Here is a 56,969-nt window from a genome sequence, read left to right as displayed (position 1 = left end):
CTTCATCGCCACCCTCACGCGTCCTTCGCGGTCCTTTGCGTTCCATGCCTTTCCGGACTTCCAGGGCGTCCGCCAGTTCCGGTCCGAGTCGCGAGGCAGGTCCCCTGCCCCCTTCCCCCTGCCCCCGCTGTGTAGAATCCGCGAAACCTTCGGGAGGGAGAGCAGATCATGACGAGTCGCGTAGCATTGGTGACGGGCGGTACGGGTGGCATCGGCACGGCGATCGTGAAGCGCCTGGCGCGCGCCGGGCATCGCGTGGCCACCAATTACCGCAACGAGGAAAAGGCCAGGGCCTGGCAGGCCGAGCTGAACGCCGACGGCGTGGATTGCCTGATCGTGCCCGGCGATGTCGCGGATTTCGCGTCGAGCAAGGAAATGGTCAAGGAGATCGAGGCCAAGCTGGGCGGCGTGGACATCCTGATCAACAACGCCGGCATCACCCGCGACACCACCTTCCACCGCATGTCGGAAACCCAGTGGTCGGATGTGATCGACACCAACCTGACCGGCTGCTTCAACGTCACCCGCCAGGTGATCGACGGCATGCGCGCGCGGATGTGGGGCCGCATCGTGCAGATCTCGTCGATCAACGGCCAGAAGGGCCAGTACGGCCAGGCCAACTACGCCGCGTCGAAGGCCGGCATGCACGGCTTCACGATCTCGCTGGCGCAGGAAAACGCCAAGTTCGGCATCACCTGCAATACCGTGTCGCCCGGCTATGTCGGCACCGACATGGTGATGGCGGTGCCGGAGGAAGTGCGCGCGAAGATCGTGGCGCAGATCCCGACCGGGCGCCTGGGCTCGCCGGACGAGATTGCCTATGCGGTGGGTTTCTTCACCGAGGAAATGGCGGCGTGGATCACTGGCGCCAACCTGTCGATCAACGGCGGCCATTACATGGGCTGGTGAAACGTGCGGGGCGCCGCAGGCGCCCTGCTCTCGCTGCACCACACGCAGGAAGCCTCGATGTCCCGACCGCGCATCATCAAGAAGTACCCGAACCGCCGGCTCTACGACACCGAGATCTCGTCGTACGTGACGCTGGAGGACATCCGCCAGCTGGTGCAGGACGGCGAGGCCTTCGAGGTGCAGGACGCCAAGACCGGCCAGGACCTGACGCGCTCGGTGCTGCTGCAGATCATCGCCGAGCGCGAGGAACAGGGGCAGCCGCTGCTGACCACCAACATGCTGTCGCAGCTGATCCGTTTCTACGGGGATTCGCTGCAGGGCTTCATGGGCAGCTACCTGGAACGGTCGATGCAGATCTTCCTGGAACAGCAGCAGCAGTTCCGCACCCAGCTGAACACCCTGCTGGGGCAGTCGCCGTGGGCGGTGATGACCGATCTGACCGAGCGCAACCTGCAGCTCTGGCAGCAGTTGCAGCAGGGCTTCGGCAAGCCGCAGGCGCCGGTACCGCCTGGCGTCGCCGCGCGCGCGCCGGAGCCGGCCGCGCCGAAGGCCCGCGGCAAGGCCTGACCCGTGGAACCGGCCGCGCAGCTACGGCCGGCTGATGCGCACGCCATCGCCGAATCGGTGCGTGCGCAGCTGATTGCCGTGGCGCTGGACGCCTGGGAGCGGGCCGGGCTGGCCGGGCTCTGTCATGAGGGGCGCTTCGAATTCCTGATCGGCGCCTTGCAGCGCGCACCGCTCGATGCCGGATCGCACGGGCCGGATCATCGCGTCGCTTGATGATCGTCATGGGCCGCCGCGGCCGCGCTGCGGACAATCGCAGCCCCAAGCCTGCGAGCCAAGACCGATGTCCAGCCAGCGCCGTTCCTGGGCCGAGCCCTTCAAGATCAAGATGGTCGAGCTGCTGAAGACCACCACGCGCGAGGAGCGCGAGCGCGCGATCGTCGAGGCCGGCTACAACACCTTCCTGCTGCGTTCCGAAGACGTCTACATCGACCTCTTGACCGACTCCGGCGTGTCCGCGATGAGCGACCGCCAGTGGGCCGGCATGATGCTGGGCGACGAGGCCTACGCCGGCAGCGCGAACTTCTACCACCTGCGCGACACCATCGCCGAGTGCTACAGCTACAAGCACACCGTGCCCACCCACCAGGGCCGCGGCGCCGAGCACCTGGTCAGCCGCTTGCTGATCAAGCCCGGCGACTACGTGCCCGGCAACATGTACTTCACGACCACGCGCCTGCATCAGGAGCTGGCCGGCGGCAGCTTCGTCGACGTGATCGTCGATGCCGCACACGATCCTGCCGACCCCTCGCCCTTCAAGGGCAATGTAGACATCGCCAAGCTCGATGCGCTGGTCGAGCGTGTCGGCGCGCAGCGCATTCCCTATGTCAGCCTGGCGACCGCGGTGAACATGGCCGGCGGCCAGCCGGTGTCGATGGCCAATCTGCGCGAGCTGCGCGCCTGGTGCGACCGCCACCGCATCCCGATCGTGCACGACATGACCCGGGTGGCCGAGAACGCCTACTTCGTGCAGCAGCGCGAGCCGGGCTACGCCGACCACAGCGTCGCGTCGATCGTGCACGAGATCTGCGCGCTGACCGACATCGCGACCATGAGCGCGAAGAAGGATGCGCTGGTCAACATCGGCGGCTTCCTCGCGATGAACGACGACGACCTCTACCGCCGCGCCTGCGACCTGGTGGTGGTCTACGAAGGCCTGCACACCTACGGCGGCCTCGCCGGGCGCGACATGGAGGCGATGGCGATCGGCATCCGCGAGAGCATCGACGACCACCACATCCGCGCGCGCGTCGGCCAGGTCGAGTACCTCGGCCACAAGCTGATGCAGGCCGGCGTGCCGATCGTGCAGCCGATCGGCGGCCACGCGGTGTTCCTCGACGCGCGCCGCATCCTGCCGCACATCCCCCAGCACCAGTTCCCTGCGCAGGCGCTCGCCGCGGCGCTCTACGTGGATGCCGGCGTGCGCGCGATGGAGCGCGGCGCGGTGTCCGCCGGCCGCGACGCCAACGGCGTCAATCACATGCCCAGGCTGGAACTGGTGCGCCTGACCATCCCGCGCCGCGTCTACACCCAGGCGCATATGGACGTGGTCGCCGAGAGCGTCATCGAGGTGGCCGAGCAGGCGCACTCGATCAAGGGCCTGCGCTTCACCTACGAGCCGGCGCAACTACGATTCTTCCTCGGACGCTTCGAACCGGTAGATTGAGCGCCGGCTGCGCCGGCCGGCGCGGCAGGGTGGCATCGGGATGCGGAGGCCGGCATGGTCGAGGATGAAGGTGAACTGCGCGAATCGCTGCTGCGGGTGTCGCGTGCGCTGGTCGAGACGCGCCTGAACGTCGGCACCGCCGGCAATGCCAGCGTGCGCTGCGGCGACGACCTGCTGATCACGCCGAGCGGGCGCCATCCGCACGATACCTCGGGAACGGACCTCGTCCGCCTGACGCTCGGCGGCGAGGTCATCGGCGCCGGCAAGCCGTCCAGCGAATGGCGCTTCCACTGCGATCTGTATCGCCAGCGCGGAGATGCCGGCGCGGTGGTGCACATGCACTCGCCCTACGCCACCACCCTCTCCTGCCAGCGCCGCGGCCTGCCGCCCTTCCACTACACCATCGCCCGCTTCGGCGGCGACGACGTGCGCTGCGCGCCGTATGCGCCATTCGCCACCGAGGAACTGTCGCGCACCGTGGTGGACGCGATGGCCGACCGCAACGCCTGCCTGATGGCCAACCACGGCGCCACCGTCATCGGCCGCGACCTCGACGAGGCGCTGGAGAACGCGATCGAACTCGAGTTCCTGTGCGAGCTCTACTGGCGCGCCTCACAGGGCGGCGAGCCAGTGTTGCTCGACGCGCAGGAGATGCGCGAGATCGGCGCCCGCTACCGCGGCTACTGCACCGGGGCTGGTTAAACGCAGAGACGCAGAGGACGCGGAGAAAAGCGCAGAACACGTTCGGCGGGCGACGATTCAATCTTTGGCTCTTCTCTGCGTCCTCCGCGTCTCCGCGTTTGACCACCTCCCGCTCTTCTCTGCGTCCTCTGCGTCTCCGCGTTTAACCGGCCCCGTCCGGATCGCTCATACCCACTCGAAGTCTGCGGTGAAATGCCGCAGCAGCCTGGGCTGGCGCACGATGCGCACGCCGCGGATCGAGCCGGCGGCGGCCTTGACCTCGCCGATGACTTCGGCGGCGTAGTCGAAGTGGGACTGGGTGTACATGCGGCGCGGGAAGGCCAGGCGCACCAGTTCCATGCTGTGGTAGGTCTCGCGGCCGCCCTGCAGGCGCTTGCCGAACATCACCGAGCCGACCTCGACGCCGCGGATGCCACCCTCGGTGTAGAGCGCGTTGCACAGCGCCCATGCGGGGTAGTGCTCGACCGGCATGTCCGGCAGCACGGTGCGCGCGTCGATGTAGACCGCGTGGCCGCCGGTGGGTTTGACGTAGCCGATGCCAAGCGCGTCGAGCTTCTCGCCGAGGTATTCGGCGGTGCGCAGGCGGTAGCGCAGGTAGTCCTCGTCGAGGCCTTCCTTGAGGCCCACGGCCAATGCATCGAGATCGCGCCCGGCGAGGCCGCCGTAGGTCGGATAGCCCTCCCACAGGATCTCCAGCTGGCGCACGCGCTCCAGCCATTCCTCGTGGCGCAGCACGATGAAGCCGCCGATGTTGACCATGCCGTCCTTCTTCGCGCTCATCGTCGCGGCATCGGCAAGCGCGAACATCTCCTGCGCAATCTCGAGCGGGCTCTTGTCGGCGTAGCCCGGCTCGCGCAGCTTGATGAACATCGCGTTCTCGGCGAAGCGGCAGACGTCCATGATCAGTGGCTTGCCGTAGGCGTGCAGCAGCTCCGAGCAGGCGCGGATGTTGGCCATCGACACCGGCTGGCCGCCGCCGGTGTTGTTGGTCACCGTCAGCATGCCGAAGGGGATGCGCTCGCCGTCCGACTGGAGCAAGGCCTCCAGCCGATTAAGGTCGATGTTGCCCTTGAACGGATGCAGCAGGGCCGGCTGCAGGCCTTCCGCGATGACGAGGTCGCGCGCGTCGACACCGAGGTATTCGAGGTTGGCGCGGGTGGTGTCGAAGTGGCAGTTGTTCGGCACGATCTGGCCCGCGCTGCACAGCGAGGCGAACAGGATCCGCTCGGCCGCGCGCCCCTGGTGGGTCGGGATCAGGTGCTGCATGCCGGTGATCTCGCGCACCACCGACTGCAGGCGGAAGAAGCTCGGCGCGCCGGCATAGGACTCGTCGCCGCGCATGATCGCCGCCCACTGCTCCGCGCTCATCGCGCCGGTGCCCGAATCGGTCAGCCAGTCGATAAGCACATCCTCGGCGCGCAGCTTGAACACGTTGAGGTGGGCATCTTCCAGCAGGCGCAGGCGCTCGCTGCGGCTGGTCACGCGGATCGGTTCGACCGACTTGATGCGGAAGGGTTCGATCAGGGTCCTGGGCATGGCGGCGGGCAGCCTGTGGTCGGGTGGCGCATGCTGGCGTCAGCGCAAGACCCGCGCCTTGATCGGCGTCGTGTCCGCCCGCGGGCAGCCGCAATTCGCCATCCGCCCGCATACCCGATCCGCGGCTCCCGCCGTATGCTCTGGCGTCTCAGCGAATGCCAGGATCTACGACGCCCATGTTCGTCAGTGTCAGCGATGGCGCAGGCCACGGCCTGAACATCCCCGCGGTGCCGGTGGATGCGGTAGGCGCCGAGGAGCGCGCCGCCTTCTTCGCCAAGCGCAGCGTCAAGGCGCAGAGCAAGCTGGACCTGCTGTACCTCGGCATCCGCATGTGCGACCTGACCACGCTGGAGGGCGCCGACACGCCCGCGCGCGTGCGTCAGATGTGCCGCAAGGCGCTGCAGCCGGCTGCGCCGGCGCTGACCGAGGCGTTGGCGAAACTGCCGGGCTTCCGCCCGATTCCGTCGGTGGCGGCGGTCTGCGTCTACCCGCTGCTGGTGCCGCACGCGGTCAAGGTGCTCGAAGGCAGCGGCGTGCATGTCGCCTCCGTCGCCACGTCGTTCCCGTCGGGCCAGGCTTCGCTCGCGGTGCGCCTGGCCGACACCCGCGAAGCGGTGGCGAGCGGCGCCGACGAGATCGACATGGTGATCAACCGCGGCGCCTTCCTCGCCGGCGAATACCAGCAGGTCTACGACGAGATCGCCGCAGTGCGCGAGGCCTGCGGGCCGGCGCACCTGAAGGTGATCCTGGAGACCGGCGAACTCGGCACGCTCGACAAGGTGCGCCTCGCGTCCGACATCGCGATCGCCGCCGGCGCGCACTTCATCAAGACCTCCACCGGCAAGGTGCAGCCGGCCGCGACGCCGCCGGTGACGCTGGTGATGCTGCAGGCGATCGCCGACCACTACCGCAAGACCGGCGTGCGCATCGGCATGAAGCCGGCCGGCGGCATCCGCACCGCGAAGCAGGCGGTCGCCTACCTGTGCATGCTGTACGAGACCCTCGGCCCGGAATGGATGACGCCGGACCTCTACCGCTTCGGCGCCAGCGCGCTGCTCAACGATCTGCTGCGGCAGATCTACAAGCAGTACACCGGCCGTTACTACTACGACAAGGGCTACTCCATTGACTGAGCAATCCGCCCTGACCCAGGCGGCCGCCGCCGGCAACGGCAAGGCCGACACCCACGCCAGCGGCCCGGTCCCGGGCAGCTTCGTGCTCGATTACGCCCCCAGCATCGAGTCGGACAAGATCGTGCAGATACCCGCGCGCCACGAGCTTTTCATCGGCGGCAAGTGGACGCCGCCGGCCGCCGGCCGCTACTTCGCCACGGTCAATCCGGCCACCGAGCAGGCGCTCTCGGAAGTCGCCGAGGCGGACGCAGCCGACATCGACACCGCGGTGCGCGCCGCGCGCCAGGCCTATGAGCGGTCCTGGTCGAAGCTTTCCGGGCGCGAGCGCGGCAAATACCTGTTCCGCATCGCGCGGCTGATCCAGGAGCGCGCGCGCGAACTGGCGGTGCTGGAGTCGCTGGACAACGGCAAGCCGATCCGCGAATCGCGCGATGTCGACATCCCGCTGGTCGCCGCGCACTTCTTCTACTACGCCGGCTGGGCCGACAAGCTGGAATACGCCGTACCCGGCCGCAAGGTGCGCCCGCTCGGCGTCGCCGGCCAGGTGATCCCGTGGAACTTCCCGCTGCTGATGGCGGCCTGGAAGATCGCCCCGGCGCTGGCCTGCGGCAACACGGTGGTGCTCAAGCCCGCCGAGCAGACGCCGCTGACCGCGCTGCTGCTGATGAAGATCTTCGAGGAGGCGGGCTTGCCGCCGGGCGTGGTCAACCTGGTGACCGGCGCGGGCGAGGCCGGCGCGGCGCTGGTGGCGCATCCGGGCGTGGACAAGATCGCCTTCACCGGCAGCACCGAGGTGGGCAAGATCATCGCCCGCGCCGTGGCTGGCAGCGGCAAGCGCCTGACCCTGGAACTCGGCGGCAAGAGCGCGCACATCGTGTTCGAGGACGCTGCCATCGACCAGGCGGTCGAGGGCGTGGTCAACGGCATCTACTTCAACCAGGGCCACGTGTGCTGCGCGGGCTCGCGGCTGCTGCTGGAGGAATCGGTGGCCGAGGTGTTCCTCGCCAAGCTGCGCACGCGGATGCAGAAGCTGCGCGTCGGCAACCCGCTGGACAAGAACACCGACATCGGCGCGATCAACTCGAAGCCGGAACTGGACAAGATCCGCAAGCTGATCGACGTGGGCAAGCGCGAGGGCGCCAGCTACTACGAGCCGGAGAACGTCAAGCTGCCGGCCAAGGGCAATTTCATCCGCCCCTGCTTCTTCAGCGATGTCGCCTCCGCGCACACCCTGTGCCGCGTCGAGGTGTTCGGGCCGGTGCTCGCGGTGACCACCTTCCGCACCCCGAGCGAGGCCATCGCCAAGGCCAACGACACGCCCTACGGCCTGGCGGCCGGCATCTGGAGCGAGAAGGGATCGAAGATCCACAAGGTCGCCTCCGGCCTGCGCGCCGGCGTGATCTGGGCGAATACCTACAACCAGTTCGATCCGACCTCGCCCTTCGGCGGTTATGGCGAATCGGGCTACGGCCGCGAGGGCGGGCGCCACGGGCTGCTGCCGTATCTGGAGATCGAGGCATGAAGACGGCTGACACGCACCTGGAAGTGCTGAAGACGCACAAGCTCTACATCGGCGGGCAGTTCCCGCGCACCGAGTCCGGCCGCACCTATGCGCTGGCCAAGCCGGGCGCGAAGAAGCCCTATGCGCAGCTGTGCCTGGCCTCGCGCAAGGATTTGCGCGCCGCGGTGGAAGCCGCGCTGGGCGCGCAGCACGGCTGGGCCGCGCGCTCGGCCTACAACCGTGGGCAGATCCTGTACCGCATGGCGGAGATGATCGAGAGCCGCGCCGAGAGCTGGCAGTCGCTGCTGCGCGCGGGGCTGGGCCTGACCCCGGCGCAGGCGCAGCGCGCACTGGATGGGACCGTCGATGCGCTGGTCTATTACGCCGGTGCCAGCGACAAGTACCCGCAGGTGATCGGCGCGGTGAACCCGGTCGCCGGCCCGCACCACAACTTCACCACGCCCGGAGCCCGTCGGCGTGATCGGCATGCTGTTCGCCGACGAGCCCGATCCGGCCACGATCGCCGCGCGCCTGTCCGCGGCGATCGCCGCCGGCAACACGGTCGTCGCGCTGCTGCCCGGCCGCGCCGGCGGCCTCGTCGCCGAATTCGGCGAGGCCTTCGCCACCAGCGATTTGCCGGGCGGCGTGATCAATCTGCTGAGCGGGGACACCAAAGAACTGGCGGGCCAGTTCGCCTCGCACATGGAAATCCAGGGCCTGGGCTATTTCGGCGAGGACACTGCGCTGCGCACCGAACTGGAGAAGCTCGGCGCCGACAACATGAAGCGCAATATCGCTGCCAAGGGCCCGCTGCTGGCGCTGGAGCGCGTGCTGGACTCCGTCGAGTACAAGACGGTCTGGCACCCGATCGGCTATTGAGACCGCCAAGACGGCCCCAGGACCCACCTGACGATCCGCTGCGCGATCTCGTACTGTTGCGGCGGCAGCGTGCGGTAGAGCGCGCGCGGAAGATCAGTGCCCGCGGGGCATCCGAACTGCGCGCACAGGTACAGGGTCCAGACGCCGTCCGCGCCGCAGGCAGCGCTCCGCGCGCACGCAATCCAGTCGGCGGCGGGGATCAGCGCGTTGTCGATGTCGGTTCGTGGCGGCTGCTCCACGCCGGCGAAGATCGCGTCGAGCGGCAGAGCGCGAGCCTCGAGCAGATAACGGAGAGATTCCACCAGCAAGCCCGTGTCGACGCTTGCCGCCAGGTGTTCGCGTGCCAGCGCGCCGGCCGCTGCCGCATCGCCGCGGTTCGCGATCACCAGGGGCAATTGGCGGTTGCGCAATTCGGTCGCAGTCGGGCTGGGTTCTGGCTCGGCGAGGTCTGAATCGCGCACGCCGGCGCAGCGTCGCACCAGCTCGTAGACCCAGCGTGCGCGATTCGGGTCGGCCTCGACGCTGGCACTGGCGGCATCCGGCCGGCGCGCGATCGCACAGGCGGTGCGGACCTCCTCGGTCAGTGTCGCAAGCAGCGGATCGTCGCCGCTGCGACGCGTCCGCAGAGCTTCCAGCGCGGTGCGGTAGTCGACCGCGCGCCGCAGTGCATGCGCGAGTTGGTGCTCTGGCATCCGCAGCGTGACCACGGGCGGTGCGGGCTGGGCGCGTGAGGCCTCCAAAGTGGTCGCGGCAGCCGCGGGCACTGGCACTGGCGGCGGAGCCAGGCGCTTGGCGGTCCACGCCGCGGCGCACAGCACGGCTGCGACCAGAATTACCGTGCGGCGTGAAGTTGCCACTGCTGCAGCCATATATGGATTGCCATTGCCGATTCGTAGTCGCGCGGCGAGAGCGCCTGGTGCCAGGCCGATTGCACATCGCTGCCGGGCGCGCAACCATGCAGCGCGCAAACGCGCAAGGCGATCAGGCTGTCCGCCCCGCAGGCTCGCTGGCGCGCGCATACGCGCCAATCGAGCACTACCCGGATCAGCGCCTCGGCTTCGGCCGGCAGCAGGCGGCGGTGGTCGGCGAAGATCTCGTTCTGCGGCAGCACGCCGGACTGGAAGGCGACCAGCCAGGCGGCCGCCAGGTCTTCGCCATCGCCGGCCAGGCGCAGGCGTTCGAGCGCCCGCGCGCCCGCTTGCGCATCCGGCGCCTCCTCGTCGGGAAGGTTGGTCTCCGCCAGTGGCACGAACATGGACGGGACCGGAAGGTCAGCGCAGCGCCGTTCGAGTTCGCGTCGCGCAGGATCGCGACGCGGATCCGGGTCGTCGCGACCGTCCAGCCGCAACAGCACCGGCGCGCGGCAGGCCGCGTCGACCTCGACACGCATGCGCCGGCGCTCGTGCTCGTCCGCCTGCGCCTCGTAGGCCGCAAGTGCCGAGGCGAGTTCGCGTGCGTGCAGCACCGCGTAGTCGCTCGCCCCGCCAGGCTGCGGCGCCGGGCGGATGCTCGTGGCTCCGGCATCGGCCCGTCCCTCGGGCGGCGTCGGAGGCTGCCGCAACAGCGCCGGCATCGCCGCCAACGCAACCAGCCCGAGCCACGGCCACCGGCGCATGCGCGCCTCCGTCAAGTCGATCCCGGGTGCAGATGATCGCGCCGGCAGCTCAGCCGATCCAGCCGTCGACCATCCGGATCTGGCGCTGCGCGCGCGCCGCGTTGTCGGCATTGTGGGTGACCATGACGATGGTGGCGCCCTCGCGGTGCAGCTCGCCCAGCAGGTCCATGATCATCTCCCCCTGGCTGCTGTGCAGCGCGCCGGTGGGCTCGTCCGCCAGCAGCACCTTGGGCCGGGTGATCGTCGCGCGCGCCACGGCCACCAGCTGCTGCTGGCCGCCGGAAAGCTGCTTCGGATACAGGTCCTTCTTGCCGACGATCTGGAAGCGGTCAAGGATGTCCGCGACGCGTGCCTTGCGCTCGCCGGCCGGCACATTGCGATAGGACAGTGGCAGGTCCAGGTTCTCGGCGACGGTCAGGTCGTCGATCAGGTGGTACTGCTGGAAGATGAAGCCGATCGCCTCGCGCTGCAGCGCCTGGCGTTGCTTGGCACTCAGCGCATGCACCGGCTTGTCGTCCAGCCAGTACTCACCATCGCAATCGGTGTCCATCAGGCCGAGGATCGCCAGCAGCGTGCTCTTGCCCGCGCCCGAGGGGCCGGTCACGGCGATGAATTCTCCCGGCGCGACGTCCAGATCGATCTGCCGCAACAACCACAGCCGGCCCTGGCCGGCGGGGACGGATTTCTCGAGTTTCTTCAGGCGGATCATGGAATTTCCCGTGAATGATTGAGGCTTGAGCGGGTTCATTCTTCGCGCAGGGCCGTGTTGGGCTGCACCCGGGCGACCCGCCGCGCCAGGGTCCAGCAAGCGAGCGTAGTCAGCAGCAGCAAGGGCAGGCTGGCGCCGGTCACCACCCAGGGCGTAAGCGCCGAGACGTCGAACAACACGCTGCCGACGCCCTTGGCCATGGCCGCGGCCAGGGCAATCCCGAGCACCATTCCCGGAACGCCGATCAGCATCCCCTTGGCGGTGACGAAACGCAGCGCGTCGGCATGGCTGGCACCAAGGGCTGCGCGCAGCGCCAACTCGCGACGACGGCGCGACAGGTCCACCGACAGCACCGCGTGCACACCGACGACCGAAAGCACCAGTGCGAAGACCGCGAAAGCCGCGGCATTGCGCGCAAAGAACAGCGGCGCGGCGAGTTGCGCATCGCGCTCGTCGGCCGGGGCGAAACTGCGGTAGATCCCTTGATTCGGATCCACGCTCCACACGGCGCTCTCGGCGGCGCGGATCAGGGTTTGTGGCGGCAGGCCAGTGCTGAGCAGCAAGCTGCCGAAGGGCACCGGATACTGCTCGAAGGGCATCCAGATCTCTGCGCGCGCGCGGCTGCCGTCCACCCGGTCCAGCTTGCGGTCCTCGACGATGCCAATCACCTCGAAAGGTATCGGGTCGCCGCTGCTGCCGTAGGGCGGCAGGGAAACGGTGCGGCCGATCGGGTCCGCGCCATCGAACAGTTCGAACGCTGCGCGTTCGTTGAGCAGCGCCACCTTGGCGGAGCCGGCCCGGTCATCGTCCGCGAGCGCGCGTCCCCGCAACAGGCGCACCCCAAGCAGTTGCAGCGCCGGCCCGGCAATGGCCCGCGCCTGCAGCGGGCGCGAATCGGCCTTGGGCCGCCCCGGCGGCACCACGTCCAGGCGCAGGCTGCCCACTGGCGTGAACGGGGCGCCGCTCATCAGTGCAACCGCGCTGACACCAGGAATCGTCGCACTGGCCTGGCGTGAGCGCTCAAGGAACTGCGCCACCTCGGCGGTGTCGCGGCTGCCGGGAAACAACTGCACGGCGAGCATGCGATCGACCGTCGCGATCTGCTGCTGGGATGCCAGCCGATAGGCGCTCAGCGACAGCAGCGCCGCAGTCGACAAGGCCGCCAGCGAGAGCGCGACTGCCAGCGTCGGCAGGCCGCGCTCCATCCTTCCGCCACCCGATCCGACGCCCGCGCGTTGGCGCAGACCGCCGTGGATGCCCAGGCGATAAAGCCGCCACGTCGGCCAGGCGCCGCAGGCCAGGATCACGACCAGGGTATTGCCCAGCGCGAACGCCAGCACCGCGGGCGACAGGCGGATGTCCGCGGCGCGCGGCAGTCCGCTGTCGACCAGCCCGACGAAGGCATGCATGCCGATCGCCACGAGGGCGAGCGAGAGCAACAGCGCCAGAAGGGCCACCAGCGACACGTCGAACAGGAAGTCGCGCGCCAGGCGCGTGCGGCTGGCACCGAGCGCCAGCATCACCGCCACGCTGCCGAGCCGGTCCAGCCCGCGCACCAGCACGAGGTGGGCGGCGTTCGCGCAGGCGATCAACAGCACCAGTGCGGCGATGCCGAGCAGCGCCAGCAGCAGGGTGGCGCGGTCGCCCACGGTGGCATCCAGGAGCCGCTCGGCGACCGGGACCCAGGCATCGCCATCCGCGCCCGCGGGCAACAGGGCGCGCAGTTCCGCGTTGAGCTGCGCCTCGCTGGCGCCCGCATGCAACCGACCGATGCCATTGAGGAAACGGCCATTCGCATACACGCCGGCATCCAGGTCCGTCATTTCCTTGGGGTCGGCCGGGAGCCAGAGGGCGACCTCGGCGCTCGGAAAGGCGAAATCCGGGGGCATCACGCCCACCACCTCGGCGCTGATCCAGTTCAGTTTCAGAGTCTTGCCGATGACTTCGGGATCGCCGCCGAACACGCTCTGCCAGGTGGCGTGGCTCAGCACCGTGCGCGGCTGGCCCATGTCTTCCGGCGTCAGTGGGCGCCCAAGCACCGGCGCCACGCCGAGCACCTCGAAGAAGGCTCCGCTGACCTCGTTGAGGGTCAGGTTGCGCGGACGGTCGCCCTGCTTGAGGTCGGCGCCACCATAGGAATACCAGGCGAATGCCTGCAGCGCGGACGTGCGCGGCAGTACCTCGATGGCCTCGCGTGGCGCGAGTCCGCCGGAGACCCCGGTTCGCAGCCGCTGCGACCTCGATCACCATGACTTGGTGATCGTCCGGATAGGGCATGGGCGCAAGGGCCACGCCGTAAACCACCGCGAACATCGTGATCGACAGCGTCAGTCCCAGCGTGAGCGTCGCCAGCAATGCGAGCGCATGGGCCGGCGCGCGTAGCAGCCGACGGAGCGAAGCCTTGAGCATGGCCGTGTCCTCAATCCTGGCGCAGTGCGAGCATCGGGTCGACTGCCAGCGCGCGACGCGCCGGCACCAGCGCCGCGACCGTGGCCACGCTGCCCAGGATCAACACCAGCAGCGCGACCGCCCAGGCGTCCAGCGTCAGCTCGGGCAGGATGCTCGAAATCTGGGTGGCAAAGGGAACCGCCAGCAGCATTCCGATGCCGAGCCCGCCCGCGACCTGCGGCAGGGTGCTGCCAAGCACCTGGCGCAGAACATCCTTCGCACTGGCTCCCAGCGCTCGCTGCACCCCGATCTCGCGGGTGCGCTGGCCGACCAGTTGCGCGATCAGCCCGTACAGACCGGCGGCCGCGAGCACCAGTGCAACTATTCCGAAAGCGCCGAACATGCCCGACAGCACGCGCTCGCCGGCCATCGCCACGCGCATGACCTCCTCGTAGGTACGCAGCCAGTCGGCCGGGATGTCCGGATCCTGCGCGCGCAGGAGTTCCTGGAAGCGAGGTTTCATCAGCGCCGGAGCGGCCTGCGTGTGCACAACCAGACTGACGAAGCGGCGTGGATTCTGCGCCAGAGACAGCAGCGCGCTCGGCAGCACCGCATCGCCGACGTCTTCGAGCTGCATGGTCTCGATCACGCCGACAATGGTGTACCAGCGCGCGTTCTCTCCCTCCGCGGGAATGCGCACGCGCCGGCCGAGCGGATCGACGCCCGGATACACCGTCTGCGCGAAACGCTCGTCGATGACGATCACCGGGTCGGTATCGGCACGATCGCGGTCTTCGATGCCGCGCCCTGCGCGCAACTCGATGCCCAGGGTGCCGATGAATCCCGGATCGACCGCACCGAAGCGAACCGATGGCGCGCCGGCCTCACCCGGATCCAGGCCTTCGGGCAACATCGACTCTTGCTCCGCGCTGAGGCCCGGCAGAGTGGTCGTCGCCGTGGCCCCAAGCACACCCGGTTCGCGCCGCAAGGTCGCGGTGAAACGCTCGATGAACTGCGTCACCTGTACGTCTTCGGGATAGGCCTGCGGGAAGAGTGCGACGCGGGCCGTCAGCAGGTTGTTCGGATCGATGCCGAGATCCGTGTGCTCCAACCGGGCGACGCCGCGCACCATCACCAAGGTGCTCAAGAGGACCACACAGGCCAGCGCCAGTTCGCCGGCCACCAGCCACTTGGCGAGCCGACCGACGCCGCCACCCACCACGCTGCGTCCGCCGTCCCGCAGGGCGTTGGCGAGCGCGTCGATGCGCAGCCGCAGGACCGGCAGCAGTCCCACCAGCAGTGCGGTCAGCAGCCCCACCACCACGGTGACGGCAACCATCTCGCCGTCGATGCTGAAGTCCATCCACGGCGGCGGACCGGAGTCGGTGTCGTCGAAGGAACTCACGATCCAGTCGATGCCGAGCTGCGCCATCGGCACAGCGAGTGCCGCGGCGACCAGGGTCAGGGTGAAGCTCTGGGCGAGCAGCAATCGCGCCAGGCGAACGCGACTGGCGCCCAATGTCAGGCGTACCGCCAGGTCGCGACTGCGCGCCAGCACCCTTGCCAGCATCATGTTGGCGACATTGGCGCAAGCAACCAGCAGCACCAGCGCCACCGTCATCAGCATCAGGTTGAGCAACTGGCGCGTCGGCGGATCGGTGAAGTAGTGGCTCATCGGCTGCGCGGCCAGTTCTCGCGGTTTCCAGGTTCCCGGCTCGCGCTGCTGCACATCGCCGATCCAGGCCTCGAGCGTGGCTATGATCGGTGCCAGCCCCGCATCTGGTGTCAGCGGCTCGATGAAGATTTCGAAGTAGCGGTCCTCGTCGACCGGCACGGTCGCGCTCAGGCTGGCATTCATCCACAGCTGTTCGCGGAAGGGAAAGCTGAATCCCGGCGGCATCACGCCGATGACCGTGGCCGGCATCGCATTGGCACGCACGCTGCGTCCGAGGACGTCGGGATCGGCACTGAATCGCGTGCGCCACAGCTCGTGCGAGAGAATCACCACCGGCGGCGCGCCGGGCTGTTCGTCTTCGGCACGGAAATCGCGACCGAGCGCTGGGGCGACGCCGAGGGTGGCGAACAGGTTGGCGGTGACAAATGCGCCGTCGTAGCGTTGGACCGCGTCGGCGTTCGCCAGGTTGATCGTTGCCTGACCCTGGCCCGCGACACGTGCGTGGCCACCCAGGCGCTCGCGCCAGTCGAGCAAGTCGGCACCGCGCAGAGCGCGGACATCATCCGGGAAGTCGTTCGCGCGATCGCGCCAGCCGGCCTGCACCAGCCGCTCGGCGTTCGGAAAGGGCACGGGGTCCCAGACCATCGCCTTCAGGATCGACAGCATGCCGATCACGCCCGCCAGCCCGAGGGCGAGCACGGCGACGATCAACAGCGAATTCCAGGGCTGCTGCGCCACGTTGCGCATCCCCTGACGAAAGTCGTCAATCAACGCGACCATGCTCATTCCCCCGCGGCGGCGCGCCGAATGCGCGCATCTTCCTCACTGCGCAGCTGGTGCATCGTGGCCTCGTCGACGACGCGACCGTCAAACATGAACACCTTGCGGTCGGCGAAATCGGCATACCGCGGGTCATGCGTGACCATGCAGATGGTCGCGCCGCCCTTGTGCAATTCGTCGAGCAGCAGCATCACCGCCTCGCCGTTCTTGGAATCCAGGTTTCCGGTGGGTTCGTCCGCCAGCAGGATGGACGGATCGCCCACCAGCGCACGTGCGACGGCGACGCGCTGCTGCTGGCCGCCGGAAAGCTGCGATGGGTAGTGCTTCAAGCGATGGGCCATTCCGACGCGGTCGAGCGCCCACTGAGCCTTTTTCTTGCGCTCCGCCTTGTTCAGGCCGGTGCGATAGGTCAGCGGCAGCTCGACGTTCTCGAACACCGTCAGGTCGCCGATCAGGTTGAAGGCCTGGAAGATGAATCCGATTTCCTTGTTGCGGATGCGCGCACGCTCGGTCGCGCCGATCGAACCCACCTGGCGCCCGTTGATCTGGTACTCGCCGTGGCTCGGCGTATCGAGTAGCCCCAGGATCGCGAGCAGGGTCGACTTGCCGCAGCCGGAGGGACCGGAGATCGAGATGTACTCACCCTTGCGGATGTCGAGGTGGATGCCGGAGAGCGCGTGGGTTTCAACGTCCTCGGTCAAGTAGACCTTGCCGACATCACGCAGGGAAATCAGGGAGGGGCTGGCAGTCATGGGTCGCTCCTGGGGCAAGGGTCAGCGCAGACGCAGGCGGTCGTGCTGGTCGTAACTGGTGGTGTCGGAGAGGATCACGCGGTCGCCGGGCTGCAGGCCCGAAGCGATCTCGATCAGGCTGACGGAGGCGCGGCCGAGCTTGACCGGCACACGCCGGGCGACATCGCCTTCGTTGTCCAGCCGGAACAGGGTGGTCGTGCTCTCTGCCTGGCCGAAGGCGGGCCGGCCGACGTAGATCACGTCGCTCAGCCGCTCGATCTCGATGGTGCCATCGACCGAAAGATCCGGCCGAGCACCCGGTGGAAGGTCGCCAACGAGGTCGACATCGACTTGCACCGTGCCGTTCTGGACCGCGGGATCGATGCGTGCCACGCGGCCGTCGACAATGCCGTTGCGGGTGTCGACGCGTACGGTCTGGTCGAGCTTGACGTCCTTCGCCTGAGTCTCTGGGATGCGCAGCTCAGCACGCAGCACGTCCGGCCGCGCCACCCGCGCGATGCTGGTCCCCGGCGCAATCTGCTGACCCTCCTCAACCGCGACAACCTGCAGGATGCCGCTCATGCCTGCGCGCACCTGGAGGCCCTCGGCCTGACGTCGCCGCAACTCGTATGTGTTCACCAACTGGTCGAGGCGCGCGTTTTCGGCAGCCAGCTGCGCCGTCAGATTGCGCCTGAGCATGGCCAGACGCTGCTGCTCGATGCCGCGCCGCACGCCGAGCTGATCGGCCTTGAGCTGCGACTGGCGATACTGCAGCGCCGAAACGATGCCGCGGCGATTGAGTTCGCCTTCCGCCTCGGCCTGCAAGCTGGCACCCTGAAAGTCGGCCTCGACCGATGCGATCAAGGCCTGTTGGTCGAGTACCTGGCTTTCCAGTTGCACCCGGCGCGCGTCAAGGTCGGCTTTGGCGGCCTCCAGCGCGGCGCGCGCGGCAAGCATCTGGTCGTCAATTTCGGGATTCGCAAGTTCGATGATCAAAGTATCCGGCTCGACGCGCGCGCCAGGGCGCACCACGATGCGTTCGACGCTCGCGGCGGCATCGGCGGCAATCCAGCGGGTTTCTTTGGGGACCAACTGACCAGGGCCGCGCACTTCGCGCAGCAGTTCGCCGCGCTTGACCGTGTCAATCCAGATCGACTGGCGTTCGACCTGCGGGGCGGCGGGTTCCAGGCGACTGATGCCGTACGCCGCCGCGACGATGGCTAGGGCAGCGACGCCACCGATGATCATCCGGCGACGCTGGCGTTGAGTCTTCAGTTCAGGGCGGGCGATATCCATGGCGCCAACACAGCAAACCGCGTGCCAGCCTCGAAACCATGCTGCAACTAGTTGATGTGTCTACCGTTCCAGGTTCTCTGCGCCTTCAAGGCCGCAGCCGGCCGAGCCGGTGCGTTCGCTTGCGAACCACAGTGCACGCCGCGCTGTCCGGATTCGAACGGTGATTCGTCAGCGTTCGAAGAAGCGGTTCCGGAGCTCCGCGAGGTTGCACGGGCGGGTGGACGCATCCAGCTGGGCGCGCAGGATCTCGGTCCAGGCAAGCCGGCACGCCCCGGTGGAACCGGGAAGCGCGAAGATCAGTGTCCCGTTCGCAAGCCCGGCCAGTGCACGCGATTGCAAGGTAGATGTCCCGATCTCGCGGTAGGAAAGCGCCCGGAACAGCTCCCCAAAACCAGGCATCTCCTTGTCGAACAACGGCAGCAGCGCCTCAGGCGTGCTGTCGCGGCCGGTGAAACCCGTGCCTCCGGTCAGCAGCACCACATGGCAGGACGGGTCGGCAATCCATTGCGAGACGACGGCGCGCAGCAGGTAGCGATTGTCCGGAAGGATCTGGCGGTCGTGTAGTTCATGCCCTGCGGCTGAAACTTGCTCGACTAGGTAGGCGCCGGAGGTGTCGTCGGCCAAAGAGCGGGTGTCGGAGACTGTCATCACCGCGATACGCATGTCCGGCTCCTCCGAAAACGTGCTCCATCATGCCCGGCAGGTAGCCTTTCGGATAGACCGCGCCGCGAGTAACTTCGGTGATTTTCGAAACGCACAAAGCACAACGCCCAGCCTGTTGGCTGGGCGTTGTGGTGTTCAAAAGGTGCTTGGCGATGACCTACTCTCGCATGCGGATGCACACTACCATTGGCGCTGGCGCGTTTCACTTCCGAGTTCGGGATGGGATCGGGTGGGACCACGCCGCTATGGTCGCCAAGCATTGGAAAAGGGATGGGCAGGTAGCCATTGGCGCCGAGGGAACGAGTGTAGTTCGTTCGCATGGGCTTTGAGTTATATGGTCAAGCCTTCGAGCAATTAGTACGCGTAAGCTCAACGTGTTACCACGCTTACACACCGCGCCTATCAACCAGGTGGTCTTCCTGGGCTCTTATCCTCTCAAGGAGGGAGAGATCTCATCTTGGGGCGCGCTTCCCGCTTAGATGCTTTCAGCGGTTATCGCTTCCGAACTTAGCTACCCGGCAGTGCCACTGGCGTGACAACCGGAACACCAGAGGTTCGTTCACTCCGGTCCTCTCGTACTAGGAGCAACTCCCTTCAATCATCCAACGCCCACGACAGATAGGGACCGAACTGTCTCACGACGTTCTGAACCCAGCTCGCGTACCACTTTAAATGGCGAACAGCCATACCCTTGGGACCGGCTACAGCCCCAGGATGTGATGAGCCGACATCGAGGTGCCAAACACCGCCGTCGATATGAACTCTTGGGCGGTATCAGCCTGTTATCCCCGGAGTACCTTTTATCCGTTGAGCGATGGCCCTTCCATACAGAACCACCGGATCACTAAGACCTACTTTCGTACCTGCTTGATCCGTCGATCTCGCAGTCAAGCGCGCTTATGCCTTTACACACTACGCACGATGTCCGACCGTGCTGAGCGCACCTTCGTGCTCCTCCGTTACTCTTTGGGAGGAGACCGCCCCAGTCAAACTACCCACCACACACTGTCCCCGATCCGGATCACGGACCTAGGTTAGAACGTCAAGCACATCAGGGTGGTATTTCAACGTCGCCTCCAGACCAGCTAGCGCCAGCCCTTCAAAGGCTCCCACCTATCCTACACAGACGAACTCAACGTTCAGTGTGAAGCTATAGTAAAGGTTCACGGGGTCTTTCCGTCTTGCCGCGGGAACGCTGCATCTTCACAGCGATTTCAATTTCACTGAGCCTTGGGTGGAGACAGCGCCGCTGTCGTTACGCCATTCGTGCAGGTCGGAACTTACCCGACAAGGAATTTCGCTACCTTAGGACCGTTATAGTTACGGCCGCCGTTTACCGGGGCTTCGATCAGGAGCTTGCACCCCATCAATTAACCTTCCGGCACCGGGCAGGCGTCACACCCTATACGTCCACTTTCGTGTTTGCAGAGTGCTGTGTTTTTGATAAACAGTCGCAGCGGCCTGGTTACTGCGGCCACCTTGCGGTGGCGTACCTTCTCCCGAAGTTACGGTACTATTTTGCCTAGTTCCTTCACCCAAGTTCTCTCAAGCGCCTGAGAATTCTCATCCTGCCTACCTGTGTCGGTTTCCGGTACGGTCCCGTGTGATCTGAAGCTTAGAGGCTTTTCCTGGAAGCGTGATATCGGTGACTTCGCCCATGCGGGCTCGTCCTTGACCTCAGTGTTGACATGCCGGATTTGCCAAGCACATCCACCTCAGTCATCTCCCCGGGACAACCAACGCCCGGTACACCTAACCTTCTCCGTCCCCCCATCGCAACCACACGAGGTGCTGGAATGTTAACCAGCTTCCCATCGACTACGCATCTCTGCCTCGCCTTAGGGGCCGACTCACCCTGCGCCGATTAACGTTGCGCAAGGAAACCTTGGGCTTTCGGCGAACGGGTTTTTCACCCGTTTTATCGTTACTCATGTCAGCATTCGCACTTCCGATACCTCCAGCAGACCTTACGATCCACCTTCGCAGGCTTACGGAACGCTCCCCTACCGCTTGTATTGCTACAAACCCGCAGCTTCGGTACATCGCTTAGCCCCGTTAAATCTTCCGCGCAGGCCGACTCGACCAGTGAGCTATTACGCTTTCTTTAAAGGGTGGCTGCTTCTAAGCCAACCTCCTGGCTGTCTATGCCTTCCCACATCGTTTCCCACTTAGCGATGATTTTGGGACCTTAGCTGGCGGTCTGGATTGTATTCCTCTTCACGACGGACGTTAGCACCCGCCGTGTGTCTCCCGAGCTGATACGTTCTGGTATTCGGAGTTTGCCATGGTTTGGTAAGTCGCTATGACCCCCTAGCCATAACAGTGCTCTACCCCCAGAAGTAATACTCGAGGCGCTACCTAAATAGCTTTCGGGGAGAACCAGCTATCTCCGAACTCGATTAGCTTTTCACTCCTAGCCACAACTCATCCCCGTCTTTTTCAACAGACGTGGGTTCGGGCCTCCAGTACGTGTTACCGCACCTTCACCCTGGCCATGGCTAGATCGTCCGGTTTCGGGTCTACAGCTCGCAACTTTACGCCCTATTCAGACTCGGTTTCCCTTCGCCTTCCCTATGCGGTTAAGCTTGCTACGAACCATAAGTCGCTGACCCATTATACAAAAGGTACGCGGTCGCCCTTGCGGGCTCCCACTGCTTGTACACATACGGTTTCAGGTTCTATTTCACTCCCCTCTCCGGGGTTCTTTTCGCCTTTCCCTCACGGTACTGGTTCACTATCGGTCGGTAGGTCGTATTTAGCCTTGGAGGATGGTCCCCCCATGTTCAGACAGGATTCCACGTGTCCCGCCCTACTCAATTTCATCTCGATAGCCCTTTCGTGTACCGGGCTATCACCTTCTATGGCCGGTCTTTCCAGGACCGTTCCACTAAAGCTATCGAGACTTTTGGGCTAATCCCCGTTCGCTCGTCACTACTTGGGGAATCTCGGTTGATTTCTTTTCCTCCGGGTACTGAGATATTTCAGTTCTCCGGGTTAGCTTCCGCATCCTATAGATTCAGATGCGGATGACCCTTACGGGCCGGGTTTCCCCATTCGGACATTGCCGGTTTTAACGCTTGTTGTCAGCTCACCGACACTTTTCGCAGACTACCACGTCCTTCATCGCCGCCTACCGCCAAGGCATCCACCGTATGCGCTTATTCGCTTGACCATATAACCCGAAGCCCACGCTCCGAGTTACCAGTCGCCCAAACTACATTACAGGTTCTCTCTGTTTGAGTTCACCGCGCAGTCCGCTGTGCTTGCGCACAACCTCCCACCACGGCGCTCAGACGCCTTTGGCTACCTGCTCATTTTTTAAAGAACACCGCTTCCTTGCGGTCAGCAACAGGTCAGTTCGACCCGCCGTACTGCTCATCCAGAGTCTCAAGCTCAACCGACGCCACGTCAGCTCAGCTCGATACTCTGATCAGTTCCCAACGATTCGGAATGCGTCATGCCATGGTGGAGCCAGCCGGGATCGAACCGGCGACCCCTGCTTGCAAAGCAGGTGCTCTCCCAGCTGAGCTATGGCCCCGTCCGGGATCAATCCTTCGCAGCCTCCGCTGCTCAGCGGTCCAGAACGCCAGCCTCGCACTGGTGGGTCTAGATGGACTCGAACCATCGACCTCACCCTTATCAGGGGTGCGCTCTAACCACCTGAGCTACAGACCCAGTGCGGCTGATCGTCCCCACCACCAGCTTTTGGCTGACAGCAGGTTGCTCGTGCTCCCGTCAGCCCTAACCCTCCGGTCAGAACTTCCAGGCATTTCGCGTGTCTTGTGTGGGCGCTCGAATCAGACTTTGGTCCGCTGACTCTAAAGGAGGTGATCCAGCCGCACCTTCCGATACGGCTACCTTGTTACGACTTCACCCCAGTCATTGACCACACCGTGGCAAGCGCCCCCCTTGCGGTTAAGCTACCTGCTTCTGGTGCAGCCAACTCCCATGGTGTGACGGGCGGTGTGTACAAGGCCCGGGAACGTATTCACCGCGACATTGCTGATCCGCGATTACTAGCGATTCCGACTTCATGGAGTCGAGTTGCAGACTCCAATCCGGACTGAGATCGGCTTTCTGGGATTGGCTCCCCCCTCGCGGGTTGGCTGCCCTCTGTACCGACCATTGTAGTACGTGTGTAGCCCTGGTCATAAGGGCCATGATGACTTGACGTCATCCCCACCTTCCTCCGGTTTGTCACCGGCAGTCCCCCTAGAGTTCCCACCATTACGTGCTGGCAACTAGGGGCAAGGGTTGCGCTCGTTGCGGGACTTAACCCAACATCTCACGACACGAGCTGACGACAGCCATGCAGCACCTGTCTCTGGGCTCCTTGCGGCACCCCCATATCTCTACAGGGTTCCCAAGATGTCAAGACCAGGTAAGGTTCTGCGCGTTGCATCGAATTAAACCACATACTCCACCGCTTGTGCGGGCCCCCGTCAATTCCTTTGAGTTTCACTCTTGCGAGCGTACTCCCCAGGCGGAGAACTTCACGCGTTAGCTTCGACACTAAGAGGCGAATTCCTCCCAACGTCCAGTTCTCATCGTTTAGGGCGTGGACTACCAGGGTATCTAATCCTGTTTGCTCCCCACGCTTTCGTGCCTCAGCGTCAGTTTTAGGCCAGGTGGCCGCCTTCGCCACTGATGTTCCTCCCGATCTCTACGCATTTCACCGCTACACCGGGAATTCCACCACCCTCTCCCAAACTCCAGCTCCCCAGTATCGGATGCCATTCCCAGGTTAAGCCCGGGGATTTCACATCCGACTTAAGAAGCCGCCTACGCACGCTTTACGCCCAGTAATTCCGATTAACGCTTGCACCCTTCGTATTACCGCGGCTGCTGGCACGAAGTTAGCCGGTGCTTATTCTTTCGGTACCGTCATCCCATCAGGGTATTAACCGATCCGTTTTCTTTCCGGACAAAAGTGCTTTACAACCCGAAGGCCTTCTTCACACACGCGGCATTGCTGGATCAGGCTTGCGCCCATTGTCCAATATTCCCCACTGCTGCCTCCCGTAGGAGTCTGGGCCGTGTCTCAGTCCCAGTGTGGCTGATCATCCTCTCAGACCAGCTACCGATCGTCGCCTTGGTAGGCCATTACCCTACCAACTAGCTAATCGGGCGTCGGCTCATCCTATCGCGCAAGGCCTTGCGGTCCCCTGCTTTGGTCTCTCGACATCATGCGGTATTAGCACAAGTTTCCCTGTGTTATCCCCCACCATAGGGTAGATTCCGACGCATTCCTCACCCGTCCGCCACTGAAGTAGAGTTGCCCCTACCTCCGTTCGACTTGCATGTGTTAGGCATGCCGCCAGCGTTCAATCTGAGCCAGGATCAAACTCTTCAGTTCAAAAACAATGTCTTGAATCTAAAGCTGTCCGCTCAAACTACTGTTGCTGTTTGAAAGACGCTTTCGCAGACTCATCGTCTGACCAAGCGCCCACACAAGACACTCCGAATCCGTTGTCAAAGAACCGTCCCGCTTCGACTTACTCACCAGCATCTCGCCGTGTGAGCCGCCCATCATACTTCGAAATCGATGGCTGTCAACACCCTCTTTCGCCGCCTTCAGAAACCGACAGGTTTCGTTCAGGCTGCGGCGTTTCACCGCGAGGGAGCCGACCATCATACTGCGAAATCGAGGGCCGTCAACTACTTTCTTCCGATCGGGTAGAAATTTCTTTCCGTCCCGCCGCCCCGTTGGCAGTTCGCCGTTGGGGTGGCGGACACTACGTGCGGAATCCCGAGCTTAAGCTCTAGGGCTTGCGGCTGATAGCCGCACTCCCGCGAACCTGGCCCCTGCTGAGATATGTCGACAATCAAGATCCGCGGCGCGCGCACGCACAATCTCAAGAACATCTCGCTGGATCTTCCGCGCGACCGCCTGATCGTCGTCACCGGGCTGTCGGGTTCTGGCAAGAGCTCGTTGGCTTTCGACACCATCTACGCCGAAGGACAGCGGCGCTATGTGGAGTCGCTGAGTTCCTATGCGCGGCAGTTCCTCTCGATGATGGAGAAGCCTGACGTCGACACCATCGAGGGCCTCTCTCCTGCGATCTCGATCGAACAGAAGTCGACCTCGCACAACCCGCGCTCAACCGTGGGCACGGTCACCGAGATCTACGACTACCTGCGCCTGCTGTATGCGCGCGTGGGTACGCCGCACTGCCCGGATCACGGGCATGCGCTGGCGGCGCAGACGGTCAGCCAGATGGTCGACTCGGCAATTGCGCTACCCGAAGACCAGCGCTTCATGTTGCTGGCACCCGTGGTGCGCGAGCGCAAGGGCGAGCACAAGGACGTCATCGAGCAACTGCGTGCGCAGGGCTTTGTTCGCGTGCGGGTCGATGGCGAGGTACACGACATCGATGCCGTTCCGCCGCTCGCATTGCGCAGCAAGCACACCATCGAGGCGGTGGTGGACCGCTTCCGTCCGCGGGCGGACCTGAAGCAGCGCCTGGCCGAGTCTTTCGAAACCGCGCTGAGACTGGGCAACGGCCTGGCCAGCCTGGCCTCGATGGACCAGCCGGCTTCACCGGAGACTGTGTTCTCGGCGAAGTACTCATGTCCGGTCTGCGACTACAGCCTGCAGGAACTGGAGCCGCGGCTGTTCTCCTTCAACTCGCCGGTGGGCGCCTGCGGCGGTTGCGATGGTCTGGGCGTGACCCAGTTCTTCGATCCTGATCGCGTGGTGGCGCATCCAGACCGCCCGCTGTCCGGCGGCGCAATTCGCGGTTGGGATCGGCGCAATCCCTACTATTTCCAGATGCTGCAGGCGCTCGCGCGGCACTATCGTTTCGATGTCGACCTGCCCTGGCACAAGATCAAGCCGGAGATTCGCCAGCAGTTGCTGTTCGGCAGTGGCGGCGACCTGGTCGAGTTCCGCTATTTCGGCGACGGCGAGCGCAGCATCGCGCGCAAGCAACCCTTCGAGGGCATCGTCAGTAACCTGGAACGGCGCTACCGGGAAACCGATTCCGCCGCGGTGCGCGAGGAACTGGCCAAGTACATCAGCCACCGCCGCTGCCCCGAATGCGCCGGCGCGCGGCTGAATCGATCCGCGCGCCACGTGCGCGTGGACGGGCGCGCGATACATGAATGCGCAGCATTGCCGGTGTCCGCGGCGCTGGCGACCTTCCAGGCGCTTGCGCTGCCGGGTTGGCGCGGCGAGATCGCAACCAAGATCGTCAAGGAGATCCGCGAGCGTTTGCAGTTCCTCGCCGACGTGGGCCTGGAATACCTGACGCTGGAACGCTCGGCGGAGACTCTCTCGGGCGGCGAGGCTCAACGCATCCGCTTGGCGAGCCAGATCGGCGCCGGGCTGGTCGGCGTGATGTACGTGCTCGACGAGCCTTCGATCGGTTTGCACCAACGCGACAACGAGCGCCTGCTCGGCACGCTCAAGCGCCTGCGCGACCTCGGCAATACGGTGATCGTGGTCGAACACGATGAGGACGCGATCCGCCTCGCTGATCACATTGTCGACATCGGCCCCGGCGCCGGCGTGCACGGAGGCCGGGTAATCGCTCAGGGCAGCTATGACGAGGTGATCCAGTCGACCGAGTCGATGACCGCACAGTATTTGTCGGGCCGACGCGCCATCGATGTACCGACCGAGCGCCGCGAGCCGCAGGATGATCGGTGGCTGCGGCTGCGCGGAGCGAGCGGCAACAATCTCAAGGATGTCGACCTGGAGCTGCCGGCAGGTTGCTTCGTGGCGATCACCGGTGTATCGGGCTCGGGCAAGTCGACCCTGGTCAACGACACCCTGTTCCAGATCGCGGCGATGGAGCTGAATGGCGCGACGACCCAGCCGGCCCCTTACCGCGCGATCGAGGGTCTGGACCTGTTCGACAAGGTGGTCGACATCGACCAGAGCCCGATCGGGCGCACGCCGCGCTCCAATCCGGCCACCTACACCGGGTTGTTCACCACGGTGCGCGAGTTGTTCGCACAGGTGCCGGAGGCCCGCTCGCGCGGCTACCAGGCTGGCCGCTTCAGTTTCAACGTCAAGGGCGGCCGCTGCGAGGCCTGCCAGGGCGACGGCATGATCAAGGTGGAGATGCACTTCCTGCCGGACGTCTACGTGCCCTGCGATGTTTGCGCGGGCAAGCGCTACAACCGCGAGACGCTGGAGGTGCTGTACAAGGGGCACTCGATCGCCGATGTGCTGTCGATGACGGTGGAAGACGCGCTGAAGCTGTTCGAGCCGGTACCGGCGCTCGCGCGTAAGCTGCAGACGCTGCTCGACGTCGGCCTGTCCTATGTCACGCTGGGTCAGGCGGCGACGACCCTGTCCGGCGGCGAGGCACAGCGGGTCAAGCTGGCGACCGAGTTGTCGCGCCGCGACACCGGCAACACGCTGTACATCCTCGACGAGCCCACCACCGGCCTGCACTTCCACGACATCGACCAGTTGCTGGCGGTGCTGCACCAACTGGTCGAGCGCGGCAACACCGTGGTGGTGATCGAGCACAACCTCGATGTGATCAAGACCGCCGACTGGGTCATCGACCTGGGCCCCGAGGGCGGCGACGGCGGCGGCCAGATCATCGCCACCGGCACCCCCGAGCAGATCGCGCGCAGCAAGCGCTCGCACACCGGGCGCTTCCTCAAGCGCCTGCTGCCCGGCTGAACGGTCAGCCCCTGCCCGGCAGCATCCGGCGCAGGGTGTTGTCGCGCACGACGTAGTGGTGGAACAGGGCTGCGAGCGCGTGCGCGCCGATCAGAAAGTAGCCGATCTTGCCGATCGTCTCGTGGATTTCCTCGAAGGACTCGGCCACGCCATGGTTCTTGCCAACCAGGGCCGGAAGTTCCAGGCCGAAGAAGGGCACCGGCTTGCCTTCGGCACTGAGGATGATCCATCCGGCGATCGGCAATCCGATCATCAGCGCATACAGGGCAAGGTGAACGAGTTTCGCCGACCATGCCTGCCACGCGGCCGGCGCTGGAACGATCGGGGGCGCTGGCTCCAGGAAGCGCGCTGCGATGCGGACTATCACCAGGAACAGGACCGACAGGCCGAGCATGAAGTGCCACAGTTTCATGGCCTCGCGCAGATCGCTGCCGCGCGGGAACAGGCCGCGCAGTTCCATCGTGGCGTAGGCCGCCGCGATCAGCAGCAGCATCAGCCAATGCAGGGAAATGGACAGGCGCGAGTAGCGGGCGCGGATGGCGTTCACGGGCGGCGTCTCACCAGGGACAGGACACAGGTAGAACGGGGCATCGCCGTCGATTCCAGCGCGGCGCCGTCCAGATGGGTCCAGTGTCGGCGGCCGAGCTTGCGTCAAACTTAAGTGGATGCGGCCGCGCCGCCTTCCGGCGCAAGCCGCCTCAGCGCTTGGCGCCCTGCACCAGCCCCAGCTCCAGCGCCTTCAGCACTGCGCGGGTGCGATCGCGCACGCCTAGCTTGGACAGGATGTTGGATACGTGGTTCTTCACCGTGCCCTCGGCCACGTCGAGCGAACGCGCGATCTCCTTGTTCGAGTAGCCGCCCGACATCAGGCGCAGGATCTCGGTCTCGCGCTCGGTCAGGGGGTCCGGCTCATCCAGGCTGGCGAACTTGTTCTCCAGCGAACTGACCCCGCGCAGCAGGCGGTCGGTCAGGCCGGGCTGCACCAGCGAGCCGCCCTCGGCCACGGTCTTGATCGCGCTGACCAGCTGATCCAGCGACACATCCTTCAGCAGGAAACCGCGCGCACCGGCGCGCAGGCCGTTGAGCACCAGCTGGTCTTCGTCGAAGGTGGTCAGGATGATCGTCGGCGGCAGCTCGCCCGTGCGCGAGAGGTGCTCCAGCACTTCGAGGCCGGACTTGCCCGGCATGCGCAGGTCCAGCAGGACCACATCGGGCTTGACCCGCGGGATCTCGGCGATCGCCTCGTCGCCATCGCGCGCCTCGCCGATCACCTGCACCGCGTCGGAAAGTTCCAGCAGGCTGCGCACGCCCTGGCGCACCAGGGTCTGGTCGTCGACCAGGAACACTCGAATCATGACTTGCTCTCCAGGGGCAGGCGGGCGAGGACCACGAATCCATACCCCGGACGGGTCTCGATGTCCAATGATCCTCCGAAAACTTCCAGGCGCTCGCGCATGCCGGTCAGGCCGTTGCCGGCCTTGAGCTCGGCGGCGCCACGCCCATCGTCGCGCGCGACCAGCTCGACCACCTCGCCGTCGCGGCGGAAATCCAGCCAGAGGTTGCGGGCGCGCGCGTGGCGCATCGCGTTGGTCAGGATCTCCTGGGTCAGGCGCACCAGTACCTGGGCGCGCCGCGCGTCCGCCACCAGGAAGGTCTCGGGCAACTTCAGGTGAATCTCCGGGGCTGGCGCCGAGGCGACCAGTTCGCGCAGCGTGCGGTCCAGGTCCACCGAATCGCTGCCGCGCAGCGCGCTGACCACCTGGCGCACGTCGGCGAGCAACTGCTTGCTGACCGACTGCGCCTGCTTCACGTGATCCAGCGCTTTCCCCTGCACCAGGTGGCTGGCGACTTCCAGGTTCAGGCTGAGGGCAGTCAGGTGATGGCCGACGACATCGTGCAGCTCGCGCGAGATGCGCAGGCGTTCGCCGGCGCGTTCGCCCTCGGCGAGCAGCAATTGGGTTGCGCGCAGCTCGGAATTGACCACCCGCAACTCCTCGCGCGCCTCGGTCTGGCGCCGCGCGACATAAGAGGTCATGAAGGTCAGCGTGGACAGACTCAGGTACAGGCCCACCTGCAAGGCCGCATCCAGCGCGGTGAAATTTGGCCGCGCCATGAATACCGGCAACATGCCGAAGTTCTGCAGCAGCAGCCAGAACACGCCCTGCCCCAGCGGCAACACCCAGGGCAGCACGCTGGCGCAGACCATCAGCAGGATCGCGCCGATGCCGCTGCCCGTCAGGTGGCCGATGGCCAGCGCGGAAACCGTCATTGCCACGAGCAGTACAAGGTACAACCCGCGCCGCGCGCTGCCGTCGATCTCGCGCGTAAGCCACCAGAAGCTGATCGCGAACCCGAAATAGGCCGCGAGCGTCCCCGCCAGCTGCGACTGCGCGCCGGCTGCCTGCAGGCGCGGCATGAACGGCAGCGAGATGCCCGCGCAGGCCCAGGTGAACAGGCCCGCATAACGCAGCAACTGGCTTTGGGTGTAGGTCCGGATAAAGCGCATGCGGCTGGTCGGGTTCCTCGCTGCAACGGCCGGTGCAGAAGAGCCGCAGCCTAACGGCGAAGACCATCGGCCGGAAAGTCCATAAGTCATGCACAACCAGGCCCCGTCCGACCCCCGGGCTGCCATTGATCCGGCAGTTTTCCACAGCGGTCGCCGCGGCCGTCCGGGGCGTGCATAATTCGCCCGCCCCACCCCGCCTCGGCGCCGCGGGCGACCTCAGGCAATGCTTTCCAGACGAGCCACAAGCCCGCTATGTCGTTGATTTTGCGAGATATCGAGGCCGATGACTTGGATGCCGTGTGGGCACTCAACAATTCGGCCGGACCGGGCATCGTGCCCATCGACCGCGAGCGTATGCGCCATCTGTTCGATGTCGCGCGCTACTTCCGCATCGCCCGCTACAACGGCGAGCTGGCCGGTTTCCAGATCGCGCTGTCGCCGGAGGCGGACTACGACAGCCCCAATTTTCTCTGGTTCCGCGGCCAGTTCGCGGATTTCCTGTACATCGACCGCATCGTGGTCGATTCGCGTTTCCGCCGCCACGGAATCGGCCGCGTTTTCTACGCCGATGTGCTGAGCTTCGCTGAAGTGCGCTACCCGCTGCTGACCTGCGAGGTGTTCATCCAGCCGCGCGACGATGTCTCGCTGGTCTTCTTCGGCACCAACGGCTTCCAGGAAGTTGGCCAGCAGGTCCTGCCGAACGGGCGCCGCGTCAGCATGATGGTCAAGGAGATGAAGGCCTACCCCTTCGTCAAGGAGACCTACGGCATCAGCCCCGGCAGCCCGCCACCGGCGATCGTCGGCGGCGACCGCCTGAGCCGGGGACGCCCCTGATGGCGCGCCGCGGGGACATTGCAACCAAGGCGAAAGATGGCGCGTCCTTCGAACTGCGCTCCGGCCAGTTCTCGTTGATGGTACTGGCGATTCGCCACCTCGATTTGCTCCAGCTGCAGACCGAACTGTCCGACCACGTGAGCTCGGCGCCGGCGCTGCTGCGCGGCGCGCCGGTGGTGCTCGACCTGAACCCGCTGTCGCAACTGGCTGACCACGGCCTGCTGCGCGAACTCATCGCGCGGGTGCACCAGGCCGGCCTCAAGGTAATTGCGATGGCTGCCAATCCCGGTGCCGAAGCCGCCGCCGCCGCGCTCGACCTGCCGCTGCTGGGGCTGGATCGCAAGCGCACCCGGGTGGTCGAGGCAGCGCCGCCGGAGGAGATCACCGCGGAGCTGCCATTCGACGAGCCGCCGGCCGAGGAAGCACCGACGCGCCCAGCCGAGCCCGCCGGCCTGCAGCCGCCGCTGGTGCTGCCGGGACCGATCCGCTCGGGGCAGCAGGTGTACGCCCGCGGCCGCGACCTGATCATCACCGGCGCGGTGTCCGCCGGCGCCGAAGTGGCTGCCGACGGCTGCGTGCACGTCTATGGCCGGCTGTCCGGCAAGGCACTGGCCGGCGCGTCCGGCGATCTGCGCGCACGCATCTATTGCCTCAGCTTCGCCGCGGAAGTCGCGTCGATCGCCGGCAACTTCAAGGTTTTTGAGTCCGCTGGCCGCGATGTCGCCGGCAAGGCGGTCGAGATTTTCCTGGACGACGGTCGCCTGGAGATCCGTCCACTACGAGTTTGAGGAGAGCAAATGGGCGAGATCATTGTGGTGACCTCGGGCAAGGGCGGTGTCGGCAAGACCACCACCAGCGCGAGCCTGGCCTGCGGATTCGCCAAGCGCGGCAAACGGACGGTCGTGGTCGATTTCGACATCGGCCTGCGCAACCTCGATTTGATCATGGGTTGCGAGCGCCGCGTGGTATACGACTTCGTCAACGTGATCAACGGCGATTGCGGTATCAAGCAGGCGCTGATCAAGGACAAGCGCTTCGACAATCTGTCGGTGCTGGCCGCCTCGCAGACCAAGGACAAGGACGCGCTGACCCAGGAAGGCGTGGCCAAAGTCATCGACGAGCTGAAGAACGACTTCGACATCGTCATCTGCGATTCGCCGGCCGGCATCGAGCGCGGCGCCTTCTACGCGATGTACTTCGCCGACCGCGCGGTGGTGGTGGTCAACCCCGAAGTCTCCTCGGTGCGCGACTCGGACCGCGTGCTCGGCATCATGTCGAGCAAGTCTCGCCGCGCGGAACTCGGCCAGGGCCCGATCAAGGAACACCTGCTGCTGACGCGCTATTCGCCGGACCGCGTCGAGAAGGGCGACATGATGAGCATCGCCGACGTCGAGGAGATCCTCGGGGTCAAGGTGATCGGCGTGATCCCCGAAGCCCCTGAAGTGCTGTCGGCCTCCAACTCCGGCGTGCCGGTGATCCTCGACGAGACCGCCGAAGCCGGCCAGGCCTACACCGATGCGGTGGCGCGCCTGCTCGGCGAGGACCGCCCGATGCGCTTCACCGAGCCGAAGAAAAAAGGCTTCTTCCAACGCATGTTCGGAGGCTGACATGGGCCTGTTCGACCTGTTCAAGAGTCGTCCGAAGAACACCGCGAAGACCGCCAAGGAACGTCTGCTGATCATCGTCGCGCAGGAGCGCGGCGCGCAGTCCGCACCCGACTACCTGCCGCTGCTCAAGCGCGAGCTGCTGGAAGTCATCCGCAAGTATGTCAACGTCGATCCCGACGCGGTGATCGTCAACGTGCAGCGCGAGGGCGACCAGGAAGTGCTGGAGCTGTCGGTGACTTTGCCGGACGAGAAGTGAGGCGAGCCGATCGTCTCGGCCAGGTGGGTTGTGGGTTCTGGGTTGTGGGCAGCCGAGCGGCGAAGTGCGCGCTCCTGCCCTTGCCGCCCACAACTCACAACCCACAACAGCCCCAATGACTCCCCAAGGACCACCCGTCCTCCGCCTCCAGCACGCCGACGCCTCCGCGGTGGCCGCGCTGCTTGCGCGCTTCGGGCTGCGGTTGGTGGTCCTGCCGGAAGCTGCGGACATTCCCGGCAGCTACTGGGGCGAGGATGAGGCGGGGCTGGTGCTGGGTGCGCTGTATGCGCGGCCGGACACGCCGCTGCACTCGATCCTGCACGAGGGCTGCCACTGGATCACCTGCACGCCGGAGCGGCGCGCGACGGTGCACACCGATGCCGCCGACACCGAGGCCGAAGAAGGCGCCACCTGCTACCTGCAGATCATCCTCGCTGACGACATCCCCGGCTTCGGCCGCGAGCGCGCGCTGGTCGACATGGACGCCTGGGGCTACAGCTTCCGGCTGGGCTCGGCCCGGGCGTGGTTCGAGCTGGATGCCGAGGACGCGCAGGCGTGGCTGCGCGAGCACGGGCTGATCGACGCGCAGGACCGCTGCCTGTACCGGGTGCGCGGCGCCACGGACTGAATCGACCAGGCCTGCACGCCGCACGCGCGGCTGGACGGCGCCGCCCCGACCCTGACCACGATCAAGGCCCGCGTTTGGCCCGGGCCTAAGCTGATCCTGCGGTCAGTCAGGGGGCTGCAACGCCGTGATGACGGATCTGGATTCCGGTACCGAGGGACTGCCGACCCGCGAGCGGCCAGCGCTGTGGCGCGTGGTGTGCGCGACGATGGCAGCGCCGGGGGAAATCCTGCGCAGCCATGCGGGCGCGCTGCCAGCGCCGCTGGCGCTTGGGGTTTCGGCTTGCGCCTTCGGGCTGTTCTTCGCCCAGACCGGCATCGACCTCCACCGCGGCCAGCCGTGGGATGCGCCGGCGCTTGCTGCGCTCGGCGTGCTCGCCGCCGGCGGTGCATTGCTCGGCAGCCTGGGTGTGGCCGCGCTGGCGTTCTGCGCCTGGCTGCTGGCGCGGCCATTCAGCAACGGCGTCGAGTTCGCCTGGACCCTGCGCGCATTCGGACTGGCGTGGTCGCCGACCTTGCTCTACGGCGCTTGCGGCCTGGCCGCGCAACTGCTGCTCGGCTGGCCGGCGGCGCTCGCTTTCGGCGTCACGGGCTATTTGTGGGCGCTGGGCCCGCTGCATGCGGCGATTGCCGAGCTGACCGGCGGCCGCGCCCTGGTCGATGCGCTGGTGACCACTGCGATCGGCGGCCTGCTGCTGGCTGCCTGGGCGGCGATCGGCCTCGGGAGCGCGCCATGGTGATCGCGCTGGCGCTGGCGATCTTCGGCGCCCTGCTCGGGCAGGCGGTCAGCGCCGACGTGGAGGCGATTCCGGCCGGGGCGCTGCTCGCGGTGCTCGCCGGCTGGCCGGCGACGCTGGCGCTGCGCTGGCTGCTGGCGGGATTGGGCGGCGGGGCGGATTTTGCAGGCACCACGGCGGCCGCCGGCGATGCGCTGGCCCTGTTGCTCCCCTTCGCGCTGTTGGCAGCGCTGGCGCAATGGGGGCTCGGCTGGCAGGCGCCCCTGGCCTTCCTGGTTGCGGCGCTCGGCAGCGCCGCCGCGGCTCGGCGCCGCTGCGCAGTGCACTGATCGGCGGCCTGTGGGCACTCGCCACGGGTGCGGGCTGCAGCATCGGCGTCGCCGCGCTCGCCAGCGCGCTGGCGGGTGCGCCATGAACCGGCTGCGCTGGCTGGTGCTGCTGTTGCTGCTGCCACTGCTGCTGGCCGCGCAGGAGCTGCCGCAGGCGCGTTCGGCGCGCGTCTACTGGGAGCCGCTGCCGGCCGGGTGGAAGGCTTGGTACGTCGCGGGCGCGGACTCGCAGCCGATCGTCGGCGAGGCGGCCGAACTGCGCGCGGGGCGCCACATCGTGCTGAACTCCGGCGCTGCCGACATCGGCCGGATCGTCATCGAGATCCGCCTCAGCGACCGCGACATCCGTTCCCTCGACCAGTTCGCCGCCGAGTTCGCCGGGCACGGCCTGGCCAGCGTCTATCGCTACGCGGAGACCCGGCTGGCCGGCGTGGATGCCTTTCACGCTGCGCCGGATGCCGCGTTGAAGCGCTACCAGGACTGGCTCTTGCTGCTCGACCTGCCGGGCGGTCGGCCGTGGATCGCGATGCAGGCCACCTGCGCGCATTCGCCGGGCAAGCCCGGATATGAGGAATGCGAGCGGCGCGCCGCTGAACAGGCGCGGATCCTCGCCGGGCTGTCTTTCGACCGCCCCCCGCCGACCGGCTGGCGCGCGCGCATCGAAGTGCCGAGCGACCTCAAGCCCGGCGACGAGTTGTTCCCGGTCGCGGTGATCGTCGACGACGAAGGGCGCGCGCCGGCGGGCGAAGTCACCCTGATCTGGCGTTTCGGCGGACGCGAGGGCAAGTCGATCGTCTGGGATGGCCAGCCGCTCGCGATCGAGCTCGACGCCTCGGTGGATGGCCGCGGGCTCGCGGCGTCGCTGCAACTGCCGCGCTGGGATCCGACCGTGCCGCCGCCACCGTCCGCGCCGCCGGCACTTCCGCCACCTGCCGCAGTGCCCGGACTCAATGGCGCCGGCGAACTGCCCGGCCCGCGCAACGCCACCGAAGGGCTGGTCGGCACGCTCGGGCCGGCGGCACTCGGGCTGCTGGGCGCGCTGTTATCGGGATTGTTGGCGCCGCCGGGCCAACCGCCGCAGAAGCCGCCACTGCGCCCGCGACGGGCAACCCGGCGCAAGGGTGACGAGAGGGACAAGGCATCGCAGGCGGAAGACACACAGGAGCCGGCCGACGACGATGGCAAGGCCCCCGAGGAACCGCGCAAGCAGCCGCCCGGCGGCCCGCAGCAGCCGCGGCGTCGCAGTGGGTCGCGCGCACCCGCGCCGGACGATCCCGGCACGCATGTCCGCGAGCGTCTGGAACAGTTGCGACGCAATGCGGAACGCAGCGGCCACCACGAACTGGGGGCCGCGATCGACCGCGCCATCGAACGCAGCTTCGATCGCGCCGGACGCCTCGACCCCGAGGCCTGGAAGCAGGCCCAGGCCGAACTCAAAGGCGTGCGCGACGGCGCCTGGCGCAATCTGGCCGTCCCCAACTCGCTGGCAGGGGACGCGATCCGAGCTGGCACCCACGCGCTCGGACGCGGCGTGATGAGCGGCTTCGAAGCCGCGGGCGGGATGCTGGTGGGAATCGGTCGGATCGGTGTCGGCGCGGTCAAGAGCGTTGCAGACTTCGGCGACGCCATCCTCCACCCTGGCCACTTCTCGCGTGGCGCCAGCGAAGCGATCGGTCGTTGGGCCGAGCGCAATGCGGCGACCGAAAAGCGCATCGTCGAGGAAGGCCTGCGCCAGGGACGCACCGGCGATGCAGCGATCGGGCTGGCGATGGGCGGCGTCAAGGCCGGCATCGCCGCCGGCGAGTCGGTCGGCGGGTTCATCAAGCGCGAGATCCTGCCGTGGGAAGAGATCGAGTCGCTGGCCGATTCGCAGGCCTCGCTCGAGGAGCGGCTCTGGGCTGTTCCGGCCGCGGCGGCCAAGGTCGCCGGACTGCTGGCCATGGGACAGCGCCCGGGCGCGCAACCTTCCACCCGCTGGGGGCAGGCGATACACGATGCGCTCGACCGGCGCGCGGCTGCGGCCGCGGCCGCAGCGCAAGCCCGGACAGCGGCGACGACAGCCGCCGGTCCCGCGCCGCCGGTTGCCCGAGCGGGCGCCACTGCCAATGCGCCGCCGGCAGCCAGACCCACCGCGGCTTCGGCGCCGCGACAGCGCCCGGATCTGCGCAAGCTCTGGAGCCAGGGTGCGGACGGCAGCGATGTGCAACAGATCATCGAGCGCGGACCGAGTGTGTCCGGCCATGACGCGGTCTTCGGCGACCAGTCCATCGAGGCGAAGCTGCGCGCCGAGCACTACCGCTTCCTCAACGTCGACCGGCGCGGCGTGCACCTGCTGGAGCCGCTGGCGGGCGTCGAAGACCGCTGCGATGCGCTGCTGCCGAAAATACCGCTGTCGAAGCTGACGCTCCGCGACATCATCGTGCGTGCCGACGATCCGGTGCGCGCGCGATTTATCCGGGATCAGTTGTGGCGGCGCATACGCAAGGTGGTGGACGGATGAACACGAGTGTGCAGGATGGCTGGGCCTTGCCGTGGGCAGCGTTGCGTGCGCTGCCCGGCATCGATGGGTTGCGCGGCGGGCCGCTGTCGCCGCTGGGGCGGATCGCGGCGCCAGCGGGCGCGGCCGACGCCGAAGCGCTGGCCAGCCTGCTGCGCCAGGCGGATGCCGAGGCGACGGCAGGGTTCGAGGCACTGCTGGATCCCGGCGCGAACCTGGCCCTCTGGCTGCGCGACGCCCGCGGCGAGCGCAGCATCCAGGCACTGTGGCCGGACCCGTCGGCTGCGGGACCCGGCTGGACCGTGGCGCCTGGCGCGGATGGACTGCGGCTGCGCCACCCGGCAAGCCTGGATGCGCTGGAACTCGAGTTGCTCGATGCACTGGCGCTGCAACTGCTGCCGGAGTCGGAGCCACTGCGGATTGCCTTGGACGCACGCCAGTGCTGGGCGCTGCTGGCGCTGCTCGACGCCATCGGCACGACGGCCGCGCTGCGCCTGGCTGCGCGCCAGGCCGGGCCCGCGCCGGCCGTGGGCCTTGCCGAGGTGACGGCAGCCTGGGAACAGGCGAAGCGGGATCGAAGCCCCGGATGGGCAGTGGCGCTGGCCGCGACACTCGCCCCCGCCGGCCCACCGTCCGACTTTCCCGCAACGCTGGAACCGGCGCTGGAGGCGCTGGTCGCGGCCGGCTGGTTGCTGGCTGGCGGCCGCGCCGGTGAGCGTCGCTACGCGCCCGGCCTGCTGCTGGATGTGCTGGCGCAAGGACTCGCGGCGGCATCCCCGGTTTTCGGACTGGTGCGCAGCGAACGCACCGACGACACCCGGATCGAGGTGCTCGCCGTGATCGGTTTCCGCTTGCCCGACTGCGTGGCCTGGGTGGACCTCAGTGCCCTCGACCAGGATCGTGCCGAGTGGCTGCTGCTCGGCGCCAGCAGCAGCGCTGACCTGCTGGGCACGCTGCTTGCGCCGGGCGAGCCAGGTGCACCGACGGTGCTCCCCGGCGCGGTGGAACGCATCCTGCAGGCACTCGCCGCGCCCGGCGTGGTCCGCGTCTGCCCGGCGTGCGGCGCCACCGCGGGCACGCAGGCGCGCTACTGCGGCCAGTGTGGGGCGTCTCTCGCATGAACCGCCCGAACGTCCTTGGCAGTCTGGCCGGGATCGTCGCGCTGTTCGCCAGCGGGTTTGCGCTCGCCACCGAAACCTGGCCGCGCCTGCCCATGGATCCCGAGATCGAGGCCCTGCGCCAGCAGTTCCGCAGCGAGTACACCCAGACGATCGCGCCTTGCGCTGCGGCCTGTCCCGCCGGCGACGAGGTGCAGGCGCAGGTCTGTCGCGCACAGGCCTGCGCCGGGCGTTGCCAGCTCGGGCGCGAACTGCTCGAGTCCAAGGTGCACGAGGTCGAAACCGTCAAGGCGCACCAGCCGCGCGATCTGAATCCTGTATCCGGCGGCTACCTGTTTGCGCTGACCATGGTTGCCCGCACGGTCGACAACTGTCGCGGCGGCCAGCAGGACGAGACCGAGTACGCGATCTGGATGCTGGAATGGCGTGAGGGCGGCTGGTACTGGAGCAGCAACCGGCTGGGCGTGGCAGCAGAATCCTGCGGATCGCCGCCAGCGCGATGCCGAGTTCGAATCGTACTTCGGCCCCGGACGCCTGCTGCGCGGCTGGCCGGAGGCTGTGGCCGAAGCCGAGCCCTGGCGCATCCGCATGTACGCCCAGGATGAGATGCGCCCGCTCAAGCTGCGGATCCAGGTCGATCGGCGCACCGCCGACGGCAGCTATGTCGATGCCCCCGGCGTGACCGTGACACTCGCCTCGGTCAGCCGCGATGGTCCCGAGGAACGCCTTGCGCTGCATGTGGACAGCCCGGACTGCATCGGCTGCGAAACGCGCGAGGTGATGGGCCGGCAGCTGCAGATGGTGCCCGACTGGAACCGGCCAATGCTGCTGCGCACCGACGCGCAGGGCAGCGCGCGGGTCGAGCTCTTCCTCGACTTCGGCGTGCTCGGCCTGCGCGGCGGGCCGCAACCCGCCTCCGGGCTGGACATCCCGCTGCTGCTCGGTGTGCGCGCAGCCGCGCCCGGCGAGGGCGAGCGTTTGCGCAAGGAAGAGCGCGTGAGCCTGCGCGTGCCCGGCATCGGCGTGGTCGAGTCGATCCGCTACGAGAGCGCGAAAACCGGACCCGGCGGCGGGCGCGAATGGCCGCTGGCGGAATACCTGGACGATCCCGGCACGCGCGACGGCGAGCGCCGGCTGGTGCGCAACGAGCGCGTCCGCGTGCGCCGCGCCAACGAATGGGAGATCGGCGATCCGGCCATGATGGTCGGCCGGCCGCTCGCCGCTGGCCATATCCTGCAGGTGGGTGATGCGATCCGCGTCAATGCCTGCGACCTCGACACGCGCCCGGTGGTCGAAAACCTGCCCCACGGCTATCCCGACCAAGTCTGGGTGAGCGTGCGCTTCTTCGACGGCTTGCGTGGCCGATTCGGCGTCTCGGCGCAGGTGTGTTCGGCCGGGCTGACCATCGGCCGCTCGGCCGACGACTCGGGTTTTCGCCAAGGCGGCAAGCGCTTTCTGTACTGGGCCGCCGACAAGGGCATTGACGCGGCGATCGAATGGCTGTTCGCGCCGGCGAAGGTGATCGACCGCGCGCTGGATGCGGCCCACTGGTTCAGCTGGGCAACCGGCCGCGAGGCCAGCTACCTGGTGCTGAATTCGGCGGTGATGGTCGAGTCACCCGTCGGCGGCGGCTTGATCCTGACCACTCGCGAGGGGTCGCCATGGCTGGTCGGCGCCGCCACTGGCGAGGAAGGCCTGGCGGTGCCGCCGGGGTCGACGGGCATGCTGCTGGACCAGGACTTCGCGGTCGGGATCACCGACGATGAGCGCGCGGCGCGGGCGGATGCCTGGCTGGCGGCGATCGACTTCGCCGCAGCGCAAGCGGATGCCGGGGTCGAATCCGGGCCGGTCGAATCGGGGCCCGCCAGCGGATATGGCCCGCCGCTGGATTTCCCGCCGGCGCCCGACGACAGCGACATCGGACCGCTGCCGTGGATTGTGGGCGGGTGCGCGCTGCTGGTGCTGCTGGCGGTGGGGTTCCGCGCACGGGGCCGTCCGGCCCGCGACACGCACACCACCGCGCGCCGGCAACGCGCGCGCAGCTGCCCTGCCTGCCAGGCGCCGGTCAGCGCCCATGCGCGCTTCTGCGGGGCCTGCGGGGCGCCGCTGACGCGCTGATTCAGCGCGATTCCAGCGCCTTCAACGCCGCATCGGCGTCCTGGAATTCGCGCCGCGCGGCGGCGATGTCGCCATCGATCTCGCCGATGGCGATGCGGGTGTAGCGGTCATAGGCCCGCTCGCGCCGCGCGCGCGCCTGCGCCAGCGGATCGTCCGGCAGCGGCGGCGCCTCGGCAGGCTGCGGTGGCAGCGGTGAGAGCTGCCCCGGCAGTTCGTCGTAAGCCGACGGCGCCAGGTCGACACCGGCGCCCGGCGGTGGCGGCGGCGCCGGGCGCAGCAGCCACCACGCACCCGCCGATCCGAGCATCGCCAGCAAGGCCGCGGTGACGATCGCGGGCCGCATTCCGCCCGCGGGCGTCCGCACCACCGCTGTCGGCTGGACCGCGGCCCGCGGCTCCGTCACAGTGACCGCGGGCGACGGCGCTGTGGCGATGGTCGTCGCCGGTGCTGGCACCCCGCCGGCACCCGCTACCCGCACGGGTGCGCCGCAGCGCTCGCAGAAGCGCAGCTGCGGCGCCAGTGCCGCGCCGCACTGCTCGCAGTACCGTTGTCCGCTCATCGCCCATCCCCTGCCGCGGCGTCCGCACCATCACATCGGACCCGGCCTGGTGCGACGTTGACCGCGATCAACCGCGGAAGGCGGCGCGCGGCGCACGGTTGCTTACAATGCCTTGGTGCGCGCCAACCGGCGCCGTGTCCATCCAGCCAGGAGACTGCACCATGAGCGTCGCCAAGATCATCGAGATCTCGTCCTCGTCGACCAAGGGTTTCGAGGACGCGATCAGCCACGGCATCGCCCGCGCCTCGGAGACGATCAAGCACATCCAGGGCGCCTGGGTGTCGGAGCAGAAGGTCGTGGTCGAGAAGGGCAAGGTGGTCGATTACCGCGTGACCCTGCGCCTGACCTTCCTGCTGGAAGAGGCCAAGCCGGAAAAGCCTGCCAAGTCGAAAAAGTGACCAGCCGCTGCATCGCGCTGCCTGCGAGGCGAAACCGCGGTTGAACGGGATGCCGCAGGCGCTTCCACGCCATGCGGCTCTCGGCCATGCTCGGGGGCATCGCAGTCCGGAGCCCGCGCATGCCGACCGCCACCGCCAACGGGATCGACCTGAGCTACGTCGAGTCGGGTCAAGGCGCGCAGACCGTGGTGTTCGCCCACGGCCTGCTGTTCGACCAGCACATGTTCGAGCCGCAGCGTCGCGCGCTTGAGGACCGCTACCGGGTGATTGCCTACGATCATCGCGGCCAGGGCGATTCGGCACCGGCCGCCGGCGGTTACGACCTCGACACCCTGACCGAGGATGCGGTCGACCTGATCCGCAGCACGCAGAGCACACCCTGCCACTTCATCGGACTGTCGATGGGTGGCTTCGTCGGTCTGCGTCTGGCCGCGCGCTACCCGGAACTGGTGCGCTCGCTGACCCTGCTCAGCACCAGCGCCACCGCCGAGCCGCTGGCGCGGCGGATGCGTTACCGCGCCATGCAGGCGGTCTGCGCCTTGTTCGGTCCGGGGCCGCTAGTCGGCGCGGTGCTGCCGGTGATGTTCGGCCCCAGCTTCCGCAACGACCCGGCGCGGCGTGCCGAGCTGGAGCGCTGGATCCACCATGTGCAATCGCTGCCGCGACGCATCGTCGGGCCGGTCGGCGGGGTGGTCGGTCGCGCCGACGTGACCGGCGAACTGAAGTACATCCGCTGCCCCACGCTGGTGCTGGTGGGCGAGGAAGACCGCACCACACCGCCGCACGAGGCGGAACTGCTGGCGCGCGAGATCCGCGGCGCGAAACTGGTGCGCGTGCCGCGCTGCGGCCACAACAGCGCGATCGAGGCGCCGGAGGCGGTCAGCGCCGCCATCGCCGGCTTCCTGGCGGGCATCGACGCGACCGGGACCGCCGCGTGAACCTGCCCGGCGTGCGCTGGTGGGCGCTGGCCGCGAGCATCCTTGCGCTGGTGGCCGGCCTGCTGAGCGGCGCGTGGTGGCTGGCGCTCGCCGGCGCCGCGCTGGTGGCATTGGGCATCGCCGACCTCAACGCGCGGCGCCATTCGCTGCGCCGCAACTACCCGATCGCCGGCCATTTGCGCGGGCTCATCGAAGCGATCCGGCCGATGCTGCGCCAGTACCTGATCGAGGGCGCGCACGAGGAAGTGCCGTTCTCGCACGAGCAGCGGGCGATCGTCTACCAGCGCGCGAAGCAGGAACGCGAAACCCGCCCCTTCGGCACGGAACTGGCCGTCTACGCGCCGCGCTACGAGTGGATCAACCACTCGCTGCGGCCGGCCCATCCGCAGGGCCACGATTTCCGCATCGACATCGGCGGGCCGCAGTGCGCGCAGCCGTATTCGGCCAGCGTGTTCAACATCTCGGCGATGAGCTACGGCGCGCTCAGCCCGAATGCGATCCGCGCGCTCAACCTGGGCGCCGCGCGCGGACGCTTCTACCACGACACCGGCGAGGGCTCGATCTCGCCCTACCACCTTGAGGGCGGCGGCGACCTGGTGTGGGAACTGGGTTCGGGCTACTTCGGCGCTTGCGAGCGCGCCGGCGTGTTCAGCGCGGAAAAATTCCGCGAGCGCGCAGCGCTGCCGCAGGTCAAGATGATCGAAATCAAGCTCTCGCAGGGCGCCAAGCCCGGCCACGGCGGCGTGCTGCCGGCGGCCAAGGTCAGCGCCGAGATCGCCGCCACTCGCGGCGTACCGATGGGCCAGGACTGCGTCTCGCCGGCCAGCCATGCGGCCTTCGACACCCCGCTCGGCCTGCTCGGATTCGTGCAGCAGCTGCGCGAACTGTCAGGCGGCAAGCCGGTCGGCTTCAAGCTCGCGATCGGCCATCCCTGGGAGTGGTTCGGCATCGCCAAGGCCATGCAGCAGAGCGGCATCCTGCCCGACTTCATCGTCGTCGACGGTGGCGAGGGCGGCACCGGCGCGGCGCCGATGGAGTTCGCCGACCATGTCGGCACCCCGCTGCGCGAGGCGCTGATGCTGGTGCACAACACGCTCGTCGGGCTGAACCTGCGCCAGCACATCCGCATCGGCGCCGCCGGCAAGATCGTCAGCGCCTTCGACATCGCGCGCACGCTCGCGCTCGGTGCCGACTGGTGCAATGCCGCGCGTGGTTTCATGTTCGCGCTCGGCTGCCTGCAGTCGCGCGCCTGCCACACCGACCACTGCCCGACCGGCGTCGCCACCCAGGACGCCAGTCGCTGGCGCGCGCTGGACGTGGCCGACAAGGCGCAACGGGTCGCCAACTTCCAGCAGAACACCTTGCGCGCGCTGGCCGAACTGATCGCCGCCGCTGGCCTGGAGCACCCCTCGCAACTCGGCCCCGAGCACATCATCCGCCGCGTCACCGCCGACGAAGTGCGCTCGCTGGCTTCGCTGTACGCCTTCCTGCAACCCGGGGAACTGCTGGACCGCGTGCCGCAGCACGCGGTGTTCCAGCGCTTCTGGGCAGAGGCGCGGGCGGACAGTTTCGAGCCGCCGACGGATCTCGCGGCGCGCCGCGGAAGCAAGCTGGTCTAGTGTGGTCCCACCTTGTCCCCCCCCGCAGTCCTACCCCCAGGCACCGCGCTGGCCACGATGCCGAGGCCGTTCCGGCCGTCGCCGCCCACCAGCACGACCCGGCTGATCCCACCCTGCGCATCGCGTTCGGCCCAACCGCGGCCGTGGATCGGCGGGCGGTTTTCGAAGTTCGGCAAACCAGCGACCGGCTGGATGTCGAAGTCGAAGAACGCGGTGGTGAGGTTGCGGATGCTGAGGCTGCCGGTCCATTCGCAGGCGCCGCCATTGCGGGTCAGGCAAATGCGCTGGTTGTCCTGGAACACCAGGCGGTAGCTGTCGTCGACGAATTGCCCGAGTGCGCTGAACTGGAACTCGCGGTTGACGAGCGACTGCAAGGGCGCCGGCTGCACCAGCGTGGGGTTGCGCGATGCATCCCGGCGCAGCGAGACGGCACTCAACCAGTCCGAATCGCGGATCGCCGCATCGAACTGCAGCGGGCCGAACACCTGGATCGCCACGCGATTCTCGTAGGACTCGCCCGGAAAGGCCGCGCTCTCGTCGTCCAACCCGGTGTTGCCGAGCGCGTGCAGGTCCAGTCCCGGCGCCGGCAGCACTGGCGGCTCGCCGAGGATCACCGGCGGCGCCTGCTCCTGGCTGACGAAACGCGGCCCGCGGATGCGCGGCGCGGTAGCCCAGAGCTGGCCGTCTTCATCGACCGCGGCCACCAGTTCGGCCGCCCCGCTCGGGCGGGTGGTGGCGTAGCTGCCCTGATACAGCCCCTCCGGCAGCCGGTCGTAATCGCAGCCCAGCCCGCGCAGTTGCACTAGCCGCTGCAAGTGCACTTCGCCACTGCCAAAGGCGGCACCGAGCGCGCCCTGCCCGGCATAGCGCAGCGTGAGGTCGCGGCAGGAATGCACGTCCAGTTCCACCTGGCCCCAGGTATCGAGGTTGAAGCTCGCCGGGTCGAAAGCGCCGAAACGCATGCCGCTGCCGGCGTAGGCGGTGCCGCGGATCTGCTGGCCTTCGATGCGGCCATCGAGGTACAGGTGCACCGGGCGGCCGTCGCGGTCGTAGACATACCAGAATGCGATCGCGCGACCGGCGTCGAGCACTTCGATCGACACGCCGTGACCGTTCTGCGCCGGGTTGTACCAGGCGCCGCTGATGCCCGACGGCACTTGGGCGAGGGCCGGAACCGACCCGACCACAGACACGATGACGAGAACAGCGAGTGATTTTTGCATGGGGTCTCGGCGGGTTGCGGAAAATGCAAAGGATTGGCATCCGGGACGCGCAGAAAGTTCCATGGGTGGCTCATCGGCGTTTGCGCGCGGCGCGCGATTCGAACCGCCAGTTCTTAATGCCTTGATTGAACTCTCGGACACCTGCCAGGCGCAGCGCGCAAAGGGCCGAACCGGACATGCGGGATGTAGCGGCAAGTGGGCCTGTAGGCGCGAGAGAAGCCAGCTGACCTGGCAGCAGGCCGGCCGATCAGCAGGGTGCAGATTCGCTGGCAGCTGGCAGCGACTGGGGCTGCACCTCCGGCATGAGTCTGCTGGAGGCCGGGTCCGACGGCGAGGACGCCGGATCCAGCCAATGCCACGCTGGAACGCACACCCTGTCCCCATTGGCAGGCCGCTGGCTGGCAGCCGTTCCTGCGGGGATCCGCTCGACGGCATCCCGAACTGGTGCTGATGACGGGTTATCCCCCGATGAGAGATTTTCACACATGGGAGTCAGACCGAGGTCCACGACACCAGCCCTACGTCCCTCCGCTGGCTCCACGCACCGGACCAGCTTGCGCGGGACAACCACGCACGCACCGAACTGTTGTTCGGCCTCGGCTGGTCGCTCTAGGGTCGCGGCGCTTGTGCCGCCGCGGCGGCGGTGCTCGAATGCAGCCGAGCAACCGCCGCGGAGCCAACGCATGAAGCACAACGGCGACTGGAGATACCACGACGACGACTGCCTGTGCGGCAGCTACACCGACGCATATTGCAATCGCGGCGGCTGGGTCTGGTCCTGCTGCGGCGCCTGCGCGGAAGACTCGGAGTGCACCGCGCCCGCCCTGCATCCGACGCACTGGAAGCACCCGCGCCACCACGAGACCGTGCGCACCCATGTCAACGGCTGGCCGGTGCATTTGAGCCCGGCCGAACTGCGCGAACGGATGCCGGAGCTGTTTCCGGCACCGTCCGCTCCTTAGCGCGGCATGCGCCAGACGAGGCACGGCGTGACCGGCGCGAGGGTGGGCCCATGGGTGGTCGTCTGTCGCATCACCACCGCGTGCAACCTCGCATGCGGTTTCTGCGCCTACGACCGGCGGCTGGGATTTGCGCGTCAGCGCCTGGACGCGCCGCGGCTGATGCACCTGCTCGATTTGCTGACAACCGCCGCACAGCACCGGCCCGTGCTGCTCAGCTGGCTGGGTGGCGAGCCGCTGCGCTGGCGCGATTGGCCAGGTTGGAGTGCGCGGGCGCGCGCGGCGGGCATTCGCGTCAGCGCCACCAGCAATGGCAGCACGCTGGCCAGCGCGGCGGAGCGCGCCCGCGTGCTGCAGCACCTCGACGAGTTGACCCTCAGCCTGGACGCGGCCGATGCGCGCCACGATACGCTGCGCGGCTGGCCGGGGGGCGCCGCGCAGGTGCTCGCTGGCTTGCGCGCGCTGGCGCGCGAGCGGGCGCTGGCCGGCGCCGCGGTGCGGCTGCGCGCCAACGTGGTGCTGATGCGCTCGACCATCGGCGACTTCGACTCGCTCGCCACGGACCTGGCGGACGCGGGCGTGGACGAGATCAGCGTCAACCTGCTCGGTGGTCGCGACCGGCCGGAGTTCCACGCGCGCGAGTCGGTGCTGCCGGCGCAGTTCGCCGCCTTCCAGCGCGACTTGCCAGCGCTGTGCGCGCGGCTGTCGGCGCAGGGTGTGATCCTGGCCGGCGACGCGCAGTATTTCGCGCGGCTGCAGGCGGCGGTCAGCGCCCTCCCGTGGCCGGTGGCCGACTGCGATCCGGGCAGTGATTTCCTGTTCGTCGACGAACTTGGCCGGATCGCGCCCTGCGCATTCACGGCGGCCGAGTACGGCGTCGACGTGCTCGATATCGACGACCTCGGCGGCCTGCCACCGCTGTGGCGAGCGGCCCGCCGCGCCCGCTGCGCCAGCGCCTGCGCGGACTGTCCGAGCACCCAGGTGTCGGGCAAGTTCGCGCGCGGCGTAGACTCACCGGCAGATGGCGCGACCGCGCGCGCCCGGGACTGCGCATGAACCAGGAAGGCCCGCCGCTGGAACAGCTGACGCGCCGGCTGATCGACACGCCGACGCCCTTTCTTGCCGAGCCGCGCATCGGAGCGCAGGGCAGCGTGCACGTGCCTGCGCTGGTGGCCGATCTGCTTGCCGCACACGGCGTCAGCGTGGATGCCAAGCTGATCGCGCGTTTCGCCGGGCGCGACCGCGCGAAGGAACGCAATCCGCGGATGCTGACCCAGATCCTGTGCTGGTTGCTGATGGACCCGGCGCTGGTGGGACGCATCGGCGCCGGCGAACTGATCCGCCTGCTGCACGACGAGGCCAATGAACTGGCCGAGAAAACCGCCGCGCGCGAGTTCATCGACAACGATGAGCGCCGCGAGGAGCTGTCGCGAATGGCGCTGCGCAGCGCCGGCCTGCGCCCGGCCGGCGAGAGCGCAAACGTCGCCGAGGACCGCTGGCTGGCGGTCAGCAGCCGTGAGCGCGTGCGCCTGGCCGCCGCCAGCCGCGCGGCCGAGGAACGCGCGCAGCAGATCCGCGAGGCGCTGGCACGCAAGGCCGCCGAGGAATCCGCCGACAAGTGGTCGCGGGAGTGAGCGACGTGGACTTCGACGATCCCGATGACAGCACCCGATTCCCAGGCCTGACGACCGCCGGCGCAGCGCTGCTCGAGCGCCTGCGCGAACACCCCTGCGCGCCGATCTACCGCAACCAAAGCGGCCACCGGCTGCTGCCTGAAGAAGTCCCGCAGGTGCTGGCGTTCGCGGCCGAAGTGCGCGCAGCGGTGGTCGACCCGCGCAGCGCGCCGATGCCGGCGTGGCTGCGCGCATACCTCGCCGACGCACTCGCGCGGGTGCCGCACTACCGCCGCTACGGCAGCCCGCCGGGGGCGCTGGCGGATTTGCCGACCATCGACCGCGGCACGTTGGCGCGCGACATCGCACCCTTCGTGCCGGACGACCAACCGCTGGACCGGCTGATCAATTTCCGCACCACCGGCACCACCGGGCAACCGTTGCTGATCGCCTCGCACCCGCTGGTGGCAGCGCGCTACCTCGCCTTCCACGAACGCGCGCTGGCGCGCCGCGGCATCGAACTGGCCAGCGGCCCGGGCGATGTCGGCGTGATGCTGGTGGGCTGGCAGCAGCGCTGCTTCACCTATGTCTCGGTCTCGCCGCAGCGCGGCGAATGCGGCCTGGCCAAGATCAACCTGCACCCCTGCGACTGGCGCGATCCGGCGAATCGCGGCGCCTACATCGACGCGCTGCAGCCGGAGGTCATGACCGGCGATCCGCTGTCGCTGGCGGCGCTGCTGGAGAGCGGGTTTGCGCACCGGCCGCGCGCGATCCTGAGCACCTCCATGACGCTGCTGCCGGGTCTGCGCCAGGCGCTGGAGCAGCGCTTCGGCTGCCCGGTGCTGGATGTGTACTCGCTCAACGAGGCCGGGCCGATCGCCGCTTACGATCCGGCGCTCGACGCGCATGTGCTGCTGCAACCGCGGATGGCCGTCGAGATCGTCGATCCGTCAGGGCAACCACTGCCGCCAGGCGAGCGCGGAGAGATCACCCTGACCGGCGGCTTCAACTTCTGCCTGCCGCTGCTACGCTACCGCACCGGCGACTTCGCCGCGCTGGAGCAGCGCGGCGGCGAATGGGTGCTGGCCGGCCTGTCCGGCCGCGCGCCGGTGCGCTTCCGTTGCGCCGACGGCAGTTGGGTCAACAACATCGACGTGACTCACGCGCTGAAACCCTTCGCCCTGCCGCAGTACGCGCTGCTGCAACGCGCCGACGGCGGCTTCGAATTCACCGCCTGGCGCGTGGGCGCGGTGGATGCCAGCGCGCTGAAGGCCGCCCTGCATGGGTTGCTCGGCGCCGCGGCGCAGATCTTGGTGGAGTTTTCCGATGCCGAGGTCGACAAGGTGATCCAGTACCGTTCGGAGTTGCCGGGCGGCGCGGTGGGCGACTGATCGACCGACGACCGCGCAGGGGCTTGTCGCCATTTCCGCCCGCAAAGGGCGCAAAGGCCTCGAAGCACTCAGCGCCGCGCGGAAGCCAGACGCCAGCCTGCTTGCGCTCCTCTTTGCGTCCTTTGCGTCCTTTGCGGACAAGACCTATCGTGCGGCCATGCCAATTCCTCCAGATTCCGCGATGCCCCAGGGCCTGCGCACGCTCGCCGACGTGGTCCGCTGGGGCACGGCGCGCTTGCGCCTATCGAAAGTACTGATCGGCCACAGCGAGGACAACGCGCTCGATGAGGCACGTTCGCTGGTGCTGCACGCGCTGCACCTGCCGCCGAAATCGCCGGCGCTGTTCGCGTCCGCTCGCCTGCTGGACGACGAGATCGCCGCCGCCTGTGCGCTGATCGAGAGGCGGATCGCCGGTCGCATCCCGGCGGCCTACCTGATCGGCAGCGCCGAATTCGCCGGTCTCAGGCTGAAGAGCGACGCGCGCGCGCTGGTGCCGCGCTCACCGATCGCCGAACTGATCGAGCACGGCTTCCAGCCTTACCTCGGCGAGCGCCCGGTGGAGCGCGTACTGGACCTGTGCTGCGGTGGCGGTTCGATTGCCATCGGCATCGCGATGCACCGTCCGGACTGGCAGGTCACCGGCGCCGACCTCTCGCCGGAAGCGCTGTCGCTGGCGGCAGAGAACGTCGCGCTGCACGATTTGCACGAGCGCCTGCGGCTGGTCCCCTCGGATCTGTTTTCCGCGCTGGAAGGCGAGGTTTTCGACCTGATCGTGTCCAATCCGCCCTACATCACGGATGCCGAGTACGCGGCGATGCCCGGCGAGTATCGCCACGAACCGAAACTCGGCCTGACCTCGGGCGCCGACGGCTGCGACGCCTGCCTGCGCATCCTGCGCGATGCGCCGGCGCACCTGGCGCCGCACGGGCTGTTGATCGTCGAGGTCGGCGAGGCCGAGCGCGCGCTCAGGCGCCTGCTGCCGCAGGTGCCGCTGCACTGGATCGAGTTCAGCGTCGGCCCGATGGGCGTGTTCGCCATCGAGTCCGAGGACTTGGTCGACCACCGGGCGGAGATCGCCCGGCTGTGTGCGGCCCGCGGCCTGTAGCGGGCCTCAGCCCTCGCCGCGCGGCAGGGCTTTCGCCAGGCCGAGCTTGAAGTTCTCCCACTGGTTGCCATCCATGCGCTCGCTGCCGCTGGCGCTCAGTTTCCAGTCCTTCCAGTCGGTGCTGGTCGGCACCGGGTGCTCGCTGCGCAGCAGCCGGCCGCTGGTCTTGTCCACCCACAGCGAGCCGCTGGTTTCGCCGAACACGGCGCCAACGATGCGATAGCGGCGCGCCGCCACACCGTCGATGGATTCCACGCCCGCCGGCTCGAAGCGCGCGATTCCCTGGGCGAAGGGCTGGTCGCCGGTACCCGGCCGGTTGGGATCGACGACTTCGAGTTCGAAAGCGCGCGTCGGGTCGGCGAGATGCGGCAGCATGAAGGCCAGGCCCATCAGGTCGAAGCCCCACAGGTGCAGCGGCTGGCCGTGGGTGGCCAGCGCGAACTGCGGCCCGCCGGCCAGTTGCACGGTCAGCGTGTCGGCGGCGTTATTCGCCCACAGGCGCGGCGCGCGGCCCTCGATGGTCGTGTTCCATTGCTGCAGGTTGACCGGCATCGCGCGCGCCGGGTCGATGTCGGCAGTCACTTCGACGAAGTCGCTGCCGCCCGGCGCCCACTTGACCACGTCGATGCGCGTCGGCGATGCGAAATAGACGTCCAGGTGCCAGGGCTCGCTGCCGTCGATGTTGGACTTGGTGTAGTGCCAGACCGTCCCCGGCGCGGGTGCGCGCTCGGGCCGGTAGGCGAAGGCGTCGGTCTCGGCCTTCGCCTGCAGGGAAAGCGTGCTGGCGAGCAGCAGGATCGGCAAGCAGGGGCGCATCGCGGGTCTCCGTTGGGATTTCCGCGATGGAGACCCGCAGGACGCGCGCGGTTGCATGTCCTGATCGGTTACCCACCGGTCAAACGCGGAGACGCAGAGGGCGCGGAGAAAAGCCAGAGAGCAACTGAACGGAACCATCTGCGCTTCAACTGCGGCGACGCAGTGCTCCATCTCGCACTTCTGCTCCAGCGCTCTCTGCTTCTCCTCCGCGTCCTCTGCGTCTCCGTGTTTGACCGGCCCACGAACCGCGCAGGCTCAGGTGAAGCGCAGCGTATCCAGGTCCACATTGCCGCCCGACAGGATCACGCCGACCCTGCGCCCGGCGAAGTGCGCCGGATACTTGCGGATCGCCGCCAGCGGCGTGGCGCAACTCGGTTCGACCACGATCTTCAGGCGCTCGTAGATCAATCGCATCGCGGCGAGCGTCTCGGCATCGCTGACGGTCAGAATGCGCGTGCCGGCGCCGCGCAGGATGGCGAAGTTCGGGGCGCCGAGGTCGGCACGCAGGCCGTCGCTGATGGTGTCCACGCGCTCGTTCCGCTGGAGGGAGCCGGTCGCAAAGCTGCGCGCCGCGTCGTCCGCGCCTTCGGGCTCGGCGCCAAAGACCTCAGCGCCCGGACACAGCCCGCGCGCGGCGATCGCGGTGCCGGCGAGCAAGCCACCGCCACTGACCGGCGCGATCACCGCATCCAGCCGGCCGACTTCGCGCACGAGTTCCAAGGTCGCGGTCCCCTGTCCCGCGATCACCCGCGGATTCGCATACGGGTGCACTTCGACCGCGCCGGTCTGCGCCACCACCCGCGCAAGGGTCTCCACGCGCGCGGCGTTGGTCGGCGCGCAGAAGACAATTTGCGCGCCCAATCGGCGCACCGACTCCACTTTCACGCGCACGGTGTTCTCCGGCATCACCACATGCGCCGGGATCCCGCGCAGCTGCGCCGCGAGCGCCAGCGCTGCAGCGTGGTTGCCGGAGGAATGGGTGGCGACACCGCGCGCTGCGCTGGCCTCGTCCAGCGCGAACACCGCATTGCAGGCGCCACGGAACTTGAAGGCGCCGATGCGCTGGAAGTTCTCGCACTTGAACAGCAGTTCGGCGCTGGTCTCGGCATCGAGGCTGCCGCTGCGCAGCACCGGCGTGCGCGCGGCATGCGGCGCGATGCGCTCGGCGGCGCGCCACAGGTCGTCGAGTGTCGGGGCGGGAAAGTCGGCTGCATTCACGTTCGGGACCTCGCAAATGACGACGCCCGGCGCAGGGCCGGGCGTCGAGGGGACAACCTGGAAGCGCTGTCTCAGCCGCCGGCGGGCGCCGGCGCGGCCGCTTCGGCAGGCGCGGTGCCGTCCGCCGGCGCCGCCAGCGGATCGACCACCGGCAGTCCCAGCGGCAGGTAGACGCGGGTGACTTCGAGCATCAGCGGCTCTTCCGGCGCGCCTTCTGCCGGGGCCGCAGACGCATCCGCCGCCGGCGCAGTTTCCTCGCCCGGCGCCTTGGGTGCCTCGCGATCCGGCAGGAACTCTTCGACCGGCTTGGCCGTGGTGTCGAACAGCAGACCGTGGACCGTCGCGTAGGCCTGCAGCTTCTCGAAGGTCACGTTGCTCTTGCGACGCTCGCCGACGTGTTCGGCCACCAGCACTTCGCCACCGAGCGACTGCACGGCTTCGACATCGTCGCGCATCGGCACATCGTTGCGGTCCACCGGCAGGGTCACGGTGTATCCGAGGCGATAACGCTCCTTCAGCGTGACCTGCACCTGCGCCGGGCCGGTGACATTCAGCTGGTTGCGGTCGACAAAGGCCCCCAGCTTCTTCATGGTGTCGGCGACGCCGGCGTTGAGGTCCGGGAAGTCGGTGGAGCTGTAGACCTCGACCAGGCCGGCCAGCTTGAGCGCCGGGCCCGCCAGCACCTGCTGCTTGGTGATGGTGATGTCGCTGTAGTCGCGCGCGTAGGCGCTCGACTCGATCAGCGCCTTCAGGCGCATCAGGCCGTACTGGTAGTCGCCACCGAGAGTGGAATCGAGGTACTTGCCCTTGATGCGCTCGATCGGGTTGCCGCCGAGCTCGACATCGTACTTCCAGGTGACCTTCACACCGAGGTCGGTGGTGCCGATGTCGAAGGTGACGGTGCCGGTGCGGCCGCCGGTGACGCGCTGGATCATCTTGACGATGGAGGTCGGCGTGCTCTCGATGATCTCGAACTGGCCGGAGCCGACTTCCTGGTTGGCGGCGTAGGTCATCGACGCGCCCTGGCCCAGTTCGGGGCCGCTGAAGGTATAGCTCGCGGCCGGATCCTTCTTCGCCCACGGCGACCATTCGTTGAAACGCTTGAAGCTGTTCAGCACATCGAACACGTGGCTGGGCGGCCGTTCGATGATGATCGAGCGCTCGACGTGACCATGGCCACCGCCGGGAAGGAACAACCCGATCAACAGCAGGACCACGATCGTGACCACGATCGCGAGCACCAATTCAATCAAAGAGCGCATCAGTAACTTCTCCCCGAAACGGGCACCGGCAGACAAGGCGCGGAATGTTAATCGTTCTACGGCAGCAGCGCCACGCCGGGACGCGCCCGCGCGGCGGATCGGACGCCAGGCGGGCTCAGGCCTGGTCGATCAGTTCCTGGTAGGCGTCCGGGTCCAGCAGTTCGTCGTATTCGGCGGCGTCGTCCGGCTTGATGACAAAGATCCAGCCCTCGCCCCAGGCGTCCTCGTTGACCGTCTCCGGCTTGTCGCTGAGCGCCTGGTTGACCCGCACCACGGTGCCGGACATCGGGCTGTAGACGTCCGAGGCGGCCTTGACCGACTCGACGACGGCGCAACCAGACCCGGCATCCACGTGGTCGCCAACACTCGGCAACTCGACGTAGACCAGATCGCCCAGCAAGCCCTGGGCATGGTCGGAAATGCCGACCGTGACCGTGCCATCCGCTTCCTTGCGCGCCCACTCGTGGGACTTCAGGAATTTGACGTCGCCGGGAATCTCGCTCATGGGCTTGCGGGGCAGTGGGAAGGGGCCGTGAGGATAACAAAGGCTGGTGTTGGTTGCTGGTTTTGGTGTTGGTTGAAGGGCAGCACTCGCAGGCTTGCTGCAAGCCTGCGGGAGCCGACTCCGTCGGCGATCTTCGCTGGCGGCCACCGGCACAGGATCGCGGCTGAAGCCGCTCCCACAGGCTGTCGGCACTCCGGCTTTGCCACCAACACCAATAACCCACACCAACACCGTCCCTCACACCGCCTTGCCGTCGCGCACGAACACCGGCTTGACGATGCGCACCGGCACCAGCTTGCCGCGGATGTCCACCTGGGCGGTGTCCGCGGCGGCGGCAGGCACGCGTGCGAAGGCGATCGCCTTGCCCAGGGTGGGCGAGAAGGTGCCCGAGAGGATCTCACCAGGGCCGGCCGCGGTGTGCACGACCTGGCCGTGGCGCAGCACGCCCTTCTCGTCCATCACCAGGCCCATCAGCGCGCGGGCGACGCCGGCGGCGCGCTGGGCGTCGAGGGCGCCGCGGCCGATGAAGTCGCGGTCGGCCGGATCGAAGGCAATGGTCCAGGCCAGGTTGGCTTCCAACGGACTGGTCTGCTCGTCCATATCCTGGCCGTACAGGTTCATGCCGGCCTCCAGGCGCAGGGTGTCGCGCGCGCCGAGGCCACAGGGCTTGACCCCGGCGCCGAGCAGCGCATTCCAGTAGTCCACCACGGCGACCGCCGGCACGATGACCTCGAAGCCGTCTTCGCCGGTGTAGCCGGTGCGGGCGATGAACAAGTCGCCGGCTTCTGCAGCCGCAAACCGGCCGAGCGCCGCGACTCGCGCGCGATCGCCCTCCGGGAGCAGCGACAGCACCGCTTCGCGTGCCTGCGGCCCCTGCACCGCCACCATCGCCAGGTCCGCGCGCTGGGTCACGCTCACGCCGTGCGCCGGCGCATGCCGGTTGATCCACGCGAGGTCCTTCTCACGCGTGGCGGCGTTGACCACCAGGCGGAAGTAGTCCTCCGTCATGTAGTAGACGATCAGGTCGTCGATCACGCCGCCCTGCTCGTTCAGCATGCAGGTGTAGAGCGCCTTGCCCGACACCTTGAGCTTGTCGACATTGTTTGCGACCAGATGACGCAGGAAGGTGCGGCAGCCGTTCCCGTGCAAATCGACCACGGTCATGTGCGAGACGTCGAACATCCCGGCGCTACGGCGAACGATGTGGTGCTCGTCGATCTGCGAACCGTAATGCAGCGGCATGTCCCAGCCGCCGAAATCGACCATCTTGGCGCCCAGTTCGCGGTGGCGGGCATTCAGCGGCGTTTGCGCGAGGGACATGGCGGGACTCCGGCGGGGAAAGGGGCCTGGATGATACGGCGGGGGAAGGCGGGTGTTGGTATGGGTTGTTGGTGTTGCAGAAAGGCGGGCGCGCTTGCCCATGACCAACCGCATGGGACAAGCCTCGCGCTGCATTGCACCATGGATCGGCCGAACCCAAGGACCCCGCCGCTGGACATCGCCCTCTACATCCTTTCCGCCCTGCTGGTGATCCTCGGCATCGCCGGGTCGATCCTGCCGGCACTGCCCGGTCTGCCGATGGTCTTCGGCGGATTGTTCCTGGCCGCGTGGGTGGGGGATTTCCAGCAGGTGGGCTGGATCACGCTGAGCATCCTCGGGGTGCTGACGCTGATCGCGCTGGTGGTCGACCTGGTCGCCTCGCTGCTGGGCACGCGCAAGGTGGGCGCCAGCGGGCTGGCGGTGGCCGGCGCCGCGCTCGGGACCGTGGTCGGGCTGTTTTTCGGCATCTTCGGGCTGCTGTTCGGGCCCTTCGCCGGTGCGCTGATCGGCGAGTTGATGGCGGGTCGCGGCATGCAGCAGGCGGCGCGGGCGGGCACCGGCGCGTGGATCGGCTTCGTGGTCGGGACGCTGGCCAAGCTGGCGCTGGCCTTCAGCATGCTCGGGGTCTACGCGCTGGGTTGGCTGTTCGGCTGACCCGGTCTTCAGGAACCTCTGAACAAGTCTCGCGAGCCGCGTTGCGAGCGGGTACGTGTCACAAGTCGTCTGCCGCCAGGCGCAGTCCGAAGGTCGTAACCTGATCTACGAAGCCGAGGACTGGAATGACGCGGCGGACGATTCTGGCCGCAACCCTCCGGGATGGGGCTGGATCGGCCGCCGTCGCGGCCGCGAGACTTGTTCAGAGGTTCCTTTACACCGCAAACCGGTCGCTCGCGCTAATGTTGCAGCCTGCGATCGAACCTGGAGTCATGCATGCTGAGCCTGATCCTGCTGGCCTCGCTGAGCGCCGCCGCACCGACTTCTCCCGAACCGGTGACCATCCGGGTCCCGGTGCACACACTTGCCAATACTCAGCACAAGAAGGGTTTCCACCCGGCGCAAGACCTGCTGGAACGCGGCCAGCATGCGATGAGTGCGCGCCTGCGCGCAGATGGCAGTACCGAGTACGTCTGCGACCGGGCGAGCGCCGTGCCAGACTTGCGCTTCGACCGCCGCGTGACCCACGAGGAGCGTTGAGCATGCGCCGCTTCGTTCTCGCGCTATGCGCCCTCGCTGCGTCCCCACTGGTGTCGGCGCAGTCAGTGGGCCTGGTCCCTGGCCAGTCCACCACATTCAACCTGCCCGCCTCGGCCTACACCACCGGCCTGCATTTCGATGTGCCCGCAGGTGCCACCTCGTTCAAGGTGGAGCTGGAAAGCGACACCCCGAACGTCGACATCGACATGTTCCTGCGCTACGGCAATGCCTTCTCCAGCCAGACCGCCTATGGCCTGCCGATGGACTTCGATGCACTGCAAGAGCAGGCGCAGTACCACGCAGTCAGCGGCAGCGACGAGGAATCCATCTCGATCGGCCGCGCCAACTACCGGCCAGTCCGCGAGGGCCGCTGGCACCTGGCGGTGCTCAGCTTCGCGACGATCCCGGTGAACGCGCGGATCAAGGTCGAGATCGGCAATTCGGCACCGAGCCCGCTGCAGTTCGACGTGCGCTTCGACCTTCCGGCCTCCGATTGCGATGTCGCGCCCTGGAATGACCCCACGCCGGCCAGCCCGGTAGGCGGCAATCCCGGCACCACCCTGGGCGAGCAGCGGCGCAACGCGATGCACGAAGCGCTGCGCCAGCTCGGCACCGGACTCGCCAGCGAGATCCCCATCAGCGTGCGCGCCTGCTGGGACGCGCTGTCGGTGGACACGAACGGCAGCACCACGCTGGCCGCCGCCTCGCCGGACGATTTCGTGATCGACGACCGCAGCCTGGTGCTGAGCACCGGCGACACCTTCCGCCCGAGCGCCTTCCTGCCCGACAAATACGCCTTCTACTCGGCGGCACCGGCGGCGCGCCTGGGCGGCAC

Annotated in this window: 50 protein-coding genes, 2 tRNA genes, 3 rRNA genes and 1 pseudogene (1 of these 56 cut by a window edge); 32 read left to right on the top strand and 24 right to left on the bottom strand. The window is 67.5% G+C overall.

The window, feature by feature from the left end; translation table 11 throughout:
* Window positions 1-168: 168 nt before the first annotated feature.
* The 5 genes from phbB to IPK27_09030 all read left to right on the top strand — a co-directional run bounded on the left by phbB (window position 169) and on the right by IPK27_09030 (window position 3,841).
* Window positions 169-909 (top strand): acetoacetyl-CoA reductase, encoded by a 741-nt coding sequence (gene phbB / locus IPK27_09050; protein ID MBK8067761.1) that lies wholly within the window; start codon window positions 169-171, stop codon window positions 907-909.
* Between the two features lie 57 nt (window positions 910-966).
* The gene (phaR, locus tag IPK27_09045) at window positions 967-1,476 is read left to right on the top strand and encodes a polyhydroxyalkanoate synthesis repressor PhaR (protein MBK8067760.1); all 510 of its coding nucleotides are present in this window, start codon (window positions 967-969) and stop codon (window positions 1,474-1,476) included.
* A gap of 3 nt (window positions 1,477-1,479) precedes the next feature.
* Window positions 1,480-1,689: a hypothetical protein gene (locus IPK27_09040; GenBank protein ID MBK8067759.1), complete on the top strand. Its 210-nt coding sequence runs from the start codon at window positions 1,480-1,482 to the stop codon at window positions 1,687-1,689.
* Window positions 1,690-1,756: 67 nt separating this feature from the next.
* On the top strand, window positions 1,757-3,139 hold the full coding sequence (locus IPK27_09035) for a tyrosine phenol-lyase (GenBank protein MBK8067758.1): 1,383 nt from the start codon (window positions 1,757-1,759) through the stop codon (window positions 3,137-3,139).
* Between the two features lie 54 nt (window positions 3,140-3,193).
* On the top strand, window positions 3,194-3,841 hold the full coding sequence (locus tag IPK27_09030) for a class II aldolase/adducin family protein (protein ID MBK8067757.1): 648 nt from the start codon (window positions 3,194-3,196) through the stop codon (window positions 3,839-3,841).
* Between the two features lie 165 nt (window positions 3,842-4,006).
* On the opposite strand, the gene IPK27_09025 is transcribed toward IPK27_09030, so the two are convergent.
* Window positions 4,007-5,377: a tryptophanase gene (locus IPK27_09025; protein ID MBK8067756.1), complete on the bottom strand. Its 1,371-nt coding sequence runs from the start codon at window positions 5,375-5,377 to the stop codon at window positions 4,007-4,009.
* 155 nt (window positions 5,378-5,532) lie between these two features.
* Here IPK27_09025 and deoC point away from each other — a divergent pair, with 155 nt between their 5' ends.
* From deoC to IPK27_09005, 4 genes and pseudogenes are all read left to right on the top strand, one after another.
* Complete coding sequence (gene deoC, locus IPK27_09020; protein MBK8067755.1) at window positions 5,533-6,510, top strand: deoxyribose-phosphate aldolase; 978 nt, start codon at window positions 5,533-5,535, stop codon at window positions 6,508-6,510.
* Window positions 6,511-6,592: 82 nt separating this feature from the next.
* Complete coding sequence (locus tag IPK27_09015; protein ID MBK8067754.1) at window positions 6,593-8,032, top strand: aldehyde dehydrogenase family protein; 1,440 nt, start codon at window positions 6,593-6,595, stop codon at window positions 8,030-8,032.
* Window positions 8,029-8,418: pseudogene (locus tag IPK27_09010) on the top strand (aldehyde dehydrogenase family protein). The gene IPK27_09015 and the pseudogene IPK27_09010 overlap by 4 nt, the downstream one beginning before the upstream one ends.
* A gap of 70 nt (window positions 8,419-8,488) precedes the next feature.
* Window positions 8,489-8,890, top strand: coding sequence for an aldehyde dehydrogenase family protein (locus IPK27_09005; protein ID MBK8067753.1), 402 nt, complete (start codon window positions 8,489-8,491; stop codon window positions 8,888-8,890).
* Here the strand turns inward: IPK27_09005 and IPK27_09000 are convergent.
* The 13 genes from IPK27_09000 to IPK27_08940 form a co-directional block, all read right to left on the bottom strand.
* Window positions 8,884-9,747, bottom strand: coding sequence for a hypothetical protein (locus tag IPK27_09000; GenBank protein ID MBK8067752.1), 864 nt, complete (start codon window positions 9,745-9,747; stop codon window positions 8,884-8,886). The genes IPK27_09005 and IPK27_09000 overlap by 7 nt on opposite strands.
* Window positions 9,723-10,505, bottom strand: coding sequence for a hypothetical protein (locus IPK27_08995; GenBank protein ID MBK8067751.1), 783 nt, complete (start codon window positions 10,503-10,505; stop codon window positions 9,723-9,725). The genes IPK27_09000 and IPK27_08995 overlap by 25 nt, the downstream gene beginning before the upstream one ends.
* 49 nt (window positions 10,506-10,554) lie before the next feature.
* On the bottom strand, window positions 10,555-11,214 hold the full coding sequence (locus IPK27_08990) for an ABC transporter ATP-binding protein (protein ID MBK8067750.1): 660 nt from the start codon (window positions 11,212-11,214) through the stop codon (window positions 10,555-10,557).
* A gap of 35 nt (window positions 11,215-11,249) precedes the next feature.
* On the bottom strand, window positions 11,250-13,262 hold the full coding sequence (locus IPK27_08985) for an ABC transporter permease (protein MBK8067749.1): 2,013 nt from the start codon (window positions 13,260-13,262) through the stop codon (window positions 11,250-11,252).
* A gap of 371 nt (window positions 13,263-13,633) precedes the next feature.
* A complete protein-coding gene (locus tag IPK27_08980) occupies window positions 13,634-16,057 on the bottom strand; it encodes an ABC transporter permease (GenBank protein MBK8067748.1) in 2,424 nt (807 codons plus the stop codon).
* Between the two features lie 2 nt (window positions 16,058-16,059).
* Window positions 16,060-16,809 (bottom strand): ABC transporter ATP-binding protein, encoded by a 750-nt coding sequence (locus IPK27_08975; GenBank protein ID MBK8067747.1) that lies wholly within the window; start codon window positions 16,807-16,809, stop codon window positions 16,060-16,062.
* A 21-nt stretch (window positions 16,810-16,830) separates the two neighbouring features.
* Entirely contained in the window at window positions 16,831-18,084 is a 1,254-nt protein-coding gene (locus tag IPK27_08970) for an efflux RND transporter periplasmic adaptor subunit (GenBank protein ID MBK8067746.1), read from the bottom strand.
* Between the two features lie 168 nt (window positions 18,085-18,252).
* Window positions 18,253-18,747, bottom strand: coding sequence for a molybdenum cofactor biosynthesis protein B (gene moaB, locus IPK27_08965; protein MBK8067745.1), 495 nt, complete (start codon window positions 18,745-18,747; stop codon window positions 18,253-18,255).
* A gap of 144 nt (window positions 18,748-18,891) precedes the next feature.
* Window positions 18,892-19,004, bottom strand: a 5S ribosomal RNA gene (gene rrf / locus IPK27_08960).
* A gap of 77 nt (window positions 19,005-19,081) precedes the next feature.
* Window positions 19,082-21,919: ribosomal RNA gene (locus tag IPK27_08955) — 23S ribosomal RNA — on the bottom strand.
* 291 nt (window positions 21,920-22,210) lie between these two features.
* Window positions 22,211-22,285, bottom strand: a tRNA-Ala gene (locus tag IPK27_08950).
* A gap of 60 nt (window positions 22,286-22,345) precedes the next feature.
* Window positions 22,346-22,422 (bottom strand) — tRNA-Ile (locus IPK27_08945).
* A 145-nt stretch (window positions 22,423-22,567) separates the two neighbouring features.
* Window positions 22,568-24,103: ribosomal RNA gene (locus tag IPK27_08940) — 16S ribosomal RNA — on the bottom strand.
* The 16S, 23S and 5S rRNA genes sit together here with 2 tRNA genes alongside, the layout of an rRNA operon.
* Before the next feature lie 459 nt (window positions 24,104-24,562).
* On the opposite strand from IPK27_08940, the gene uvrA reads away from it, so the two are divergent.
* On the top strand, window positions 24,563-27,388 hold the full coding sequence (uvrA, locus tag IPK27_08935) for an excinuclease ABC subunit UvrA (protein MBK8067744.1): 2,826 nt from the start codon (window positions 24,563-24,565) through the stop codon (window positions 27,386-27,388).
* Between the two features lie 4 nt (window positions 27,389-27,392).
* Here the strand turns inward: uvrA and IPK27_08930 are convergent, their stop codons facing one another.
* The 3 genes from IPK27_08930 to IPK27_08920 all read right to left on the bottom strand — a co-directional run bounded on the left by IPK27_08930 (window position 27,393) and on the right by IPK27_08920 (window position 29,894).
* Window positions 27,393-27,881: a cytochrome b gene (locus IPK27_08930; protein MBK8067743.1), complete on the bottom strand. Its 489-nt coding sequence runs from the start codon at window positions 27,879-27,881 to the stop codon at window positions 27,393-27,395.
* Window positions 27,882-28,086: 205 nt separating this feature from the next.
* Window positions 28,087-28,743 (bottom strand): response regulator transcription factor, encoded by a 657-nt coding sequence (locus IPK27_08925; GenBank protein ID MBK8067742.1) that lies wholly within the window; start codon window positions 28,741-28,743, stop codon window positions 28,087-28,089.
* Entirely contained in the window at window positions 28,740-29,894 is a 1,155-nt protein-coding gene (locus IPK27_08920; GenBank protein ID MBK8067741.1) for a sensor histidine kinase, read from the bottom strand. Before IPK27_08920 ends, IPK27_08925 begins: the two co-directional genes overlap by 4 nt.
* A 252-nt stretch (window positions 29,895-30,146) precedes the next feature.
* On the opposite strand from IPK27_08920, the gene IPK27_08915 reads away from it, so the two are divergent.
* The 11 genes from IPK27_08915 (at window position 30,147) to IPK27_08865 (ending at window position 40,014) form a co-directional block, all read left to right on the top strand.
* On the top strand, window positions 30,147-30,728 hold the full coding sequence (locus IPK27_08915) for a GNAT family N-acetyltransferase (GenBank protein MBK8067740.1): 582 nt from the start codon (window positions 30,147-30,149) through the stop codon (window positions 30,726-30,728).
* A complete protein-coding gene (gene minC, locus IPK27_08910) occupies window positions 30,728-31,516 on the top strand; it encodes a septum site-determining protein MinC (GenBank protein MBK8067739.1) in 789 nt (262 codons plus the stop codon). Before IPK27_08915 ends, minC begins: the two co-directional genes overlap by 1 nt.
* Window positions 31,517-31,525: 9 nt before the next feature.
* Window positions 31,526-32,335, top strand: coding sequence for a septum site-determining protein MinD (gene minD, locus IPK27_08905; protein ID MBK8067738.1), 810 nt, complete (start codon window positions 31,526-31,528; stop codon window positions 32,333-32,335).
* A gap of 1 nt (window position 32,336) precedes the next feature.
* On the top strand, window positions 32,337-32,591 hold the full coding sequence (gene minE / locus IPK27_08900; GenBank protein ID MBK8067737.1) for a cell division topological specificity factor MinE: 255 nt from the start codon (window positions 32,337-32,339) through the stop codon (window positions 32,589-32,591).
* 115 nt (window positions 32,592-32,706) lie between these two features.
* Window positions 32,707-33,219: a hypothetical protein gene (locus IPK27_08895; protein MBK8067736.1), complete on the top strand. Its 513-nt coding sequence runs from the start codon at window positions 32,707-32,709 to the stop codon at window positions 33,217-33,219.
* 124 nt (window positions 33,220-33,343) lie between these two features.
* Window positions 33,344-33,955, top strand: coding sequence for a hypothetical protein (locus tag IPK27_08890; GenBank protein ID MBK8067735.1), 612 nt, complete (start codon window positions 33,344-33,346; stop codon window positions 33,953-33,955).
* Complete coding sequence (locus tag IPK27_08885) at window positions 33,949-34,281, top strand: hypothetical protein (protein ID MBK8067734.1); 333 nt, start codon at window positions 33,949-33,951, stop codon at window positions 34,279-34,281. The genes IPK27_08890 and IPK27_08885 overlap by 7 nt, the downstream gene beginning before the upstream one ends.
* 82 nt (window positions 34,282-34,363) lie before the next feature.
* Window positions 34,364-36,781: a hypothetical protein gene (locus IPK27_08880; protein ID MBK8067733.1), complete on the top strand. Its 2,418-nt coding sequence runs from the start codon at window positions 34,364-34,366 to the stop codon at window positions 36,779-36,781.
* On the top strand, window positions 36,778-37,899 hold the full coding sequence (locus IPK27_08875) for a zinc ribbon domain-containing protein (GenBank protein ID MBK8067732.1): 1,122 nt from the start codon (window positions 36,778-36,780) through the stop codon (window positions 37,897-37,899). The genes IPK27_08880 and IPK27_08875 overlap by 4 nt, the downstream gene beginning before the upstream one ends.
* Window positions 37,896-38,501, top strand: coding sequence for a hypothetical protein (locus tag IPK27_08870; protein MBK8067731.1), 606 nt, complete (start codon window positions 37,896-37,898; stop codon window positions 38,499-38,501). The genes IPK27_08875 and IPK27_08870 overlap by 4 nt, the downstream gene beginning before the upstream one ends.
* Complete coding sequence (locus IPK27_08865) at window positions 38,455-40,014, top strand: zinc ribbon domain-containing protein (protein ID MBK8067730.1); 1,560 nt, start codon at window positions 38,455-38,457, stop codon at window positions 40,012-40,014. Before IPK27_08870 ends, IPK27_08865 begins: the two co-directional genes overlap by 47 nt.
* Before the next feature lies 1 nt (window position 40,015).
* On the opposite strand, the gene IPK27_08860 is transcribed toward IPK27_08865, so the two are convergent.
* Window positions 40,016-40,573 carry a zinc ribbon domain-containing protein gene (locus IPK27_08860; GenBank protein MBK8067729.1) on the bottom strand — a complete coding sequence of 186 codons (558 nt, stop codon included), beginning with the start codon at window positions 40,571-40,573 and terminating at the stop codon, window positions 40,016-40,018.
* A gap of 161 nt (window positions 40,574-40,734) precedes the next feature.
* Between IPK27_08860 and IPK27_08855 the strand changes: the two genes are divergently transcribed.
* The 3 genes from IPK27_08855 to IPK27_08845 all read left to right on the top strand — a co-directional run bounded on the left by IPK27_08855 (window position 40,735) and on the right by IPK27_08845 (window position 43,528).
* The gene (locus tag IPK27_08855) at window positions 40,735-40,971 is read left to right on the top strand and encodes a dodecin domain-containing protein (GenBank protein MBK8067728.1); all 237 of its coding nucleotides are present in this window, start codon (window positions 40,735-40,737) and stop codon (window positions 40,969-40,971) included.
* Window positions 40,972-41,090: 119 nt separating this feature from the next.
* Complete coding sequence (locus IPK27_08850; protein ID MBK8067727.1) at window positions 41,091-41,909, top strand: alpha/beta fold hydrolase; 819 nt, start codon at window positions 41,091-41,093, stop codon at window positions 41,907-41,909.
* On the top strand, window positions 41,906-43,528 hold the full coding sequence (locus IPK27_08845) for an FMN-binding glutamate synthase family protein (protein ID MBK8067726.1): 1,623 nt from the start codon (window positions 41,906-41,908) through the stop codon (window positions 43,526-43,528). Before IPK27_08850 ends, IPK27_08845 begins: the two co-directional genes overlap by 4 nt.
* Here IPK27_08845 and IPK27_08840 read toward each other — a convergent pair.
* Window positions 43,525-44,685, bottom strand: coding sequence for a hypothetical protein (locus IPK27_08840; GenBank protein ID MBK8067725.1), 1,161 nt, complete (start codon window positions 44,683-44,685; stop codon window positions 43,525-43,527). The genes IPK27_08845 and IPK27_08840 overlap by 4 nt on opposite strands.
* A gap of 749 nt (window positions 44,686-45,434) precedes the next feature.
* On the opposite strand from IPK27_08840, the gene IPK27_08835 reads away from it, so the two are divergent.
* From IPK27_08835 to prmB, 5 genes are all read left to right on the top strand, one after another.
* Window positions 45,435-45,713 carry a hypothetical protein gene (locus tag IPK27_08835; protein ID MBK8067724.1) on the top strand — a complete coding sequence of 93 codons (279 nt, stop codon included), beginning with the start codon at window positions 45,435-45,437 and terminating at the stop codon, window positions 45,711-45,713.
* A gap of 6 nt (window positions 45,714-45,719) precedes the next feature.
* On the top strand, window positions 45,720-46,766 hold the full coding sequence (locus IPK27_08830) for a radical SAM protein (protein ID MBK8067723.1): 1,047 nt from the start codon (window positions 45,720-45,722) through the stop codon (window positions 46,764-46,766).
* Complete coding sequence (locus tag IPK27_08825; GenBank protein MBK8067722.1) at window positions 46,763-47,344, top strand: hypothetical protein; 582 nt, start codon at window positions 46,763-46,765, stop codon at window positions 47,342-47,344. The genes IPK27_08830 and IPK27_08825 overlap by 4 nt, the downstream gene beginning before the upstream one ends.
* 5 nt (window positions 47,345-47,349) lie before the next feature.
* Window positions 47,350-48,714 carry an AMP-binding protein gene (locus IPK27_08820; GenBank protein ID MBK8067721.1) on the top strand — a complete coding sequence of 455 codons (1,365 nt, stop codon included), beginning with the start codon at window positions 47,350-47,352 and terminating at the stop codon, window positions 48,712-48,714.
* Between the two features lie 181 nt (window positions 48,715-48,895).
* The gene (gene prmB / locus IPK27_08815; GenBank protein ID MBK8067720.1) at window positions 48,896-49,819 is read left to right on the top strand and encodes a 50S ribosomal protein L3 N(5)-glutamine methyltransferase; all 924 of its coding nucleotides are present in this window, start codon (window positions 48,896-48,898) and stop codon (window positions 49,817-49,819) included.
* A 6-nt stretch (window positions 49,820-49,825) separates the two neighbouring features.
* Here prmB and IPK27_08810 read toward each other — a convergent pair whose 3' ends face one another.
* The 5 genes from IPK27_08810 to gcvT form a co-directional block, all read right to left on the bottom strand.
* Window positions 49,826-50,635: a hypothetical protein gene (locus IPK27_08810; GenBank protein MBK8067719.1), complete on the bottom strand. Its 810-nt coding sequence runs from the start codon at window positions 50,633-50,635 to the stop codon at window positions 49,826-49,828.
* Window positions 50,636-50,890: 255 nt separating this feature from the next.
* Window positions 50,891-51,853 (bottom strand): pyridoxal-phosphate dependent enzyme, encoded by a 963-nt coding sequence (locus tag IPK27_08805; GenBank protein ID MBK8067718.1) that lies wholly within the window; start codon window positions 51,851-51,853, stop codon window positions 50,891-50,893.
* A 71-nt stretch (window positions 51,854-51,924) separates the two neighbouring features.
* On the bottom strand, window positions 51,925-53,115 hold the full coding sequence (locus IPK27_08800) for an SRPBCC family protein (protein ID MBK8067717.1): 1,191 nt from the start codon (window positions 53,113-53,115) through the stop codon (window positions 51,925-51,927).
* A 115-nt stretch (window positions 53,116-53,230) separates the two neighbouring features.
* Window positions 53,231-53,620 (bottom strand): glycine cleavage system protein GcvH, encoded by a 390-nt coding sequence (gene gcvH, locus IPK27_08795; GenBank protein ID MBK8067716.1) that lies wholly within the window; start codon window positions 53,618-53,620, stop codon window positions 53,231-53,233.
* A gap of 237 nt (window positions 53,621-53,857) precedes the next feature.
* Window positions 53,858-54,940, bottom strand: coding sequence for a glycine cleavage system aminomethyltransferase GcvT (gene gcvT, locus IPK27_08790; protein MBK8067715.1), 1,083 nt, complete (start codon window positions 54,938-54,940; stop codon window positions 53,858-53,860).
* 171 nt (window positions 54,941-55,111) lie between these two features.
* On the opposite strand from gcvT, the gene IPK27_08785 reads away from it, so the two are divergent.
* From IPK27_08785 to IPK27_08775, 3 genes are all read left to right on the top strand, one after another.
* Window positions 55,112-55,594, top strand: coding sequence for a DUF456 domain-containing protein (locus IPK27_08785; GenBank protein MBK8067714.1), 483 nt, complete (start codon window positions 55,112-55,114; stop codon window positions 55,592-55,594).
* A gap of 276 nt (window positions 55,595-55,870) precedes the next feature.
* Entirely contained in the window at window positions 55,871-56,134 is a 264-nt protein-coding gene (locus IPK27_08780) for a hypothetical protein (GenBank protein MBK8067713.1), read from the top strand.
* Between the two features lie 2 nt (window positions 56,135-56,136).
* Window positions 56,137-56,969, top strand: partial view of a hypothetical protein gene (locus IPK27_08775; protein MBK8067712.1) — the beginning only. 1,429 nt of this gene lie beyond the right edge of the window; 833 of the gene's 2,262 nt are visible here — the first part of the coding sequence; the start codon lies at window positions 56,137-56,139; its stop codon lies beyond the right edge, outside the window.

Source organism: Rhodanobacteraceae bacterium (assembly GCA_016713135.1).
GTDB lineage: Bacteria > Pseudomonadota > Gammaproteobacteria > Xanthomonadales > SZUA-5 > JADKFD01.
The sequence above is the reverse complement of the archived record's forward strand: the minus strand, read 5'-3'. Positions and strand labels throughout refer to the sequence as shown.

Excerpts from the sequence above, each read along its gene's own strand:
- phbB (MBK8067761.1), top strand. The coding sequence starts at position 169 with ATGACGAGTCGCGTAGCATTGGTGACGGGCGGTACGGGTGGCATCGGC.
- phaR (MBK8067760.1), top strand. The coding sequence starts at position 967 with ATGTCCCGACCGCGCATCATCAAGAAGTACCCGAACCGCCGGCTCTAC.
- IPK27_09035 (MBK8067758.1), top strand. The coding sequence starts at position 1,757 with ATGTCCAGCCAGCGCCGTTCCTGGGCCGAGCCCTTCAAGATCAAGATG.
- IPK27_09030 (MBK8067757.1), top strand. The coding sequence starts at position 3,194 with ATGGTCGAGGATGAAGGTGAACTGCGCGAATCGCTGCTGCGGGTGTCG.
- IPK27_09025 (MBK8067756.1), bottom strand. The coding sequence starts at position 5,377 with ATGCCCAGGACCCTGATCGAACCCTTCCGCATCAAGTCGGTCGAACCG.
- deoC (MBK8067755.1), top strand. The coding sequence starts at position 5,533 with ATGCCAGGATCTACGACGCCCATGTTCGTCAGTGTCAGCGATGGCGCA.
- IPK27_08995 (MBK8067751.1), bottom strand. The coding sequence starts at position 10,505 with ATGCGCCGGTGGCCGTGGCTCGGGCTGGTTGCGTTGGCGGCGATGCCG.
- IPK27_08990 (MBK8067750.1), bottom strand. The coding sequence starts at position 11,214 with ATGATCCGCCTGAAGAAACTCGAGAAATCCGTCCCCGCCGGCCAGGGC.
- IPK27_08980 (MBK8067748.1), bottom strand. The coding sequence starts at position 16,057 with ATGGTCGCGTTGATTGACGACTTTCGTCAGGGGATGCGCAACGTGGCG.
- IPK27_08975 (MBK8067747.1), bottom strand. The coding sequence starts at position 16,809 with ATGACTGCCAGCCCCTCCCTGATTTCCCTGCGTGATGTCGGCAAGGTC.
- IPK27_08970 (MBK8067746.1), bottom strand. The coding sequence starts at position 18,084 with ATGGATATCGCCCGCCCTGAACTGAAGACTCAACGCCAGCGTCGCCGG.
- moaB (MBK8067745.1), bottom strand. The coding sequence starts at position 18,747 with ATGCGTATCGCGGTGATGACAGTCTCCGACACCCGCTCTTTGGCCGAC.
- uvrA (MBK8067744.1), top strand. The coding sequence starts at position 24,563 with ATGTCGACAATCAAGATCCGCGGCGCGCGCACGCACAATCTCAAGAAC.
- IPK27_08930 (MBK8067743.1), bottom strand. The coding sequence starts at position 27,881 with ATGCTGCTGCTGATCGCGGCGGCCTACGCCACGATGGAACTGCGCGGC.
- IPK27_08925 (MBK8067742.1), bottom strand. The coding sequence starts at position 28,743 with ATGATTCGAGTGTTCCTGGTCGACGACCAGACCCTGGTGCGCCAGGGC.
- IPK27_08920 (MBK8067741.1), bottom strand. The coding sequence starts at position 29,894 with ATGCGCTTTATCCGGACCTACACCCAAAGCCAGTTGCTGCGTTATGCG.
- IPK27_08915 (MBK8067740.1), top strand. The coding sequence starts at position 30,147 with ATGTCGTTGATTTTGCGAGATATCGAGGCCGATGACTTGGATGCCGTG.
- minC (MBK8067739.1), top strand. The coding sequence starts at position 30,728 with ATGGCGCGCCGCGGGGACATTGCAACCAAGGCGAAAGATGGCGCGTCC.
- minD (MBK8067738.1), top strand. The coding sequence starts at position 31,526 with ATGGGCGAGATCATTGTGGTGACCTCGGGCAAGGGCGGTGTCGGCAAG.
- minE (MBK8067737.1), top strand. The coding sequence starts at position 32,337 with ATGGGCCTGTTCGACCTGTTCAAGAGTCGTCCGAAGAACACCGCGAAG.
- IPK27_08895 (MBK8067736.1), top strand. The coding sequence starts at position 32,707 with ATGACTCCCCAAGGACCACCCGTCCTCCGCCTCCAGCACGCCGACGCC.
- IPK27_08885 (MBK8067734.1), top strand. The coding sequence starts at position 33,949 with ATGGTGATCGCGCTGGCGCTGGCGATCTTCGGCGCCCTGCTCGGGCAG.
- IPK27_08880 (MBK8067733.1), top strand. The coding sequence starts at position 34,364 with ATGAACCGGCTGCGCTGGCTGGTGCTGCTGTTGCTGCTGCCACTGCTG.
- IPK27_08875 (MBK8067732.1), top strand. The coding sequence starts at position 36,778 with ATGAACACGAGTGTGCAGGATGGCTGGGCCTTGCCGTGGGCAGCGTTG.
- IPK27_08870 (MBK8067731.1), top strand. The coding sequence starts at position 37,896 with ATGAACCGCCCGAACGTCCTTGGCAGTCTGGCCGGGATCGTCGCGCTG.
- IPK27_08860 (MBK8067729.1), bottom strand. The coding sequence starts at position 40,573 with ATGAGCGGACAACGGTACTGCGAGCAGTGCGGCGCGGCACTGGCGCCG.
- IPK27_08855 (MBK8067728.1), top strand. The coding sequence starts at position 40,735 with ATGAGCGTCGCCAAGATCATCGAGATCTCGTCCTCGTCGACCAAGGGT.
- IPK27_08850 (MBK8067727.1), top strand. The coding sequence starts at position 41,091 with ATGCCGACCGCCACCGCCAACGGGATCGACCTGAGCTACGTCGAGTCG.
- IPK27_08835 (MBK8067724.1), top strand. The coding sequence starts at position 45,435 with ATGAAGCACAACGGCGACTGGAGATACCACGACGACGACTGCCTGTGC.
- IPK27_08830 (MBK8067723.1), top strand. The coding sequence starts at position 45,720 with ATGCGCCAGACGAGGCACGGCGTGACCGGCGCGAGGGTGGGCCCATGG.
- IPK27_08825 (MBK8067722.1), top strand. The coding sequence starts at position 46,763 with ATGAACCAGGAAGGCCCGCCGCTGGAACAGCTGACGCGCCGGCTGATC.
- prmB (MBK8067720.1), top strand. The coding sequence starts at position 48,896 with ATGCCCCAGGGCCTGCGCACGCTCGCCGACGTGGTCCGCTGGGGCACG.
- IPK27_08810 (MBK8067719.1), bottom strand. The coding sequence starts at position 50,635 with ATGCGCCCCTGCTTGCCGATCCTGCTGCTCGCCAGCACGCTTTCCCTG.
- IPK27_08800 (MBK8067717.1), bottom strand. The coding sequence starts at position 53,115 with ATGCGCTCTTTGATTGAATTGGTGCTCGCGATCGTGGTCACGATCGTG.
- gcvH (MBK8067716.1), bottom strand. The coding sequence starts at position 53,620 with ATGAGCGAGATTCCCGGCGACGTCAAATTCCTGAAGTCCCACGAGTGG.
- gcvT (MBK8067715.1), bottom strand. The coding sequence starts at position 54,940 with ATGTCCCTCGCGCAAACGCCGCTGAATGCCCGCCACCGCGAACTGGGC.
- IPK27_08780 (MBK8067713.1), top strand. The coding sequence starts at position 55,871 with ATGCTGAGCCTGATCCTGCTGGCCTCGCTGAGCGCCGCCGCACCGACT.